We start from the raw sequence: 42,169 nt of genomic DNA, 5'->3' as shown, positions 1-42,169 counted from the left end.
ACCTCTACGATGTCATGGGCGAACTGTGCGGGGCCGGTTCAAGTCCGCTGCGCTGCCTGAGTTTGGGGCCGCTTACCGATATCGCTCGGTTGCTGATCGCCGACACGCGCCAGGGCACGTCCCTGGGGCTTAAGCGTTGGATGCACATCACGGCGATGGGCGGCGCGCTCGACTACAGGCGTCCCGGCACGGCTGGACATAGCTGGCGGATGAATCCTGTTGCGGTGCAGACGGTTCTGGCCGAGGCCGAGCCTGTCACGCTGGTGTTGTCGGAGCACACGTTTATCGAGGAGATCGCGGTCTCGGCGTGTTCGCCGATCTATCGACTCCTGGCGTCGCGGCCGGATGAGTGGGCGCGGTTGCTGCGCGAGCATTACGACCAGTTCTTCGCCTGTTTCTACGATTCGAGCAAGCTCCACGACGCGGTCGGGGCCAGCCCCATGCTGGGGCGTGGATTCGTGCGCGGAAGCGTTCGCGAGTTCGAACTGCGGCGCGACGCCCGTATGTGCGAAGGCACCGGCACCCGAGCGTGGCTGTCCGAAGAGGTCGACACCCCACCCATCATGGCGTGGGTAGAGCATGTCTTCCGAGACGTCCAAACAACCGGGGCCGCGCAGGTCATGGGACGTCTTTCACCTGAACATGTCGGCAGCTTGTAGTGATGGCGCGCCCCTGTCGATCGCCCGGTCGCGTGCGACGGATAACCAGCCACGACTAGCAGAGCTTGCTTAACGCGAGTGAGTCGGCGGAGGCGAGCGGTTCAAGGTGCATCCATCGGATCGGGGGTTCGTGAGCTTCCCAGGAGGTAGCTACTGCGTGCGGAAGGGACTCGATGATGGCAGGCCGATTTCACCGAGCCGGTCGGCCACTAAATCAACTCTGTCACGGGGGAATTCATCGCGGTCGCGCCGGTTGGCAGCCGGATGTTGATCAGCATCGTCGTCCAGTCGTGATGGACAGGGAGTAGGAACTGTCGATGTCAGCTTGGGATCATTTGGTCGTCGCGCAGCGTGAGCTGCGAAGGTCCGGGGCGTCGATATTGGTCTCGATCGGCCTGCCGTACAAGAAGGGCCCGTGCACATGGGCCGTGTCCTTTCGGATCGAGGGGATCGAAGAGGTGCCGCTCGACCAGACGGTGAGGGGTGCCGACTCCGCCGAGGCTTTGATTTCTGCACTGAGGGCGATCGCTGCGGTGATCGATTCGTGGAACGTCGACCACTCGATCACCTGGAACGGCCGGACCGATCTGGGGTTCTCGCCGTAGCAATAGTCATCGTTGCGGGTTCCGGGCGCTCGCCGTGTTTCGAGCCACGGCACTGTTCCCCCTGCCCAGGTCTCGCGCCTCTCTCACATTTACGCACCGTCTTTTGAAACTGTTCATTCACAACGCTATTGGAGGAAGTGATGCCAGTCGGTACAGCGCCCTCTCGCTCGGAGTGCGTCGCTTGGCTGGGCCACCGCGACACCAGCATCGGCGAGTGCGTGGAGACGTTCGATGGCCTCGCCAGGCGCACGGCGTCCGGTGTGGACGCCGCCATGTTTGTCCGGCATGCCCTCGTGGCCTTCCGTTAACAGCAACCGGCGACCCGTCATGGAACCCAACTCGACTTCCGAGGATCCCACCGCTGATACACAGTCCGGCGAGGTGTGGTCCGGCCAAGGATGTCGGCACACCACTGTCGATGGGATCGAAGTGTCGTGGCGAGTGGTCGATCATGCCGTGCGCGTTCAGTCCATCCGTGAAGTGGCCGGCCGGACATTGATGTCCTATCGAGGCCCGGATTACCCGGATTTGGGGCAGGTCGAAGAATGCAACAGGTGCTGTCGCAGGCACTGGGGTCGGCGTGGACCACCGTGGTGCTCGACGACATCCTCATCAGCCCCGACACCGTCGACTACAGTTCCCGAAAACCGTTGTCGCAGAGAATCATCGACGCAGCCGATCCACGTGTCGCAGCCTCGCCACCCGAGCGAGTCACCGCCGCCAGCGAGCGATGGAACGAAATCACCGCCACAGTCGCCGCCCACCCGGCCGAGGCGGTGAAACTCACGGGACAGCTGGCCGGTGCGTGGGGGCAACTGGTGGCCGATAACGCGGATCTGGCGAATCCTGCGGTGTGGGCGCGCCTGGCCGCCACGGTGCCGCTACACGACGGCTACCCCAACGGTCAGCTTGCCTCCGGGATCGCCTGGCTGGTGGCTGTAGCGCACGACCTCAGTCAAGGACAGTCATGACCCCCACCGACACGTCTGTCGCCGACCCCGATACGGCGTTCTACACCCCGCCCGAACTGGACCAGCACCACCGGCCCGGACATGTGCTTCGCCTGCGTCCGGCACCGAATCTGACTGGCACAGGGCAGTCCTGGCAGCTGCTGTATTCCTCGCGTGACTCCGAAGGGCAGTTGATTGCTGTGTCGGGGACGGTGATGGCGCCCGCGAGCGCTGGTGACCTCGGCGGCTCGGTGCTGGTGTATCAGCCGAGCTTTCACGGTCTCGGCGGCACGTGCGCGCCCTCGCAGTTGTTGGTCGCCGGCGCCGAACCCGACAGCGCCCAGATCCGGGCGGCCCTGGCCCGTGGTTTTACTGTCGCGGTGGTCGACGGGGAAGGGCTGGGCGTGATCGGATGCGGCCCGCACACTTTCCTGGCCGGCCGCGCGGCTGGGCAGGTGATGCTCGACCTGGGCCGCGCCGCACGCCGGATCCCTGCCCTGGAGGCCGCCGAGGCGCCGATCGTGTTGTGGGGCTACGGCGATGGAGGCCGCGCCGCGGTCTCGGCGGGCATTCTGCAGCCCAGCTATGCACCGGATCTGGATCTGCGCGGGATCGCTGCGGGGGCAGTGGTCACCGATCCGGGAAAGATTCTGCAGTCGCTCAACCAGGGGACGTGGGCGGGGCTCGGGTTCGCGGCACTGATCGGGCTGTCACGCGCTCACCGCCACCTTCCGCTGCACCATGTGTTCACTGAAGAAACGCGCCGGTTGTTGGCAGATGCGGAAGCGTCGAACCGTGTCGAGTTGTGTGAGCGGTATCGGCATCCGCTCGGGGTTTGGTGCGAGCGCCCCGACCCGTGGAACGACCCGATCTGGCGTGTCGTGCTCGCCCACGAACTCCTCAGCACCACTCCCGCCCCGGCCGCCCCGCTGCACATCTATCACGGGGACGCGGACGCGATCGTCCCGATCACTATGGGCCGCAGCTTGTTTCACGACTACCGCGCGCACGGCGCGCACGTCGACTGGCACGAATACCAGGCCGACCACTTCCGCACCGCCCGCGCCGCCACCACCCACGTCCTAGCCCGCCTCGCCGATGACCTAACCCACCCGGCACCCACGTAACCCTCACCCAGGACAGACGGCTTGCGCCCGCACAGGCCAGCCCGTGATGCCCTGTCCTGCCCGGTGCCCCTCCGCCGGGCAGGACAGGCGCCACCACGAACCCGAAAAATCTATGGAGGCATCATGATTGACTTCTACACCCCACCCATCCTCACGCCGAGCTGCCTGCCGGGCGATCTGGTGCGCATGCGCCCCACATTCGTGCCGCAGTTGCCTCACGCGGCGGCGGCGTGGCAGATCCTGTACGCGTCGACCAACTCCCGCGACGAGCTCATCACCGCCTCGGGCACCGTGATCCTGCCCGACCCCGATCACGCCGACAGTGACACCGCCCCGGATTCGCGTCCCGGCCGAGGTGCTCTGCTGGTGTACTGCCCGCCCTTCCACGGTCTGGGCGGGCGCGCAGCGTCGCAGATGCTGGCCGTGGGTGACGAGTCCGACAGCACCGAAATTTCCGCAGCGCTCGAACAGGGGTGGGTGGTGGCGGTGCCCGACGGCGCCGGCCTGGGCGTCACCGGTATGGGCCCACACACGTTCCTTTCCCGCGCCGGCGGGCAGATCGTGCTCGATATGGCTCGCGCCGCTCAATGCGTCCCGGAGCTGGACGCCGATGATCGTGTCGTGGCGTCGATGCCGGTGGTGGCGTGGGGGTACGCCGACGGCGGCCGCGCGGTCGCCGCAGCCGGTGAGCTGCACGAGCGCTACGCGCCCGAGGTCGATTTGCGGGGGATCTGCGGCGGCGCGGTCGCCTCCGACCTGGCCGCGATCGCCCCGGCAATCAGTCGCGGTCCCTGCGCCCCGCTTGGGTTGGCGGCGTTGATCGGGCTGTCGCGGGCCTATTCGCACCTGCGGTTGCGGCACGTTCTGAACGAGGAGGGCCAGCGCGCGGCGGCTGAGGCTGAAACCCTCGACGGCGTAGAGCTTTTCGAGCGGTATCCGCAGCCGCTGTCGCACTTCTGTGTGCGGGAGGACCCGTGGAACGATCTGATGTGGCGGTTCGTGCTGGCTTCGGAGTGCCTGGCGCACAACGCGCCGAGTGCGCCCCTGCACCTCTACCACGGGCACACCGACCGCGTGATCCCCGTTCGCGCGGGGCTGCGCACCCTGATCGCCTACCACCAGCGCCAAGTCGAGGTGACATGGCGTGAGTACGACTCCGGACACGGCGGCACCGCTCTCGAAGCCATCGGCGACGTGCTAACCGTGCTCGCCCACAACCTCACCCGTGTCACGGCCCCCGGCCCGGTAATCGGCGCCCCCGCTCCCACGGGGAACTAATGACCCCTTCGGGGGACACCTGCCCGCGCCCCACCGCCCCCACGCGGGCGCGGGCGGGCCCCCGAAGCCCTAACCGGGCGGAGGTGAAAAAGATTGCCCGGCAATACATCCAGCGACGATGAAGAGTGGGACCAGCTGGACATCTCACCGGCCACCAACCTCGGCACCGATTCGGAGACCGACCGAGTACTCGAACCGGTTCCCGACGTCGCCTGGCTCGTACCCGAGCCCTCGCCTGGGCCCGTGCCGAGGCTGCCCCGCGCGCGCCTTCGTGGACTCGCGCGCCGGCTGCCGGCACGAGGCTGGGCAGCGCTTGCCGCAGCGATTGCGGTTCTCGTCGGCGCGGTGGCGGCAGTACACGCCGGGCACCGCCCGCCACCCGGGCGCCCGAATGGTGCGGTTCCCGCGTCGGTGTCGGTCGCGGCGGGCGCGTGTGCGGGGTTGTCGGGCGCGGTGATCACCGATCGCGGCGGTGATCGGGCCACCGTGCCCGGAGTGATCGCCACGTTCGAGGACGCCTACTACCGGCTGCGTTCGGCCGAGGCCGCCGTGCAGGTCCTTGCCCCCGAGACCGGTATCACCCTGGAGTCCCTTGCTGCTGGGATCGCCACCATCCCCATAGGCACCACCTACTGCGTCGCAATGACCCCTGTCACCTCGAACACCGCCAATGTGCACATCGTCGAACTGCATCCCGATCACAAACGCGTGGACTACCTGCAAGTGATCAACACCATCCCCGCACCGGCCCCCGGCGCTGGCCTGCTGATCAGCCATGTCCAAGAACAGGGCTGAGGGCCGTGCGTATGGCCACTGTCGAGCGAAACCCACTGCCCAACATCGCATCTGGCACGAGCCACCCGCAACCGGCGCTGAGCACGGCCATGCCTTGACAGGGAAGGAACCCCGCACCGATGACCCACTCGGATCTTCACGTCTTGACCATCGGCACCGACGACGGTGTGCGCCTGGCGGCCACACGCCTGGGCCGGTCCGCGTCGGCGGCCACGCTGGTGTACGTGCACGCACTGGGCCGCGAGCGCGGGTTCTGGTCCCCGCTGGCCGGGCGTGTGCACCATCAGTTGTCCGGCGCGGTGACCCAGATCGTCTACGACCAGCGCGGACACGGTGACTCAGGAAAGCCGGCACCGCGACAGATCACCACCTTGCGGCGCCTGGTCGACGACCTGGACACTGTGCTGGCACACGCGTCGGGGCCGGTGGTGCTGGTGGCGCACTCGACCGCAGCGCAGCTTGTGTATGCCTACGCCACCATTCACCGCCAGCCCGCCGACAGGTTGGCTGGGGTGGCGTTCTTCAACGCCACCGGCGAATCCCTCGCGTCGCCACGCTATCTGCACACCTGGCCGAAACGCCTTATCTGGCTACGACGACACCGGACTTTCGGTGCTGTCACCGCCGTGGGCGAGGCCATGCTGGCGTACCGCCTCGGGCGCACCGGCCACCCGTTCGCTCCGAATGCCGGCGCCGACCCGAGGGTCATTATCGACATCCTGAGCACACACCCAGGTTTCGGCCTTCACGCGAAGGCGGCCGAGGTCCTGTCCCGCATCCCGGCAGTCGTCCTGGCCGGCGAGAAAGACACTGTCGTGCCCCTGCAACACGCGGTCGGGCTGGCCGACGCACTACGGGCCGACTACGACATCGTGGCCGGCGCCGGGCATCACCTGCCCCGCACCCATCTCGAACGCGCCACCGACACCATCACCACCATCGTCGACCACACCCTGCGCCTCCACCTCGAACGCCCAGCCCACGCAGCGGAGAACGAACGAGGGAGGGCGTGAGGTGAGGTGAACATGATCCCGGTCCCGTCCCGATGACCTCGACCTCGTCCCACACCACCCGCGGACTCGGCCGTCCGCTGCTGATCGCGGTGACCGGTCTCCAGCGGGGGACCGGAGTCACGACGACCACGGTCGCGCTCGCGCACGGCTGGCCCGGTCCCGAACCGGCCGTGGTGGTCGAGGCCGATCCCGCTGGCGGGCAACTCGCGAATCTGGTTGCCGCCGACCCATATCAAGGTCTGGCAAGCATGGCGCGGGACGTCCATTCCGGAGCACGATCGGTACACGTCGCCGACCACCTGCAGGTCCTTCCCGGCGGTCTCGGCTTCCTGGCCGCACCGCCCGGGCCCGACGCGCAGAGAGCGCGGTGGGTGACGATGCTGCTGACCGGCCGCGACCACAATCGGCGCCTCGACGATCTGGCCGCCTGGCGTGATCTGGGGGCCACGGTGTTCGCCGACTGCGGCGCACCCGGACCCAGCTCCGCGGAGGCACCGATCCTGACAGCCGCCGATGCCTGCCTGATCCTCGTACGCGGCGACCTCACCGACCCGGCCCTGGCCGGCCAACGGATCCGCGAGCTCGCCGGCGGCAGCCGCCACCCCGGAGTACTGCTGATCGGCGCACAGCCCAACAGCGACACCACAACCCGTCTGAATGTCCCAGTGCTGGCACGGATTCCCCGCGATCGGCACAGCGCCGAGGCTCTGCTACGCAAACCGCTGATCACACACCGTCGTAACAGGTTGGTGCGCGCCGCCAGCGCGATCGCCGCGACCGTCGACACCCAACTCCGCCCAGCGACACCTGTGTTCACGGATCCGCATCCCTCGCACCGACGTCCACCCGCGCGGGGGCCGGGGCAGAGAGCCCGTCTCCCAGAACGCCGTTCACCCGCGCGGCCGACGGTCTACCGGCTCGAGCTGCCAACCGGTGCACTCCCGGAACCTGCCCGCGCCCGCACTCCGCCGCTACCCGAGCCCGACCCGACACCACTAGTACGTGACAACCCAACAACTACCAACCCGCGCCACGAGCAAAGCACAGACCAGGATACTAGCGCCGGCGACACCGAGGCTGCCGCGGAGCCCGCACCTCGACCGCCCACTGTGCCACCGGATCCCATGCCCGGGCCGCCTGCCGCCGCGGACGGGCGCCTGCTGGTGGTGCAGCTGTTCGGGCCGACACAGCTGTGGCTGCACGCGGCGGACGCGCCGCGCACCGAAATCACCGGCCGACTACAGCCACAAAGCCTCGAGCTGCTCGCGGTACTGGCGCTCCACCCCGGCGGGGTGACCCGCGACGAACTGCTCGAGGCGCTGTGGGCCGGGCATCTGCCCGCCAAACCGAACAACGCGCTCACCAACGCGATCAGCCGCCTGCGCATCGCTCTCGGCGCGGCCACCGGCACCGACGGCCACGCCACCGTGCAGGCCACCCAGGGCCGCGCCCGCTACCGCCTCGACCCCGCCCACGTGCGGGTGGACTACTGGGACTTCACCGACGCCGTCACCGCGCGCCGCCGCGCCACCAACAACGAGGACCGGGCGGCGGCATGCCAGCGGATCATCGACATCGCCACCGCGCCACTGGCCCCGGATCTGAGCCAGCCCTGGATCGAGCCGATGCGCGAAGCCACACGCCGCGACGCACTCAACGCGGTGGGATGGCTGGCGTCGCACACCGTGACCAACGACCCCCGTACCACCTTGGACATGCTCGAAACAGCCGCAGAAACCGACCCCTACAACGAAGCCCTCTGGCAAGACATCCTGCGCCTGCACGCCAAACTCGGCGAATACGACGCCCTCACCCGCACCTACATGCTCCTCAGCAGAAAACTCACCGAAATCGACGCCACCCCCAGCCGAGAAACACAACAACTCCTCCACCACCTGCAACACACAACGAGATAAGCACCTGTCCCGACCTCACCGCCCGACTAGGACCCGGCCACGGCGGCCGACCGCGTCGTGACCGACCTGGTCGCTCACTGCCTCGCCGCCGACGACGGCAACGATCCGACACCGGGCTCCGCTGGACACCGAATGAGCCCGACGCTCCTATTGATGTCAAGCTGTCATGGCTCGGTAGTCGGTGCGTAAGGCGCGGAACACTTCTCGCGCGAGGTAACTTTTGAGGCAGCGCAGGATTTCCGGGGTTGTCTTGCCGTCGTGCTTGCGCCGGGCGGGGTATGCCTTGGTGTCCTCGTGGTAGCGCATGCGGACGATAACCGCAGTGTGGAGGGCCTGGTTGGCTTGGCGGTCACCGCCGCGGTGCAGCCGGTGGCGGGTGGTCTTCCCGGATGAGGCGGGGATCGGTGCGACACCGCAGAGGCGGGCGAACGCGGCTTCGGAGATGAGGCGGTCGGGGTTGTCGCCGATCGAAATAACGAGGGCTGCAACGGTATCCGGGCCGAGGGCGAACACATCCATGGTGTTCGGCGCGACCTGTTCGAGGATCTTGCCCAGCTGTTGTTTGAGCTGGTCGGCGTGGGCTTGCGAGTTGCTGATGCGTTGGGCGAGTGAGCGCAGCGCGAGTTTGGTGGCCTCGATCGGATCGGTCAACTGGCAAAGATCGGGCTCGAATGCGGCGCAGGTGGCGATCAGCCGTGCACGTGGCATTTTGCGCAGCTGGCCGCGCAGTTCTTCGGGGCTGGTGCCGATCAGAGCGCGTAGCGTGTTGAGGGCTGTCGAGATGGCCTTGACCGCGTTGTTGCGGGCAACGCGTAGCGCTCGGACGGCTTCGATGGCGCCGTCACGGTTCTTTGGTGCGGTGATTTCCGATCCGTCGAGCAGTCGGCGCGCGGCGGCGTAGGCATCGATCGCGTCGGATTTGCCCTGCGCGCGGCGCAGGCGCCGGTTCGGCCGGGGAACTTCGGCGACGTCATAACCGCGTCGGCGGAGCTGTCGCGCCAGTTCCACTCCGTAAGAGCCGGTGCCTTCGATCCCGACTCGCGCGACTCGGCCGCTGTCGTTGATCCATTGCTCGGTGGCCTCGTAACCAGCTGAGGTCGTCGGGAATTCGCGATCGGTGAGCTTCTTGCCGTGTTCATTGACGATAGCGACGTGATGGGTGTCGGCGTGTGTGTCGACTCCGACGAAGATCGTGCGGGAGGCCGGGTTCGTCAACTGTATGAGTCCTTCCTGAGGCGGTTCGGCGCTGGTTGCCGATGCCGGCAGCGAAGGTCGGACAGGCCAGTCAGGGGACGCGATCTCGGCGCGGCATGCTCCTATCAGGTCACTCCCTCCGCGGCAGGACCTCGGGTTCTGCGCGGTCGGCGGGCCACCATCGGCGCCAGCGGATCGACGGGTCCTTCGAAAGACACGACCGGAATCGGTCAGGAAACTTCCGGGTCAGGTCCGCTGGGCCGGTGGCGGCCCGTCGTGATGATCATGACTGGAAACTTCTAGACCCGGAACGCCGGCGGGCGGCCGTGGCGCATCTGATGCGCGTGCTCGCGGTCAGCGAGCGGTTCGCCTGCCGGGTCACCGGGCAACACCGAAGTACCCAACGCCGCCCTCCGACCGCGCAAGATCCCTCCGATCCCGATGCGGCACTGCGTGCTTGGCTGCGAACGTGGGCGCGAAGCCATCCGCGGCAGGGCTTCCGCCGCGCCTACCACGACGCACGCGCCGAGGGCTGGACGGTCAACCACAAGAAGATCCAGCGACTCTGGCGCGCCGAGGGGCTACGGGTCCCGCAAAGACGCCGGCGCAAGCGCCTGGGCGCCTCCACCGCCACCACAACGACCGCGGACGCACCGAATCGGATATGGGCAGTCGATTTCCAGTTCGACGCCACCGACGACGGCCGCCCGGTCAAGATCGTGTCGATCGTCGACGAGCACACACGCGAATGTCTCGGCGGTCTGGTCGAGCGCTCGATCACCGCCGACCGGCTCATCGACGAGCTCGACCACATCGCCGTCGGGCGTGGATATCCTGCGGTGCTGCGCTGCGACAACGGCCCTGAACTCGCCGCCGCGGTCATGGCCGACTGGGCCGGGGAACGGGTCGGTCTAGCGTTCATCCCGCCGGGCCAACCCTGGCGCAACGGCTACATCGAATCGTTCAACGGTCGCCTACGCGACGAATGCCTCAACATCAACAGCTTCTGGTCACTGACCCACGCAAGGGTCGTGATCACCGACTGGAAAGACGAATACAACCACCGCAGAAGACATTCCGCACTGGGCTACCAAACCCCAGCCGGATACGCTGCAGCCTGCATCCACCGATAACCGGCTCTCACACCCGCTTGATCTGGCCCCCGCTGAGGAGGCCGTGGTTTCGAGAGTTGAGGCAGACTGACCCGCAGGAGGTCACGATGCCGAAATCCTTTCCGCCGACCATGCGTCGACAGGTGTGCGCTCGACTGCGGGCGGGCGAGCCCGTCGCCGAGATAGCAGCCGAGACAGGGATCTCGCCTGCCACCTTGTTTCGCTGGAAGGCGCAGGTCCTCATCGATGCGGGTGTCCGAGAGGGTATCCCGAGCGTGGAAGCCGATGAACTGGCCGCGGCGAACAAACGGATCGCTGCGTTGGAAGCCGAATTGAAACTCACCCGCGACGCCTGCGAATTGTTCGATGCGCAGGCGGTGGTGTCCCCAAAAGGCGGATCGCGGTCGTCGAAGGGCTGATCGCGCTGGGACATTCAGGGCGGGCAGCCTGCCGTGTTGCCGGTGTACACAGATCCACATTTCTGCGACAACGGCGGCAGCCGTTGTCCACCAGAACAATTCGCAGAATCGTGGTCGCCGACGAGATATCCCGGATTCATGCCCAGTCTCGCGGCACATACGGCAAACGCCGGATCAAGGCCGCGTTGCTGGCCGAGTGCGAGATGATCGTCAACCACAAGCTGGTCGCCTCGATCATGGCTGAGCGTGGACTGTTCGGCCTGCCCAGACGCAAACGTCGTGGTCACCCGATGCTCGGGGTGAGCACTCCCGCGGACCTGGTGAACCGGGCCTTCAGCGCTGCTCGCCCGAACCAGCTGTGGTGCACCGACATCACCGAACATCCCGCGAGAGACGGAAAAGTCTATTGCTGCGCCATTTTGGACTGCTTCAGCAAGAAGATCGTCGGACGAGCATTCTCCACCAGCGCCGACACCGTCCTAGTCAACAACGCGGTCAACATGGCGATGTTAGAACGCACCGCCAGCACGGGCTTGATACTGCATGCCGATCACGGAACGCAATTCACGTCCTGGTCGTTCGGTGAGAACCTGCGACGACACCGACTCCTGCCATCGTTCGGGACTGTCGGGGATTGCTTCGACAATGCAGCGATGGAATCGTTTTGGGGGCGGATGCAAACTGAACTCCTCAATACCAGGAAATGGCCGACAACCCTTGAATTGACGATCGCGATGGCCGACTGGATCGACAACTTCTACAACACCGAACGCCGGCACTCCTACCTCGGCCACCTCAGCCCCAGCGAGTATGAGACGCTGTGGCTCGACATCCAACCAAGCCCTCAACTCTCGTAAGCCCGGACCGACAAGCGGGGGCCAGATCAGCTGGACCGAACCACGGGGACCCGTCACCGCACTGCCGCACGCCTGCGCGGGCGGCCGATTGGATTCGGCGTGTTGGCCGACGAAGTGCGGGTTGCGCTAGATGCGCTCGCCACCGATTCGCCGTGCGTGGTGGTCGGGCACTCGATCGGCGCGTTGATCGTCATGGTCTGCGTCGCCCGGCATCCCGAGCACGCGGCCGGGCTCGTCCTTGTCGACGGAACCACCCTGCACCGTCTTGAGGCAACGTCGTGGTCTGTGTTGACGGCGGCGACGACCAGCCTGGCTCGTCGCTGATGGACATCGCGGGATCGACACCGAACTGTGCACTGCGGTCTGGCCGGCAGTCCGGCGGTTGTGCTGTCGGGTGCTGGACCCGCCTGTCGCCGGAGCGGCTGGCGAGTATGCGTCGCTGACGGAGGCGCAATTGGATCGGCAGTGGCGGGACGGGCAACACATCCTTGCCGGGAAGGTAGGGACTGTGCTGGTCGTTGCCGACTTGACCGGCCAGGACGTGCCAGCCGATCAGCCCGAATTGGTCGCCGCATGCGTCCGCGCGGTGATCGTCGCGCCAGAACGCGGCCGGACGGTGTCGGTCAATGCCGCCGAATTGTGCAATGCCGGTGGATTGTTTCTCGCGGCCGCCGCTGGTGGTGTCTGTCTCGGCGGGCTGAGCCGGTCGCTGATATGCCGGTTGCGGCACGGGAAGTTCACTGCGAGGTTCTGCGGGCTCGGTGGGCACGCCTGCGCGGTGACCGGCCGCGGAAACGCCAGGCGGTGGTGTATGCGTTCGGGGGACGGTTGTTGGCGTATCGAAGTGCGTGCGTACGCCCTCTGCCTGCGGACGGACGTCGTGCATGTCCGGTCTGCGAGAGGCGCCGACCCCGGCAAGCTTCCAACCGGCCCCGGCTGGGCGTGCGTCCACTGCTGGAGTGCCGGTCGGATCGGCGAGACTCGGGAGAGCGCAACGCGAGTTGTGACTGCAGCGCCTTGATGGCGGCCCGGAAACTGTGCCGGACACGCTGCGTGGATGGCGATCGTCGAGATCTGTTCTCCGCGTTCGCTGTCGGTATGCCGGGCGGTAGGTCCTCCAGTATCTCTGTGAGAGCAAGGTGGTCGTCGCCATCGAAACACTCAGTACTGCTGCAGTTTTCGGACACCGGTTCGTAAATGGTCGCGGTTCGACACTCGGGTCCTTCGTCGATCGTAATGCTCAGAGCGCTCCCACTCGCGAGTCGATCAAATTGCCTGCGTCATAACCGCATTCATCATCGCGCTCGCTCCTTGTCGCAGAAGCCGTCGCATCCTAGAGCCCCGCTGGCGCTGGAGTGGTCCATCGACAGCTCCTGACTCTGCGGCACGTCGATCGCGGCGCGAAGAATCGGGGAGGTCAGTATTATTGAAGTAATAGAGTAGTGAGAGTCTTCGCAATGCGATGTATCCGGTTCGTGACTATGGCAAGTTCCAGTGCGGACATAAGGCTTTAAGGGGATAAGGGCATAAGGGGCGATTGCTGGCAGTTTTGGTCAGCAAGTCAGTAATTCAGCATTTACAGCAAATAGCGCGAGTGTCGCCGGTCGAGAAATCATGCCATCATGTTGGCATGACAGCATGATGGCATGATTTGCCTGGTAGGCGGTGTGGATGTAGGGCGGCAGGCCATATTGGGGGAAGATCTCGCGCCGCGGAAAAAGAGGACAACCCTTCCGTTATCTAGCGGTAATCGGCCATGCTCTCGTGTAGTGCTTTCGGAATTATCCGAGGCGTAGTACTAATCATGGTCATGCCGAAGAAATCTGTCTCTAGAAAGGTGAGCCGTCGCCGTCGGAGAAAGGCTCGGACGCAGGGACGAAGCGCGACAAGTCCTGCCGTGTCAGGGAATGAAGACGAACCAACTGGGGCGGTGCCCGATGTCGAGGCTGCGGCCGGTGGTGATTTCGGGAATGATGTGCCGAGCGTGCGAGAGCTGATGGCGCAGCGTGGATCTGGGGACCGCGACGCGCTTTTCGCGGCTTTGACCGGGGGATGGGAGCCGCCACCGCAGTACGACCTCGCGGGCGCGGCAGACAAGCTCGGCCTTGCGCTGTGGCAATTCGAAGTCGCGGTCCGGTTGGAGCTGATCCCCGACCACGGCGGCAACGGGTGCTGGTCCGAGCGTGTCCTGAACTCGGTTACGCGACGCATCGACGAGATCCGCGACCGCGTGGGAACTGAACCTCCGGCTGGAGCGAACCGAGCGGCCGAGCGGATCATGCATACCCTGGGGATCCCATTCACGGCGAACGACTTCCGAGCTCTGGCCCGCCGGGGTGTCTTCATGCCGGTCAGTGAATACCACGGCTGGCCGACTTACTCCATGGTCGATATCGACGACTACTGCGCCCGCAGCGCCGAGCAGATACGCCGCGATAGCGCCGAGCGGGATCGCCGGCTTGCGAACCAGCCTCCGCGGACTGCGCCGTCCCCGCGGATCGCGCCGCCCTTGCGAGTCGAAGTCGCGGACCGGGTGCGTGGGAGCACGACAGCCCGTATCCGGGCGCAGCAATGCGTGTCATCCAAGCCGATCACACCGACACCCTGGGAGGTGTTGCAGGCCAAGCTGATCGAGAGGCTGGCGGCGTCGCGGGCGCCGTCGCTGAACCGCGCGGATGCGGCAGCGCTCGCCGCGGAGGTGCGCTTGCACGGCGTCGAGCCCGCGGACCTAGGGAATCCCGAGGGACTCAAGGGCCTGCGCCCGTGGGACCGCGAAGAGATCGCGCCCGGCAGCCCCGAGCACATCGCGGTGCTGTGCGCATGGCTGGAAGCCAGTGTGGCCTACCGGTTCGCGGCCAATTTGCGACGCAGCGATGTTCAGGTTCTGCTCCAATTCATAGCCAGTGCCGGCGGCGAGGCAGGGAATGTAGGCGGTGCATGAGCGCCGGGCGGTTTCGAACGTGAGCACTGGTGTGGGGTTCTGCTCGAGGTCGCGCTGGCGGCGGTAGGCGATCACCAGCGCGCCCACGCCGCCCACGCCACCGACCACGGTGAAGGCCAGCTTGGCGACGTCAATCGGGCTACCCCAGCCCGGGCTGGATGGAACACCGCGATTAGGACCGCCTCCGCGACCACCGCGAGCGCAGCGCCGACGGCGACCGCGAGAGCCACCGCCACTGACAACCTCATCCGGCCGGACCGCCGCGACACCGCGATGAATCTGCGTCCCATCCGCACCGCGCTGGCGCGCACCCACTTGGCCACCGCCCAATTCTCGCCGAAACCTCAGTTACACAGCCGCTTTCGGGGAGTGACCTCCGATTCCGCCAATGCGGGCGATATCGAGCTCAGAATCTGAGATCTCCGGACCTGCTGGTTCAGTGCACCTCGGCCACACCGGATCGACCCTCTCGAAACCAAGGATTTGAGACGGCCCAGCGCGATCGCGCCGAGCCTCGGCGGGATGGGGCGTGGATACGTGTCGATCAACCCGGGTGGGTCGGCGGGATGGCAGATTTCTGGTCCCCGTTCAGGGCGCAGTACTATCTGTCTCGGCGTCACTTTGTTGCGGAACCGAATCCGTTAAGGAGGGAAAGGCCCGGTCAGGGAACTGCGCAGTCCGTGTGCCTCCCGGCATCCACGAGCTGCGGTGCAGGCAGTGCCCTGTCGTGCGCATGCAACTTAGTTAACGCCCGTTGCGTGAATAACGGGAACCGTCAGAGCGGCTACACCCTTTGGAGGGTGGCCGACTTCGCCGCCAGATCCGGTGGCTCTCGGGCGCCACATGCACCCGATCGACCGAAGTTCTCAAGTGTCCGGACGGTCCGTGTCGTGCTGCGCTATCGCGCTGATTCGCTCCGTCCGTCCGAGTTTCATGGAGTGAAACTTGTTCGGCAACGTCGAAGTTCTTTCCGCGGGCTTGGCCCTTCTCGCGATCGGCCTTCTCACATACACCGTTTACAACCCCACACGCCCAGAACGCAGCGCCCCTCGGCGTGGGCAGTTGGTGCGTCGATCCCGGCGGCACGGAGGAAAGGCCCCGGTTCGACGTGCACGCGTTCGTTGATGAGACCAAGCAGAACGGCCTGCTGATCGTGTCGACCGTGGTCGAGGTTCGTCACCTCAAAGAAGCACGCAAGCAGTTGCGGGAACGCCGGGCCAGGGGGCAGAACCGGATCCACTTCAAGAAGGAGAGCGATCCCCGGCGGCGCTCGATCTGCTCCACATTGTGCGACCTGCAAGTACAGGCCGCAGTGTATGACGCCACCCGGAACAGGAACCCGCTCGAAGCGCGGGCAGCCTGCCTCACCGCGGCCGTCGAAGACCTCGCCGAGCAGGGAGCGCAGCGACTGACGATCGAGCAAGACGACTCACTCGTGACCAGCGACCGCAAGGTCCTCTACCAGGCGGTCCGCAAATTCGAAGTCGCCGAAACCCTGACCTACGAGCACACGCAGCCGAACGACGAACCGATGCTGTGGGTTTCCGACGCGATCGCATGGTGGGTGGCCAAGGGCGGGGACTGGCGCGACCGGGTCAACCCGATCATCACCAGCGTTCGCAAGCTCGCCTAGATACGCGAAACCCGGCTCACCAACCGTCCGAATGGCTGCCGGGTCCACTTCAAAGGCGCTACTGCACCTCGCGCATCGATCGTAACTCGGCTGTGCCATTTGGCACACAACGAGTCATCTGGCACAGCTCAAGGGCCGATGTATGTGAACTGCGGAAAATGAGTGTGGGAAGCAGCTCGTAGCTGCTTCCCACACTCTGGGTAGTCGGCTGCTCTACCGCTGAGCTACAGCCCCATGTGATGGAGCTGACAGGATTCGAACCCGTGACCGGCCGATCTGCAGATTGCCGTGATTCGACTCATGAACGCTGTTGCTGCCCAGTCCCGCCGGCGACCTCGGCGCCCGCCGGCGTCGGCTGATCCATGGCCACTGTCGTGGGACAGGACGGTCATACATGCCGACTGGACTCTCCTTGTTCTCGACGCCGACGCCGGTACATGCGCTGACGGCAGGCGTTCGAGCAGTACTGGCGCGGCCGACCGGTTGAACTGGATCCGAAAAACTCGACTTCCGAGCTGATCCTCGGCGGCGGAAGGACGCAAGGACATGCAGGGCATCGAGCCATGCCTGTGTCTTCTGTGTAGCCGTGTCGCTCGCAGTAGACCGTCGTGACCTGGCCTTCGGACTCGCGTTCGAGCAATCGACGCAGTTGACCAATCACACCAGGCTGCTTGAAATCCTGTGGTAGTGGGTGACGCGAGACAGCATCCCGTAGCAGAATCAATGCCACCTCGAACTTGCTTATGATCTCTGCCAGCGGCTGATCAGCTGTATCTGCGATGGACTTGAGCGACTTGCTTTGCAGGACAAGGCGAACAACACCAGCAGGTGTCGGCTCTGTCAAGCATCCACGGGCCAGCCAATGGCTTTCGTGTTTGGCCCGGTCGGACTCGAGTGTGGCGCTGATGAAATCCTCGAACCGTGTCAGGTTCTGTCTGGCAGTGGTGGACTCAATGGCCTGGTCTTGCACGGTGTCCCGGTGCCTTCGCTGAGTGCTCACGATGCATCCTCCGGGGTTTTCGGACGAGCCCCAGGAGGCGGCGGATCGATGGTGCCGTCGCTCGGGGGATAGCTGGCTGGTGTACGAGCGAAACCGAATGCTCTGGACCATGATTCGAAGATCTTCGGTACATCGTCTCTCCGGGCCCGGAAGAGCGCAATGATCGTCACGACGGTCATACATCCGATGAAAGCCACAATTGGGTAGACGTTAGTGGTTGCAAGCGCCCCGGCGACGATGGTGCCTCCGACGACTAGAGCCTTGGGCAAGGAAACCTCCAGATACGAAGAAGGCCCTCCGCGTGGCGCGGAGGGCTTCGAGGTGGGAGAAACAAAAAAGCCCCAGCCGAATCGGCTGAGGCTAAAAAGGATACACGTATCCCCTTCGAACAGAAGGTATCACAAATTTCTGACGGGTGCGACCCTCAGTGAAATGCCTGGCAGGAAGGCTTGCCAGTGGCGTGACACCCCCTTTCGTAACGTGCTGCTCGGGCGGGATCGGTACAGCCGCCACTCCCACAGTGGTGTGTCCGATTTATTGTTCCTCCACGAAGCTCGCCCCCAGATTCAGCGGAAACGCCTTTCCCGCTCCCGCCTTCGGGGGCACAGGGAGCGATGGGCTGGTGATGCTGTGCTGGAGGTGCTGTCGACGAGGGACTGTGCCAGGCGACAGGCGTTCTCTGCCGTCTGCGGATCTTCCGAGCGTAGTGCTCGGCCGATCGCACGGGTGAGCATCACCCATGAAATCGCCTCGGCCAGGCGGAACAGAGCATTCCCGAAAGGCTCCGGCCCGAACCGCAACAGCCCAAGACGGGAAACGCTCGTGGACCCGACGGATCCCGCGATCGCCATGAGTTCGGCGTTCACCGCAGCGCCCCGTTTCGGCGGCTGACCGATAGCGCGAAGAACTTGGCCCCAAGCGCATCCAACTCCACGGCCTGCGGGCGCAGCCTGCCGTCCGGGGTGTGGCGCAGTGAGGCGGTGGCGCCGGGTAACAGTCGGATAATCGCGGACACACCATAAATCGTGAGGGTGCATCCATCAGCCGCTCGGGAACCTGGACGTGTTCGACTTGGGGGTGAACTTGTCCGCGCTGAACCGGACTCTGGGCGGAAACTTCCCGAACCACCGTAAACCGACAGGTCTTTGAGCGACCACCGAGAGGGCGGGGACTTGGAGAGCGCGTTAGCGGGCATGCGGACTCCTGGGGTAGAGCCCGGCCCGCGGCCAGCAGCTGATTGTTCCTGGTTTTCCCGTTCACTGTAGTGGGGAAGTGCCACCACAGAGCTCAACGCCCCGGTGACGCGCACCAGTGCGCTGGGCGCTCCGCACTGCCGCAGCCGATATAGATCAAAATCTGAGATCTCCGGACCTGCCGGTTCAGTCGACCTCGACGCCCGACCTCGGCGCGATGCTCGATCCCGCCGCGCTCGAGCCGGCTCACATGTCGCCCGCCCTGGACAAACCTCTCACCGATACCGATGAGGACGAGACCATTTACGGGTGCGAAAACGTCCTGAGTGAGGTCATGCTCGAAATCCACGCACACCCCAATGCCATCGGTGCCCGCCTCGCCGCCGATCTCGCCACCCATATCCCAGATCCCGGCTACAGCAACCCCTTCCCGAACGCGGTCCGGCTGCCATACGGCGACCCGATGGGCGGCGCGAAAATCATCGCCACCGAAACCGGTGGCTCACGATTCAGCTGGTCGCATGACGCCTACTGGGTCCTGCTCGAAATCAATTCCACCCAGTCGTTCCTGGCGTCCAGCGGCGCCACCCGTTAGACACTCTCAACCAGCTCGCCGACCAGATAGCCGCCAGTGTCGAACAACACCTGGCGACCGGAAACTGGTAGCCCCAGCAGGTTGCACGTGCGGTGCATCGTGTCCCATTTTGTTCCCGCTCAGTGGTGTTCCGTCGGAGAACGGATGTCCAAGGGCATTGTGGCGCAACATCTTCCGGCTGTCGGTGGGCAGTATAAGAACACTGAAATGGCCTCTACTGCGGGACCATCGCGGGCGGGCCAGGGCGGAGCTGGTTGACCCATCAACCACTTCGAAACACTCCCTAGTGTTCTGCGCCTGAAATCCGTTTTAGATATCGGGCGAGGGAGTTGAGGATTTCGTCGGCTGTCTTGCGCCAGACGAACGGGCGTGGGTTGGTGTTCCATTGGTCGACCCAATTACGGAGGTCTTTTTCCAGGGCCGCAACGCTTTTGTGGACGCTGCGCCGCAGGAGTTGCTGGGTGAGGAAGGCGAACCAGCGCTCGACCTGGTTGAGCCACGACGATCCGGTCGGGGTGAAGTGCACGTGGAATCGTGGATGCGCGGCGAGCCATTGCTGGACCAGCGGGGTCTTGTGGGTGGCGTAGTTGTCGCAAACCACGTGCACATCCAGTTCGCGGGCACGGCCTTGTCGATGCTGGTCAAAAACTTGCGGAACTCGGTTGCGCGATGTCGTCGGTGCAGTTCACCGATCACGGTGCCGTCGGCGATGTTGAACGCGGCGAACAGGCTGGTCGTGCCGTGCCGGGCGTAATCGTGGGTGCGGCGCTCGGGCATACCCGGCATCATCGGCAGCACCGGCTGCGACCGATCCAGAGCCTGGATCTGCGACTTCTCGTCCACACACAGCACCACCGCCCGCTCGGGCGGATTGTGGTATAGACCAACAACATCCACGACTTTCTCCACGAACAACGGGTCGGTGGAAATCTTGAAACCGTCACTCAGATGCGGCTTCAGCTCGAACCGCCGCCAGATCCGGCCGACCGTCGATTTCGACAGACCCGTCCGCTCGGCCATCGACGACCGCGACCAGTGCGTGGCATCGGTCGGCACCTGTTCGAGAGTCAGCTCGACCACCTGCTGAACCTGATCCAACAAAATCGACGGCGGCCGGCCCGGCCGCGGCTCATCAGCCAGACCGGCCAGCCCGTACTCGATGAAACGTCCCCGCCACTTACGCACCGTCATCGCCGACACACCCACCTGCGCCGCAACATGGGTGTTGAACGCACCCGGCTCGGCGCAGGCCAGCACGATCCGGCACCGCAACGCATACGCCTGCGTCGACGTCGCCGCCCGCGCACCCCGCACCAACTCCCGACGCTGCGCCTCGGTCACCACCAAATCCGGCCCAGACCTCGGCCGCCCCGTCCTCGCCACCGACGAATCCTACAATTACACAACGGATTTCAGGCGCAGAACACTAGTTGTATGAGGCCATGACGTTGGTGACTCCGGCCTGAAGCTTGTCCGCGGGCGGCCGGTCGCTGACGGCGGTGTGGGGCCGGTGGTAGTTGTAGTGGATATTCCATACCTGCAGTGACTCGGAGCGTTGGGTTTCGCTGGTCCAGATGCGTGCGTAGAGGAACTCCTCGGCGAGGATCCTGTTGTAGCGTTCGACTTTGCCGTTGTGGCGCGGGACATACGGGGCGATCCGATGATGCCGGGCCCCGTGTAGCACCTTCGCGAAGTCCCTCGCGCGGTAGCAGGCGCCATTGTCTGTGACGACGCGGTGAATGTGTTCGATGCCGTGGGCGGCGAAGAACGCTCGGGCACGGTGCATGAAAGCGATTGCGGTGCAAGCTTTCTCGTCAGTGAGAGCTTCGGTGTAGGCCAGCCGGGAGAATCCGTCGATCGCCGAGTGCAGATATACGTATCCGGCGCGGGCGCCGCCGGTCTTTGCCCGGCCGACCTTCTTGGCAAGTTCGCTGCCGCGGCCGTGGGCACGCCAACCGCCGCCGTCGGGGATGCGGCCGACCTTCTTGATGTCGACGTGGACCATGTGGCCGGGCCAGCGGGCGATGATCCGTCGTGGTGCGCGGTTGCTCTCCCCGGACGGGTCGAGGAACCTGCGCCGATTCAACCCGAGGTGGGCCAGATGCCGGCTGACGGTCCGCACCGAGATGGCGATGCCGTCGTTGGCGAGTTCGAGGGCGATGCGCCGGGCCGACCACTTCTTCTCGCGCCGCAGCGTCTCGATCTGGGCGACTACTTCGACCGGCGTGGCGGTTGGTTGGCGGTGCGGCACGCTGGGCCGGTCGAGCAGGCCGGGCTCTCCGAACTCCCGGTAGCGGGCCACCCATTTACTGGCACACGCTCGTGAAATACCCATTTCAGCGGCGATGTGCGAGATAGGGCGAGTCTGACAACGCTGCACGAGTCGGCGACGGCCTTCGACGGACAACGGCGCGTTTCGGTGAGTCATCGGCGCAGTCTCGGCGTGAGTAAGAAATCTCGTATCCGTGTGGCAGGCATCAGTACGCGGTTCCCATCGCAGCGTGCACTTCCTCAAGGGTGCGGGTTGCCTCCACGTTGGCGCGGCGGTTCCCGTGCCGCAGAACACTGCGCACGAATTCAGGGTCGCGCGCGAAGTCGGTGCGGCGTTGACGGTGTGGGGCGAGGAACTCGTTGACCGAGTCGGTGGTGAGCTTCTTCAGCGCCCCGGCCCCGGCGTCGCCGATGTCATCGGCCAGGTCTCTTTCATCGCGGCCGGAACACAATGCGGCCGTGGTCAGCAGCGCGGACACGCCGGGACGATTGACAGAATCGAATGTGATGAGTCGCTGGGAGTCGGTCGGGGCCCGGCGGATCAGGGCCGCCGTTTCGTCGGCGGTCATCGACAATGCGATCGCGTTGCCGTAGCTCTTGGACATCTTTCGCCCGTCGAGACCGGGAACTTCCGGTGCCGAGGTGAGCAGTGCCTGCGGTTCGGGGAACACCGCGCTATAGCGTTCGTTGAAGCGCCGCGCGATCACCCGCGTCAGCTCGACGTGCGGCAGGTTGTCCTTTCCCACGGGGACCAGGTTCCCCTTGCAGAACAGGATGTCGGCGGCCTGGTGGACCGGGTAGGTCAGCAGCAGTCCGCTCAAGGCACGACCGGATGCGGCATGTTCCGCTTTGACGGTGGGATTGCGGTGGAGTTCGGCCTCGGTCACCAGGCTCAGGAACGGCAGCATGAGCTGGTTCAGCGCCGGGACCGACGAGTGAGTGAAGATGGTCGCCCGGTCGGGGTCGATGCCGGCAGCCAGATAATCCAGCACGGCGCTGTAGACGTTCTCCCGGACCTGCCCCATCGCGTCACGGTCGGTGATGACCTGATAGTCGGCGAGGATCACGAACGTGTCCACGCCCAGACGGTGCAGCCGCACCCGTTCGGAGATGGTCCCGAAGTAGTGACCCAAATGCAGAGGGCCGGTGGGGCGTTCGCCGGTGAGGATGCGGTACCGGCCGGGGTGCTCGGTGACTGCGGCACGCAACGTGCTGCTGCGCTCGACAGCGGCAGAGAAGGTATTCAATGTACAGCTCCTGGATGGTCAAGGGGCTGTACGAACCTCGTTCAGGTCAGATGACATGCGGGCTGCGTACAGCCCGCGGACATGGTTAGACGGGCTGCTGGAGCAGCCACCACCATGCCTGTCGAATATCGATCACCCGGCAACGATAACACCACGGCGCGACCCCTACATGCCACCAACGTCATGACCCGCAACACCTAGTAGCCGTTCGGCGTGGAACGCCGCCGGTTGCGCGACGGTGTGGTGGCCGACCGGCGTCCCGGAGGTCGTGAGGCTTCGATCGGGTCTAATCCCCAGCGCTGCAGCCTGTTTGGCGTACGATACCATCGGCCGCTCGGTGTAAACCTGAGCGTGCCGCTGTATGGAGTCGAGTAGGTGGGGTTTCGAGGAGGGGACGATGGCCCGGTATACCGAGCATCAGCGCGATCTGATCGATTCTACGGTCGAGCGTTGGGTTTCGTGCAGTCTGGTTGAAGACGAACCCTTGATCTTCGAGGCCGGCAATTTATGGTCAATCGAAAACCTCGACGAGCTCGTGCGCCGCTTCAACGGCAACCCGTTGGAAGGGGAGGCTGGTGGCGGCCGGTTTTTCACCAAGCTCGATGAGCAGTTGGCGGGAGCGGCGGTCGATCTTCGTCTTTTGATGACCGAGGTCGTGTTCGTGCACTTACTGTTTTCGAGCGCCATGACTGTCGCGGGAAAGCGCAAGGTGCTCGAGAACGCGCTGGGTGATGTCCAGGTCGATCTTCCGGCTGGTATCGACAAGGTCCTGTCCCAGGGGATCGGTGATCCGGGTATCCGCTTCAATCTGCGTCGTGATCTTCAAGTTGGCTACATCATCGATTTCGTTTACCGGCTCAAACAGGAGTCGGTGGATTCGCGGTTGGAGCTGCTGCTCACCGATCCGTGGCTGCTACGAGATTTCGCCGACGATACCGACTGGCCGACAAGCGAAATGCGTCATATCCTGCTGCATCTGCTGCGACCGGACGAGTTCGAACGTATCTCCAGTGGCACTCATAAGCGTGAGATCGCCAAAGCGTTCAAGGGATTTCTCGCTGGTACCGACGCCGAAGATGTCGACGAGAATCTGCTCAGCATTCGGAGGGTGCTGGAAGGGTATCTGCCGCAAGGCAACACGGCGCCCCAAAAGGCTGTCGATTTCTATCATCCACCGCTGGTCGGTATCTGGGGGAGAGGCGCTAGCGACTCAACCGACGGCGTCGGTGATATGGAGGCGCTGCTCTGGAAGAAGCAGTTGGTGCTGTACGGGCCGCCGGGAACCAGCAAGACCTGGCAGGCCAGTGAAATTGCCGAAGCAGTGATTCGTCAAGCGGCGTTGAAGGACTGGGGACCTGATCGTTACTTCACCCATGGTGCAGCGGTGGACGCGGCGGTCAAGCGCAACGTCTTTCGCCTTCAACTGCATCCCGGTGTCGGATACGAGCAGTTCATCCGCGGACTGCGGCTGGAGGACAACGTGACCCGCTATCGGCCAGGATATTTGCCGTGGTTGGTCGCTCAACACCGCACGCAGACCCATCCCGAGGGGCTCCCCTCGCTACCGAGCGTACTGATATTGGACGAGATCAATCGCACCAATCTCTCGGAGATGCTTGGTGAGGCCTTCAGTCTGCTCGAACGCGATCAACGCGGTCGAGAGATGCCGCTGCCGGGATTCGACTCCAGCCAGGACCCGGACGTGCTCGTCATCCCGGAAGACCTGTATGTGATCGGCACGATGAATGAAATCGACCAGTCCGTGGAAAGTCTCGACTTCGCACTGCGACGTCGGTTCCTGTGGCGTGAGTGCCCGTTCGACCGCAGCTTGCTTCTCGAAATCGTCACTGCCCGTTGGAGTGATGACATCGCGTCCAGGTTTGCGCTGGACGAGGCAGTTACTGAGCAGTTGCAGCTCTTCGCAGACCGGGCGGCGGCTTTGAACGCTTCGATCGAGGAATCGGTTGAGCTGGGCCGCCAATACCAAATCGGGCACACCTACTTCGCCGACATCACCTTTTTCATCGGAACGTGGGTTCAGTCGCGCAAGAACCGTCCCGCCAAAGGCACCTACCTGTGGAACAGCCGCCGGAGTCCGCAGCCGCCGATCGTGGACCTCTGGAGGCGATCGCTGAAGCCCTTGCTTGAGCAGTATCTGGCCGGCTCGGACGTTCGTGAGGACGAACTAGCACGGCTCAAGCGAACTTTCATGTCAACATGACCGAGCGCTTGGTATTTCGCGACCTCGCAGGTGCCGATCGCGCATTGACCGAAAATGATCGTAACTGGCTGCAGGCCCTCGCACGTGATACTGATCCAGCCAACTTCGTAGTAGGTGTCGGGACATCGCGGATCGCCAGTGCTCCGGAACCGGTGTTGCACTGCGATCCGGACGGGAACTGGCGGGCCGGGCGCTACATCGGCGAACTGCACCGCGATGGACGCGTGCTCGAAATCCGGCCTCGTCTGGGATTCACCACGATCGCCGCCTGGGCGGGAGCAGCACTCAACGTGCGCATCGTTCCTCGCACCGGTGATCACAGCCGCTCCTCGATTCTCATCGCGGAACTGCTGGCAGCGACATGGCGCTCGACCCTCGTCGATGCGACGCGACACGGCCTTCCCGGATTCCGAGCACCGCAGCAACACATCTCACCGTATGTGCGCGGTCGGCTCGATCTACCTTCGACCATGACTCTCCGCACCGCACGCAGCCCACACGTCGCCTCCACAAGCAGACCCAAGCAATTCGACAACCCCGTGAGCGCGGTGATCGTGCTAGCCGACCGTGTGCTCGATCGTGCGCTCCGGCGCAAAGATTGGCGCGGCCACAGGATCGATGAAGTGATGCCGCGCTTGCGTGCGGTAACGGGACCACGACCTAAGTTGCCGACACTACGCGAGTTGCGTGATGTGCGATATACGCCGATCACACTGCCATACCGACGAGTCGCCGAGCTCTCGTGGCAGATCGCACGGCGAAACGGTCTTCGCGCCGCAGCCACCTCAGAGCGCACCACCGGCCTGCTGATCGACGTCGCCGAACTATGGGAACTATTCCTCCTGCATTGCGCGAAGCGTGCGTTCGGTACCGCCAACGTCACTCACGGCACGCGCCTAACGAGCACACAGTATCTGCTTCGCACAGTGGCCGACCCGATGCGCACACTCGGCAATATGTATCCCGACCTTATCCTCGGCCCACCGAGCCGACCGTGGGCCATTGTCGATGCCAAATACAAGCCCCTCACCGATCCTCGCGGAGTCGACCGCGAAGACCTCTACCAGCTCCACGCATACCTCAGCGCCCACCTCGAGCGCCCATTGCCGGCGGGAGCTCTCGCATACGTCGACTTTCCTGAACCACACATCCCAGCCCGCGCCGAAACCATGGGGCCGTGGAAAACCAGCAACGGCCACCAGGTGAGGTTTCAACGCCTCCCCATCACCGAAAACGAGTGCGTCCGCGCTTTCCAACAGCTCATACAACTCTCTCTACGGGACGATCACGACTGAATTGGGTTCAAAAGTCGCGGTCCAGCAGCCCCGATCGGAGCCCAACCCAACCGAGTACTCCTGGCCCTGTCATCCGGCAGGGTTAAGAGTCCTTGTGACAGGTGGCCCGGGCGTCGAGCAGCTGTTCTGCCGGCCGTTCGCCTGCCTGCCACCTTGAGATGATCAGGTCCGCGAGGTAGTCGGGGTTGCGTTCGAGGAAATCCAGCTTCTGCAGCTTGCCAACCACGCCGGACAGAATCCGACGGCCTGTTCGGCGTTGCCGCCGGAATGGCCGAAGAGGTCGAAGGCCCGCCGGCGCAACACGCTGTCGCGGGTTTCGCCGAAGTCGGCGAGGATGCCGTCGCTGTCGAGGACGAGGGTAACGCCGGCCGGCGACCTCGACGATCGAGGCCCCAGCCCAAGAGCACACCACCGCGCCGTAGAACGGTGGCGTCGGGAGCGGCGGTGGTTGTCGGTGGGGTGCGGCACGATCGGCGGAAAACCGAAGGGGGCCACAGACTATGGCACGCGATATCCACGGCATTCCCCACCACCACACTCAGCAATCCGACCTGGTCCGGTTCGAGTTCTTCGGTCCGGCAATCACGCAGGGCAGGGCCACCGATATACGCTCGATCCATTTCTTCGGAGGTGGCTACGGGAACAGTCCACTGGGGCAGCTTCGGTACCTGATCTGCCACGAATGCCGCCGCGGTTTCATAGGCAACATCGACGTCGACCGGGTCGTACAGAGTCGCGGCATCGCGATTCGCGCGCTGGCGTGTGTGCGCGAACCGCTGCCCGGCTACCTCTGGCGGACCAGCGTGCAGGTCCCCGACTCGCAAAGGTTCTGGCAGCTGATCGCCGAACGCACCGGCGAGGATTACGCCGACGTCGACTCCACGTGTGAGCGCGTGGAACCGCATTTGCGGGGCGGCGTGACCTACGCGCCGACCAATCATGATCGAGCTCCCGGGTGGTTTCAGATGACCGGTCCGGGCCAGGATCGGCGATGACCCGCCGCGTCCGGCGGCGGTGTGGAAGAACAGGTTCGACCGTGCCGGACCACCGCCGCGATCCGGTGGGAGCGAATCCGTCGAGGTCGATGCCTCGTAGGCTGCGCGCCATGATCGATGCCGACCGCATAACCGCAGAGGGCGATCCTGCCATCATGTCGAACTGCCGCGTCTCTACGCGACGATGAGCGACGACAGCGGCCGTGGGCGCGAGGGCGTGTATCCGGTCACCGATGGCTATATCCGCGATGTCCGGGTGGCGCCGGGCGCCCATCCCGACGACTATCCATTCACTCTGCCCGTCGTGACCTACCTGCAGGAGCAGGCGCGAGGACTGCCGCTGGCGGGTGGCGTGACGTTCCTTGTCGGCGAGAACGGCAGCGGAAAGTCCACCCTCCCGGAGGCGATCGCCGTAGCAGCTGGCATGAATCCCGAAGGGGGAAGCCAAAATTACCGCTTCGCTACCCGTGCCAGCGAATCATCTCTCGGTGAGCACCTCACGATCCGATGGGGTGTCGACAAGCCGCGCAGCCGGTTCTTTCTGCGTGCCGAGACCTACTACAACGTCGCCACCGAAACCGAGCGGCTCGGCCCCGACCAGGTGGACACGCTCGGTGGCACTTCCCCGCATCACCGCTCACACGGGGAATCGTTCATCGACCTGATGATGCACCGCTTTCACCCGCGGGGCCTGTACCTGCTCGACGAACCCGAGGCTGCTCTGTCTCCCCAAGCGTGCATGGCGGCCCTGCGGCGACTGGCCGAGCTGGTCGAACAGCGATGCCAGCTCGTGGTGGCCACCCACTCACCGATCCTTCTCGCGCTCCCGGGCGCCAGCATCTACGAAATCACCGACGCCGGCACGATCGACATCGTCTCCTACGACGACGCCCTCCCTGTGCGCCTGACCAGAGACTTCCTCTCGGATCCGGACCGGTATCTGCACCACCTACTGTGATCGCGGTGCGGATACCTCTCGGACAGGCGAGCCCCGTGATCAGGTGGGAGCGGATCCGCCGAGGTCGATCGCCAGCAGACGGCGGAGCCGAGGGTCCGATAGAGCTCGGGGCGGCTGTCGGTACACGGCGATATCGTTGACCCAGCACCGTTCTCGGTGCTTCAACGCCGCATAGGGGGTCGCGATGCTGGTCGTCAATGGGGATCGTCGCGGGATACCGCCCACCGAACGAATCGTTCTCGACTGGCTGCGAACGTGGAACGGTGCCTACAAGGTTTGTGGTGTCGCGATCTCGGGGTGCTACCTGCCCGAGCGGCGACGCTACCGCCGTGCCAGCGAGGCCGACCTGGTGGTGATCACCCCGCACGCGTGTGTGGTGATCGAGGTCAAGGGCATCACCAGCCCGGTCAGCGGTGTATTGTCGTGCCCGGCCAACGGGCCCTGGTCGATGCCGGGGGTGGCCGGTAGTCCGGTCCATGCGCGCGAGAACGACACCAATCCGCTCAATCAGGTGCGCCAAGCCGCGTTCAATCTGAAGAACCACAACACGCGGCTGGGAATCGATGCATTCGTGTCCGGTCTCGTGCTGGTCATTCCTCACCCCGGCTGTTCGGTGACTGTGGCGAAAATGGACCTGCCCACCGGCATAGACATCCTTGTCGGCACCCAGGAGGGCCTGCGTATCTGGTTCCAGGGCCAGCGCCGCCGCACCACGTCCTGGACTGCGGAGCAAGCCCATCGGGTATTGGCTGGGCTGAATCTCGGCCAGGCCGTCGCCATCGACCAGCTCGCCGCGGAAGGCTTTGCCTCCCAGCAGGTTCCCGATCCGTCGCGATCCAGCTCGGTAGCCACGTCGAGGGCATCGAGTTCGGATCTGTCGGCCTGTCTGGAGGGTGTGACGGTCTCCCCGCGCAGCGCCGTCGTCGATCCGCCGCCCCGTTCCCCTTTTCGACCGACATCGCATCGGACGACGCTCCCGCCGGCGTGGGCCCCGATCGCGGCGAGGCACCGGCAACCGCTGGAAGCGCATACACCGCCGTCCCGCGATGAGCAGAGCGGGCACACCGATGGCCGGACCCCGACCTACGGGAAGCCGGCGGCCCCGCCGCGGTTCCCGGATCCTGTGGTCCGGCCTCCCCGCCGCACCACCCGGTCACTGCTTGCTCTCGGGCTGGCTCTGGCAATCATCGGCGGGTTCGCCGCACTGGTGTACACCCATCCTCACCGCAGCGCCGAGGGCACACCGGCGGTCACCGAGTCGACGCCCGCCGAAACGCTGCCGCCCCGCGAGATCCCTGCCGGGCCGGCCCCCGAAAAGCCGAGGACTTGCTATCCGCTGGACCCGGACTGCTGAGCGGCCGGTATCGCTGTGTCGTCTCGTTCGCTGTGGCCAGGATCGCGGCGGGTACCCCGGGGCGGCGGGTGCGATGAACACAGCTGAGCCAGGACAAGGGGTCCCGGTAGTAGTGGCCGAGAATCCAACGAAGTTCTCCGTTGTGGCTGGCCAGAGCGGAACAACTCGGACCGGCATGTCGTGCGGCCGTTAGTCCATCGGTGTTTATCGATCTCAGCCGGGGGCAGCCGCACACCCTGTACCTCACACACAATATGCTAAGTCTCAGATCCAGCAGTTCAAGGGGGAGTTAGTGGTTCATCCCAGCGTTGGTGCAACATTTGCCGAGTACTTCCTCGACCGCGAGCTCGGTCAAGGGGGCATGGGCACGGTGTATCTGGCTCGCCACCCGCGGCTGCCGAGATCGGTGGCGTTGAAGCTGCTCCGACGCGAGGTGTCCAGCGACGCGGAATTACGTCGCCGATTCGAGCAGGAGGCCAGCGTTGTTGCGAAGCTGGAGCATCCGAACATCGTCGGCATCTATGATCGCGGCGTCCACGACGGGCACCTGTGGATCGCGATGCAATATGTCCGCGGTACCGACGCCAGTCACCTCGATTTCCGAACGGTAACCGGCGAGCACGCGGCACGGATAATCGCGGATATCGCAGCAGCTCTCGACTATGCCCATGCCCATGGCGTTCTGCATCGAGACATCAAGCCGGCCAATATTCTGCTGGCCGCGGCGGACGCGGGCCGAGCAGAGCACGCGGTGCTCACCGACTTCGGTATCGCCCGACTGCTGGATTCGACAACCAAGGTCACCGCCACCGGAACCTTCACCGCGACACTGGCATTCGCCGCGCCGGAGCAACTCAGCGGCCAGCCACTCGACCACCGTGCAGACCAGTACTCGCTCGCGTGCACATTGTTCGCGCTGCTGACAGGTCGGTCTCCGTTCGCGGCAGATAACCCGGGGCAGGTTGTCGCCGGCCATCTCGGTGCCCCGGTACCGTCGATACATCAGCTTCGCCCGGACCTACCTCCGCAACTCGACGCGGTCCTTGCACGAGCCATGGCCAAGGATCGCGATCGCAGATTCCGTAGCTGTGGGGAGCTGGCGTCCGCCGTCCATACCGTAATCGCGCAGCGATCCGCTGGGGTACGCTCCCCGGCGCCGGAAACCGTTATATTGCCCGATCATTCGCTTCCGCCGGCGCAATGGCATCAGCCGGCACCACCGTATGCCCCCGGACCTCCGCGACCGGCGTGGCCGCCGCACAACGTCGCCCCCGAACAGTCGTCGCCGTGGCGCCGCTGGAGAGGGCGAACGATCGCAGTGTCGGCTGCTGCAATCGCCGCCGTGCTGGCGATCGGATTGGTTGTTTGGCACGGCAGCGGGCAGCAAGACAGCGCCAGCGGGAGTGACGGTAGTTCAACCAGAGATAAACCCTGGAATCCTCCTGAACAGAAGATTGCCGATGCATTTCCCAAATTGGTATCGAGCCGTCCGTACGGCACGAGTTGGGGAGGGGGATACTGCGAGGGCCCATATACCGGCACCGATCCGTACGTCGACTGTTCGCAGAATGCCAACGTTCCATGGTTCACAATCTATGACTATGGCAGCATTCAGAAGGTAAATGCGAATCTGGTGTTCGCCACTGGCGTCCAGATGCGAGTACCTCATGCTGGATGCGCGGGAATTCCACTGCTCCACGAGGCAAGCTCGCCCGTCGACGGCGGCCCGGCCGCGGTATTGATCGCGACTTTCCCCGATGATCCATCCAGGTCGGGGTACAAGATAGAAATGTTGTGGCACAACCACACCAAGGATGACATCATAAATCAGTTCTGGAATATTGCCCCGATCTGTAACTAGAAATCCATCGCTGGTTGATTCCCGTGCCGATTGACCGGCCAGGTTCCGGTTATCCGGCTCGGGTCTGAAGTTCACAGCCCCGAGCACGCCGACACCCGAACGCGCGATCACGTGTGATCGGCTGCGATGTGCATGACAACGGTTTTGGGTACGGTGAAGAATTCGCGGCTGAAGGTGCCGCCTTCGCGGCCGATTCCGGAGTCGCCGACGCCGCCGAAGGGTGCGCGCAGGTCTCGGATGAAGAAGCAGTTGGCCCAGATGGTTCCGGCTTTCAGTCGGGCGGCCATGCGGTGGGCTCGTGACAGGTTCTCGGTGAACAGGACGGCGTTGAGGCCGTAAAGGCTTTGCCTCCCAACAGGTTCCCGAACCGTCGCGATCCAGCTCGGTAACCACGTCGAGGGCGTCGAGTTCGGACCTGTCGGCCTGGCTGGAGGGGATAGAGTCCGGCTAGTGCGCGTCGTCGTCGCGAGAACGTCTACCGACCCACGCATGGTGATGGTCGGCGACAAGGAGTCCGTCGCGGAGACGGCCGCGCAGTATTCCGAGCCGAGTGCGGCCTTCGATGACTTGGAGGCCATCGGCGGGCGGTGTAAGGAGATCTCGTTCGATAAGGATGGGGCCCGTAACCACGTGCCGGTCTCATCCCATGCCTGCCTGATTTCGGCAGGGCGGACGCGGACCCGGTGCGCATGGTCTGCGGCGTTGAGATCGAGCAGGTCACCCTCGCTGAGGCCGGTGGGGGCTGCCAATAGGTCACCGACAGGCAGCGCTTCCAGCGACCATGTGATGTTGTCGAGTTGGACGGTGCGGTAGTCCAGGAGGAAGTGTGCGTTGTGCCCGTGTTCCCACAGCCACTGCTCGGCGACGTCGCGCGGCCATCGAAGTGCCGCGACCAGCGGGTGGACCATGAATTCGTCGAGCGTGCCAGCTTCTTCGTGCCCAGGGCGGGGTATCAGGAGCAGGTCGTCCAGTTTCAATTTTAGAGTTCTTTCCGAGGCCTGACGGGGAGGCGTTGCTCTGATCGAGCGTAGGCGCGGCGTCGTGCCTTCGGTGAGGATGCCGAGCTCTTAACCTCCAGCTCGAAGACGCTCCTCGGCTGTTGAAACGGCATGGCAATCGCCGCTATCGGCTGTCTCAGCCGCAGCCCGATTCCACCTACGCCTGCCGTTGTCCGACCGGAGGCGGGGCTGTACCCCGACGATGTCGGCCTTCCGCCGTGAGATACGAGAACGGTTCTGGCAGAGCAACGTTCACCTGCCACTCAGGAGATCGCGTTGGGTTCGCGCTGACAAGGTGTCGACGGCGTCCGCCACCGCGCGCCCACAGAGCGCACGGGACGGCACTCAGTAGGACAGGGAACGGGCGATCTGCGCGATAGCCGCCTCAAAGCGTTCGCGGCCTCCGTGGGAGTTCAGTCCGCGGGGTGAGCAGTGTGGAATCTTGCCGGGCAGGACGAAGAGGTCGCGTGTGACGGCGGCGCGCGCCCAGCCGTCGCGGGCAGCCTCCCCCAGCAGCAGCACCTGTTCGAGGTTCGGGCACAAGTCGACAAATTGCCTGGTCCAGCGAGCGGCGCGGGCGCGTTCGGCGCCGGTCGAGCCACCGTTCTTGATTCCGGCCACGGGAAATGGCACCACGTTCCAGTGCACCACCTGCGACCACGGCACGCCGTGGCGGGCGTAGGCCTCGCGGCAGTTGCGGGCGGTCCGATCGTCGTTGTCCAGACTCAACAAGCCGGATCCCGTTCCTGCTTCGGCCTTGGTCGACGGGTTGTCGAGCAACACCAGCACCCGCGCTTTGATACCGCCCTGGTCGGGGTCGACGTAGGGGACGTAGCCGTGCGGTAAACCGACCGAATCGGCGATCCGATCAGCTAGATCGTTCAACGGTCTCACGTGAGATTCGCGAATGCGCGCCATCTTGGCAGGTACCACAGTGGGATCAGCGTTGCGTCCGTTCGGCATGCGCCAGACGATGACACACCCCACCGACATCCTCCGGTCGCCGATATCGGCGCCATCGAGGTCCCGGTCTCGACGCGGCGACCGGGTTGAGGATGATGGGGAGTTCATGCCGGCCTTCCACAGCACTGCGATGCGTGAATCGGGGCGTTCGCGGGCTTCCCTGCTGAGGGCGCTGGACAGTGTCGCGGCGAAGTGCTCGCGGGGCCGTTTCCGCTTCAGTGATGACTACTCAAGGATGCGCGGGCGATTCGGGGTGAGTGGCGAAGTGTTCGTACTGGTGGCTCCGTCGCTGCGCGCGTGCTCCATGTTTCGTAGGTGCTTTTCGGCGAGTTTGGCGGGATCCGGGCCGATGGTGAAACAGCCGGCGTTCGCGCATTTGGTGTGGGCGGCTGGCTCGTTCAGGGTTCGGCAGCTCAAGCAAGTCCACCCTGGTGCCGGGCGTCTTGAGATGTCGTGGAGTATCGGGGCCAGGTCCGTTGGTCCGGCGGCGACGACGTTCTTGATCGCGGCTTCCTGCACGTGCCCGTCGGGGTCGTTCAGCAACGGTCGAAACCTGTCGGCGATTGTGTTCGCAATTGTCGGCTCGATTCCGAGCGCTGCGACCCTGCGCAGTACTGGTTCATCACTGTCGATCCAGCAATCCGGCTCCGGCCCCGCGGGCAGTGATGCCAAGGCCGCAGCCGCGAGGTAGTGGCGCCGGGGACTGCGCGCGAGAATCGGGAGCAACCGCCGCAATTCCGGTCCCGCGTATTCGGCGATCGGTGCTGCCGACAACGAAAGCGCCGCGAAGCGGGCATGCTCGAGTCCGAGTCTGAACAGTCGCCCCACAATCTGCATCGCTCGGGCAGGGTCGGCCACGGCCGGCCAGTCGGGGACCGACCGTGGGCTCGCAGTGTCGAATAAAGCGAAGTACGGATCCGTGCTGTTCGAGCGTTCCATGCGCGCGTCGATGATCGCTGCCTCGGCGGCGAGAATCGCTGGGTCGAATCCGTAGAGCACGCTGGTCAACTCGACGACCTGCTGGACGAACCCGGGCGGCTGCTTATAAAGGTGGCCGGCTCCAGGAGAGTTCATTGCAAGAGTGTCGAGGAAATCGGCCAGTTCATCGGTCCGCGTTGCCTGCTCGGTCGACAGCTCCGCCTTTCGGTGACCGGCGATCACCCGCAGAAACTGCGAATACTTAGACGGATCGTAATCGGACAGCCACGACGGAAATTCCAGTTCCGCGAGTTCTTTCTCGATCGCCGTGTTGACCGCCGTGGCTTCGGCGTTTAGCCCACGGTCGGTTAGGAGTCGGGTGAAGGCCTCACGTAAACCGCTGGGTGTGTCGGTGGCACTCGCAATATCGACCACGAGACCGGTGGCGTCTTCAACATGATCAAGAAGGTACGCCGCTGCTTGTTCCCGCGTCCAACTCAGTGTTTGGTCGCTAATCGCGAGTCTGAGATCGAACTTCAGTCCTTCGTGCGACGACGGGTGAACAGGCAGTTCTTCCAGGGCGAGTACGCCTTCGAGCACCTGCGGGTCGGCCGGCTCGCCGCCACGGTGGTAAAAATGCAGTTGCAGTGAAGCCTGGGCAACGAGCGCGTGCTCGGGACTGTGGAGGTCAGCAGCGGCTTGCGCGTCGGCGCGCAGCGCCGCCGGGATCGGCAGGTGCAGAAGGTCTTCCCAGCTGAACCATCCGTGTGGGGTTCCTGTCGCCACATTCGCGATCAGGCATTCACAGACCGGCCCGATGGCGTCGTCGTCGAGTTCGGCCCCGTCTCGGAATGCTCGGACGAGCACGTTCGCCAGGCGGATATCGGTAGGATGGGTGTGAAGAGCTTCGAGGACGGTGTGAGTGACGGCCGTGTCGAGGATGCAGGCCAGCACGAGTGGCTCGAACTGCTCAGCCGAGATCCGATCGCGTACCCATTCTCGGATCTCGGCGGCGCGGGTGGTGATCCGTACCGCGTCCCCGATCTCCGCGAACAGCGCAATCCGTGGCGCGATGGTCTCCTCGGCACCGGAGTTCACGAAAATGCCCGTCTCATCGAAAAGGGCGACGGCCTCCCGCGCCGCGGTCGACGCGTGGCCCGATGGCAGGTCCCAGGGTTCGCGTAGTGCGCCGGCGACGGCGTCGACGACTGCTTTCGTATCGGCGCGCCCTTGACTGTTCAAAATCTCGGCGGCCTCGGCAACGAATGCGTGCATCGTCGCGTCGCCCAGTGCGGAACCGTCCAAAGGACCCAGAGTGCGGCCATCAGTGCGATGGAGTTCGCGGTCGGCGACGATGTCGCGGATGACCGTTTCGAGGATTTTCGCACGTTGCCCCGGCAGCCTCGCGGGGGAGCGCCGGATGGCCAGTATCGCCAACAGCACCGGGATCAGCGGCGTCTCCCGAAGCATTTCGTCCTTACTCAACGCCGACTGGACCCATGTCTCACGCTCAGCGATCCAGTCCCCCCGGGCGCTCTGATCGGAGATCAAGTGATCGGCGGACGCTCGGAGCACGGCCGTGACAGTACGATCGACTGCAGCCGGAGGCCCGAGACGCAGACTCGGCCATCGGAGCGTGGCTGCCTGTCCGTAAGCGATGTCGCGAGTGGCCAGCAGGACACAGATGCCCGACGGTAGACCGTCGAGCATCGAGGCGATATCGCTGACGATGCGCGCACGACAGTCATAGGTCTCATCGAGGGAGTCGAGGATCAGAGCGATCTTCCCGTCGCTGTCGAGGCGGCGGTTGATGTCGTCGGCAACCATCGCCCGGTCGGCCGGACTGTCGTCGCGGACCGCTACCGAAACAAGGCGATCCCGGAAGCTGGAACCTGTATCGGCGTTGCTGATTGCGCGAAGCGGAACGAACACGGGGAACGGAAGACTGTCGTCGGAGGCCAGTTGCGCTGTCAGTCGCTTCAACGCGGTGGTCTTCCCGCCTCCGGGGAGACCGGTCAAAATCATCCGGCCGCGGCGCAGGAAGGCCCAGACCAGTTCCCGGCCCTCGTCGGCTGTGACCGAGGCGTCGGCCTCGTCCAGGACCATGGCAGGCACCTCCGCACCCAACCCGCGCAGATCGAGATGTGTGCCCGTTCTGTGCAAGCGCGCTCGATATCGGCCGATCGCCGCGTGCCGGACCTCAAGCTGGGCAGCGGGAGCTGATCCGTCACAACGGAATTCGAACCCCTCGCCGCGTAATGCGTTGTGCCAGCCGTCGATGGTGTATCCGCCCCGCAGCCGTGCAGCACGACCGGACAGGCTCATCAGCGTTGCCCACGCGCGTCGCGCGGTGTCGTATTCATTGTCGGCCAGGACTGATCGCAAGCCCTCAACAGCTCGTTGGGAGTGGGTCTGGTGTTCTTCCTCAACCTGCAACTCCCAGATCACCGCGCACCGAAGAACCAGGTCGCACTCCTCGTCGGAAAGGCCGGTCAGAAGTGCTCGTACCTGCGAGAGCGCCTTCTTCTCGGCGGTTGTCGGGGACCCCGGGCAATCGGAGCGCTTTCGGTTGAGTACCCGTTGCAGGTCTCTCATGGAACCGCTAAGGGTCCCCGCGACGATCACCAGACGGTCTCGTGTGGGGTTGAGCCCGGCTCGGACAGCCGGCAACCACTGCGCGACAGCGGTTTTGAGCGGCTTCCCGGCGTTCAGGCTTCGTTTGGCCTGAACGAACGCTCGCCATCCCGTCTCCAGCTCGATCCTGATGTCGTCGACCGAATCGTCGGTCTCCAGCGATACTGCCGCAACACAGGTGTCGCGGGGCGCGATCTCGATTCCCAGCAGCGGAACTCCGGCAAGCCCGCAGGTCACCGCGTACGCAGCGACCCCACGCCGATACTCGACGCCCGCGTCCCCGGACGCACCAGCAACACTTCCCGCCCCGGCTCCCGACCCGCTACCCATACACACAGCCTAGGTGTACTGACCATGGACGTTGGTGACGGCGTGGCGAGCTGACAAGGCGAAGACTCCCGTTTGCGGCCTGTCTGGGAAGCATTCACTCTCGGAGCTCGTCCTGTCACACCGTAATGCCCGTTGTCGGAACTGGGCCGGTTACGACATGCTCGGTGCGTCGTCGATGACGGCTGGCCGCTGCGCCGGGCGCGGAACGGCGAACATCCGCGCCTCCAAGGTGTTGCGCGGCAACGGATTGGTCGCCTTGTACCGCCCGAGTTCCCGAGCGTGCTGCGGCCCCTTGGCTGTATGACGGGCACGCGCGGGCGGCGCTGTCGAACTGGACATAGTGAGCGCGCCGGCGCACCAACAGGGTGACCGGTGTACCGTTGCGGTACAACAATTTCAGCCACCGATACACATGCGCCGGGTGGGCGAACACAGCCTGGGTGACATGCACATGCAGCCGCACCGACGCATCGACCTCACACCCGAGCCGGTGCAGCTGTTCGGCAGCGGCCAGGGAAGCTCGTCGATCGCGTACCGGTAGGACATGAGATTGCTGACGAGCTCGAATCCACACGGCCTGATGATGGCTGGGATGGGTCAGTGGTGAGTGGTGTCGAGGGCGGCGGCGAGTCCGTCGCGGGTGTTGATACCGGTCTTCTGGGATGCGCGGAACAGATGGCCTTCGACGGTGCGCACTGACATGACAAGCCGCTCGGCGATCTGCCGGTTCGTCAGCCCGGCCGCCACCAGGGCGATCACCTCGCGTTGCCGCGCGGTCAGTGGATCCTTTGTGGTGTTCGCGCGCAGGGCGGGGGTGTCCGCGCCGGTCGCTGCCGCGAGCCGGTGGGCGGTAGCGGTAGCTGTGAGCGCGGCGCCACGGCATCCGTTGCTGCGAAACAGGATCGCAGCTTGGGATGCCGCGTCGGCGGCCGCGACCCGGTCACCGAATTCCTCGTACAGCCGTGCTGCCTCCGCCAATCCGTCAGGGTCCCTATCTCTGAGCGCCGTCGCGTGCTTGGCCGCTGCGATCACCCGTGGTCCCTGTACACAGCTGGTGAGTTCGCTCAGGCGTTCGGCGTGAGTGGGGTCACCGAACTGGGTGGCGGTTTGTCGGGCAAAAATCTCATGGGCTAGATGGTTTGTTCGGGCGATCGTGGCGGCTTCGGTGGCCAGGGCGATGGCGTGGCTGGTGAGTCCGGCGGCTGCGTTGGCCCAGGTGCGAGCGAGCAGGTAGGTGTAGGTCATGCGGGCACCACCGGGGTATCTCTCCAGCGGTTGGTATCGGGCTAGCAGGGTATTGGCCGTTTCGGCGTCGCCTGTCATGGCGGTGGCGATGGTCAAATTCAGTGTCGCCACTCGAGAGATCCACAGTGACTCGGCGGACAGGGTGATGGCGAGGGATTCGCGGCATCGTGCCCGTGCCGTGGCCAAGTCGCCACGGCCGAGTGCGGCGGCTCCCGTGTAGAGGGCTCGGTAGGTGAAGGCATTGGGGAAATCGCCCGGTGCTCGGTTGAGCCGCTCGGCCAGTTCGGTGGCGGCCTGGAGGTAGCCGCTCGTATAGCAGCCGTCGATGTGGTAGAGCCCGATGAGGAAGGAGAATGTGGAGCTAGCTGTTGTGTTGTACGCGAGGTCGTAGGCGCGTTCTGCAGGTGGGGTCATCTGCTCGTAGCGGCCCAGACCCGAGTTGGCGGACACGAGGGCGGCGAGCGCGAACAGTTCGAAGAATTCGTTGAACCAGCCTTCCGCGGTCAACGCGGCGGTGGCGGCTTCGGCTCCTCTGATGAATTCGTCTCGTGCGGTGGCAGCCCATGCAACGACCGCGTCGTATGGGCGGCGCAATCCGCATGCGTTGGCAGCGGATTCGATCGCGGCCAGCTCACGCGCGGCGGCGGAATCATCTTTACTGGTCAGGATTGCCGCACGGTTGAGCGTCAGCAGCACCCGTTCGTACTCCGAGCTGGCATCGCGGCGTTGTGCGGCGTTCACGGCGAGCGCCTCGTCGTAGCGGGCGCAGTGCGCCAATGCGCTGGCGTGCAGCAGCAGTGCGTTGCGGCCGCCGCCGGCTGCGACCGCGTGGCGGGCCAGTTGTTGCGCGGTCAGCGGGTCGGACAGCTTCAACGCAGCCAATGCCGCTTGCCCACACATCTCGGCCGTCGGTGGCTGATCGGATTCACACCTGAGTACCGCGCGACGGACCGTTTGAATGAGACTCGTTGTGGCACCTGAGGTTTCCAGCGCGTTCGCGACGCGACCGCGCAGTATCCGCAGCCGTGCTGGTGTGGTGTGGGCGCGTCGCACCTCCCCGAGCAGCGGGTGGGTCAGCCGTGCGAGGGCAGGGGCGGCGTCGAGGTCGAAGGTGACCAGTCCGGCCCGTTGCGTCTGCTCGACAGCGGCCGGATCGGTGAGCGTGCACAACACATCGATCTCCAACGGGTCAGCCACTGCCAGCACATCGACCACCGTTAATACGGACTCGGGTTGGCGGGCGATGCTGGCCTGCACCAGATCGCTCAACGGCACCGACATCCCCGGGCGGCCATCCCACATCCACACCCCTGCTCGCCGAGTCAGCCGCTCGGCCGCACGCTCGCCGTCGATCAGATGCCGCAGATACAGTACGTTCCCGCGGGTGTAACGCCACAACGCGGTCGCGGTCGAGGACTCGACCGGCCCATCCAGCACTGCTGCGGCCAGTTGTGCGGTCACTTCAGGGGAGAAAGGTTGCAGATCTAGTCGGGCCAGCAACTGGTCCTTCCACAGTCCCGACACCGCATCCGGTGGCATCTCGCCGCTACGCACCGCCAGCAGCACACTTGCCTGCCGCAGGCGCACCACCTGGTTGATCACCAGCGCGGATTGCTCATCCAGCAGATGTGCGTCATCGACCACAACCAGCACCCGACCGCCCGCTGAGGGCGCCGATACAGCCGCGACCACATCGCGGATCCGGCGCAGCGGATCGACCTCGCTGGTCTCGGCTATATCGGCGAACACTCCCAACGGCACCGATCCCGCTGACCGAGTCGCCACGAACAATCGACACTCACGCCCCCGAGCCCGCCACCGCGCCACCACCTCGGCCACCAGCCGTGTCTTCCCGACCCCGGCAGACCCGGCCATCAGGGCGCCGCAGGAACCCGCTGTCGTCGATTCCAACAGCCAGTCCAGTTCTTCTGCACGGCCGACCAGCGGCCACCCGGCCACCACATCTCCAGCGTATCCAGCCACGCGAGGCCTCGGCAGGGTCGAGTTCAGCGTCGATGCGTTCATCACTGATCGCGGCCCCTAACCGCGGCCAACTTCGCCTCGGCCATTCGCAGCAGCGGACCCACCGCATCGGACTCGATGCCGAGGACCTCCGCAATCACCTCGTCAGCGACACCGGCGGCCCGCAACCGCAACGCCTCCGCATACGGAAACGGCAACCGGTCCAATGCCTCGTTCTCGTCATCACCCACAACACCCACCGTTCCCCACGAGCACCCGACGAGGTGAAGTAACGCGCTACCCCAATCCGTCGCCGCCCCCAAAACCGGTCTGAACTGAAGGAAGCAATCATTGCCCGCGCGGCCGTGAGCACGCGATACGGCACACAGAGGCACGACGGCACTCAACGGTGTCCGGGCGGTGCGGCTGTGGTGACCCCGCCCGGACATCTGGCCTGTAGTGGAATGGCAGGGTCACCTCAGTGCCGCGTCGGTGGCCAGCTCGCTGCTACCCGCGCTGATGAACACCGAGTCGACAGCGTCCAACACCGGGTTCGCCAACTCGACTGGCTCCGGCCTATCCCACAGCGTGGCCGCACCACACGTCACTTTCACGGTGGGCGTCCCAGGGGGGACCTGCGCGATCACGGTGCTGTATTTTCCGCCAGGCACGATCTGGAATGACGCCCGGGACTGTTGGTTGATCTGGACGTTGCAGGCCTGCGGCCCTGGGATGGAGTTGGAGATGACGCTAACCTTCACCCGCTCCCTGCCCCCGACCACGTTCGCCGTCGGGTCTGTCGCCGATGATGCGGTGCCCGCCAACGCCGCGACGGCCTCGGCCGCTGCCAACGAAGCCAACCCTGCACGAACCATGTTGCGTCGCATAATTTTTCTCCTTTCGATCTTCCGGGGAATTCGCACCCCGGTTGCGGTGTGGCCGACGAGTGCCGGTCGAGTTCGAGTGTTGGCCCGGACAGCGACGGTCGAAGACGTAGTCGGCTACCCCAATCGGCCTTCGGGTCGCTAGGGCGACACCGCACCGAACGATCCATGGGGGAACCATCCGGTCCGCGATGGCAGAGGCCACCGCGAGCAACCGGCTGATGCGATGGAACGGATTAGTGGCGAATCTGCGCCCCGCAACCCACGCGTCGACCCCGAGCCCAGAGCGGGACAGCGCTTTCCGCGTCATGTCATCAGCGGCGGCTCGCTTCAGGTGTGCTTCAAATGGGGTACCGCGCTACTCGCCGCGCTCGCCGGGCGCGGAGAGAGAGTGGTGGGACCGACACAAGAAGGGAGACAATCATGAACTTCGCCTGCGCAGACTGACCGAACACCGCGAATCGGACCCTGATCCTCAACACTGCAGAATGATCAATTCCTTCTGTTGGATCTGAGCGACAAAGGAGTCGCTGCGGGATGCCGGCGCAACGATGCGGCGGCACCCGCGCGGGTACGAATCGAGCGCTTCGAATTCGCTGAGTCCGCGCTGCGAGGGGTGGGCCGAGTCGCTGCACAGGGCGCTCAGCCCGCGACCTCCGCGTACACGCGTCATGAAGTCGAAGCATGACAGAACCGAAGTGGCGGTGCCAACGGACACTGAGACTTGGGTCTGGCCGGAATTTGAT

At 64.8% G+C, this 42,169-nt stretch carries 32 protein-coding genes and 3 pseudogenes; 21 read left to right on the top strand and 14 right to left on the bottom strand.

Annotated elements, in window-relative coordinates; all coding sequences use genetic code 11:
* From NE2_RS30795 to NE2_RS30760, 8 genes are all read left to right on the top strand, one after another.
* The coding region (locus NE2_RS30795) for a nucleoside hydrolase (RefSeq protein ID WP_507756839.1) at positions 1-659 on the top strand (659 nt) is incomplete at its 5' end.
* Between the two features lie 317 nt (positions 660-976).
* Positions 977-1,264: a DUF6968 family protein gene (locus tag NE2_RS30790; protein ID WP_146165382.1), complete on the top strand. Its 288-nt coding sequence runs from the start codon at positions 977-979 to the stop codon at positions 1,262-1,264.
* 554 nt (positions 1,265-1,818) lie between these two features.
* Entirely contained in the window at positions 1,819-2,235 is a 417-nt protein-coding gene (locus tag NE2_RS30785; RefSeq protein ID WP_146165381.1) for a hypothetical protein, read from the top strand.
* Positions 2,232-3,341: a lipase family protein gene (locus NE2_RS30780; RefSeq protein WP_063031782.1), complete on the top strand. Its 1,110-nt coding sequence runs from the start codon at positions 2,232-2,234 to the stop codon at positions 3,339-3,341. The genes NE2_RS30785 and NE2_RS30780 overlap by 4 nt, the downstream gene beginning before the upstream one ends.
* A gap of 123 nt (positions 3,342-3,464) precedes the next feature.
* Complete coding sequence (locus NE2_RS30775; RefSeq protein ID WP_063031781.1) at positions 3,465-4,619, top strand: lipase family protein; 1,155 nt, start codon at positions 3,465-3,467, stop codon at positions 4,617-4,619.
* 93 nt (positions 4,620-4,712) lie between these two features.
* Positions 4,713-5,414 carry a DUF8176 domain-containing protein gene (locus NE2_RS30770; RefSeq protein WP_063031779.1) on the top strand — a complete coding sequence of 234 codons (702 nt, stop codon included), beginning with the start codon at positions 4,713-4,715 and terminating at the stop codon, positions 5,412-5,414.
* A 119-nt stretch (positions 5,415-5,533) separates the two neighbouring features.
* On the top strand, positions 5,534-6,427 hold the full coding sequence (locus tag NE2_RS30765) for an alpha/beta fold hydrolase (RefSeq protein WP_084494446.1): 894 nt from the start codon (positions 5,534-5,536) through the stop codon (positions 6,425-6,427).
* Positions 6,428-6,459: 32 nt separating this feature from the next.
* Positions 6,460-8,343, top strand: coding sequence for a BTAD domain-containing putative transcriptional regulator (locus NE2_RS30760; protein ID WP_063031775.1), 1,884 nt, complete (start codon positions 6,460-6,462; stop codon positions 8,341-8,343).
* A 156-nt stretch (positions 8,344-8,499) separates the two neighbouring features.
* Here NE2_RS30760 and NE2_RS30755 read toward each other — a convergent pair whose 3' ends face one another.
* A complete protein-coding gene (locus NE2_RS30755; RefSeq protein ID WP_063031773.1) occupies positions 8,500-9,558 on the bottom strand; it encodes an IS110 family RNA-guided transposase in 1,059 nt (352 codons plus the stop codon).
* A gap of 269 nt (positions 9,559-9,827) precedes the next feature.
* On the opposite strand from NE2_RS30755, the pseudogene NE2_RS30750 reads away from it, so the two are divergent.
* From NE2_RS30750 to NE2_RS30720, 6 genes and pseudogenes are all read left to right on the top strand, one after another.
* Positions 9,828-10,670 (top strand): annotated as a pseudogene (locus NE2_RS30750) (IS3 family transposase); the annotation flags it as partial.
* Positions 10,671-10,756: 86 nt separating this feature from the next.
* The gene (locus NE2_RS30745) at positions 10,757-11,068 is read left to right on the top strand and encodes a transposase (RefSeq protein WP_063031771.1); all 312 of its coding nucleotides are present in this window, start codon (positions 10,757-10,759) and stop codon (positions 11,066-11,068) included.
* Positions 10,981-11,925, top strand: coding sequence for an IS3 family transposase (locus NE2_RS30740; protein WP_106958721.1), 945 nt, complete (start codon positions 10,981-10,983; stop codon positions 11,923-11,925). Before NE2_RS30745 ends, NE2_RS30740 begins: the two co-directional genes overlap by 88 nt.
* Positions 11,926-12,024: 99 nt before the next feature.
* The gene (locus NE2_RS30735) at positions 12,025-12,249 is read left to right on the top strand and encodes an alpha/beta fold hydrolase (RefSeq protein ID WP_063031767.1); all 225 of its coding nucleotides are present in this window, start codon (positions 12,025-12,027) and stop codon (positions 12,247-12,249) included.
* A gap of 1,606 nt (positions 12,250-13,855) precedes the next feature.
* A complete protein-coding gene (locus tag NE2_RS30725) occupies positions 13,856-14,866 on the top strand; it encodes a hypothetical protein (RefSeq protein ID WP_146165380.1) in 1,011 nt (336 codons plus the stop codon).
* Positions 14,867-15,920: 1,054 nt separating this feature from the next.
* A complete protein-coding gene (locus NE2_RS30720) occupies positions 15,921-16,499 on the top strand; it encodes a hypothetical protein (protein ID WP_233429930.1) in 579 nt (192 codons plus the stop codon).
* Between the two features lie 388 nt (positions 16,500-16,887).
* Here the strand turns inward: NE2_RS30720 and NE2_RS36065 are convergent, their stop codons facing one another.
* The gene (locus tag NE2_RS36065) at positions 16,888-17,499 is read right to left on the bottom strand and encodes a hypothetical protein (protein ID WP_146165379.1); all 612 of its coding nucleotides are present in this window, start codon (positions 17,497-17,499) and stop codon (positions 16,888-16,890) included.
* Positions 17,500-18,361: 862 nt separating this feature from the next.
* The gene (locus tag NE2_RS36060; protein ID WP_157110981.1) at positions 18,362-18,514 is read right to left on the bottom strand and encodes a hypothetical protein; all 153 of its coding nucleotides are present in this window, start codon (positions 18,512-18,514) and stop codon (positions 18,362-18,364) included.
* Between the two features lie 395 nt (positions 18,515-18,909).
* On the opposite strand from NE2_RS36060, the gene NE2_RS30715 reads away from it, so the two are divergent.
* Positions 18,910-19,287 (top strand): hypothetical protein, encoded by a 378-nt coding sequence (locus NE2_RS30715; protein ID WP_063031758.1) that lies wholly within the window; start codon positions 18,910-18,912, stop codon positions 19,285-19,287.
* Between the two features lie 283 nt (positions 19,288-19,570).
* Here the strand turns inward: NE2_RS30715 and NE2_RS30710 are convergent.
* From NE2_RS30710 to trpS, 3 genes and pseudogenes are all read right to left on the bottom strand, one after another.
* A pseudogene (locus NE2_RS30710) lies at positions 19,571-20,670 on the bottom strand (IS630 family transposase).
* A 43-nt stretch (positions 20,671-20,713) separates the two neighbouring features.
* Positions 20,714-21,715 carry an IS481 family transposase gene (locus tag NE2_RS30705; protein ID WP_063031757.1) on the bottom strand — a complete coding sequence of 334 codons (1,002 nt, stop codon included), beginning with the start codon at positions 21,713-21,715 and terminating at the stop codon, positions 20,714-20,716.
* A 49-nt stretch (positions 21,716-21,764) separates the two neighbouring features.
* Positions 21,765-22,805, bottom strand: coding sequence for a tryptophan--tRNA ligase (gene trpS, locus NE2_RS30700; RefSeq protein WP_063031755.1), 1,041 nt, complete (start codon positions 22,803-22,805; stop codon positions 21,765-21,767).
* 397 nt (positions 22,806-23,202) lie between these two features.
* Between trpS and NE2_RS30695 the strand changes: the two genes are divergently transcribed.
* Both NE2_RS30695 and NE2_RS30690 read left to right on the top strand, forming a co-directional pair.
* On the top strand, positions 23,203-25,026 hold the full coding sequence (locus NE2_RS30695; RefSeq protein ID WP_106958718.1) for an AAA family ATPase: 1,824 nt from the start codon (positions 23,203-23,205) through the stop codon (positions 25,024-25,026).
* Positions 25,023-26,321: a 5-methylcytosine restriction system specificity protein McrC gene (locus NE2_RS30690; protein ID WP_063909528.1), complete on the top strand. Its 1,299-nt coding sequence runs from the start codon at positions 25,023-25,025 to the stop codon at positions 26,319-26,321. The genes NE2_RS30695 and NE2_RS30690 overlap by 4 nt, the downstream gene beginning before the upstream one ends.
* A gap of 82 nt (positions 26,322-26,403) precedes the next feature.
* Here the strand turns inward: NE2_RS30690 and NE2_RS36055 are convergent, their stop codons facing one another.
* Complete coding sequence (locus NE2_RS36055; protein WP_157110979.1) at positions 26,404-26,547, bottom strand: hypothetical protein; 144 nt, start codon at positions 26,545-26,547, stop codon at positions 26,404-26,406.
* Between the two features lie 274 nt (positions 26,548-26,821).
* Here NE2_RS36055 and NE2_RS30685 point away from each other — a divergent pair, with 274 nt between their 5' ends.
* From NE2_RS30685 to NE2_RS35305, 4 genes are all read left to right on the top strand, one after another.
* Positions 26,822-27,316: a hypothetical protein gene (locus NE2_RS30685; RefSeq protein WP_063031753.1), complete on the top strand. Its 495-nt coding sequence runs from the start codon at positions 26,822-26,824 to the stop codon at positions 27,314-27,316.
* 184 nt (positions 27,317-27,500) lie between these two features.
* Positions 27,501-28,274, top strand: coding sequence for an AAA family ATPase (locus NE2_RS30680; RefSeq protein WP_063031751.1), 774 nt, complete (start codon positions 27,501-27,503; stop codon positions 28,272-28,274).
* A gap of 184 nt (positions 28,275-28,458) precedes the next feature.
* A complete protein-coding gene (locus NE2_RS30675; RefSeq protein WP_063031749.1) occupies positions 28,459-29,628 on the top strand; it encodes a nuclease-related domain-containing protein in 1,170 nt (389 codons plus the stop codon).
* A gap of 292 nt (positions 29,629-29,920) precedes the next feature.
* Positions 29,921-31,489, top strand: a complete 1,569-nt coding sequence (locus NE2_RS35305) for a serine/threonine-protein kinase (RefSeq protein WP_233429929.1) — start codon at positions 29,921-29,923, stop codon at positions 31,487-31,489.
* A 107-nt stretch (positions 31,490-31,596) separates the two neighbouring features.
* Here the strand turns inward: NE2_RS35305 and NE2_RS30665 are convergent.
* The 7 genes and pseudogenes from NE2_RS30665 to NE2_RS36790 form a co-directional block, all read right to left on the bottom strand.
* Positions 31,597-31,833, bottom strand: a pseudogene (locus tag NE2_RS30665) (aldehyde dehydrogenase family protein); the annotation flags it as partial.
* A gap of 999 nt (positions 31,834-32,832) precedes the next feature.
* Positions 32,833-33,450, bottom strand: coding sequence for a uracil-DNA glycosylase (locus tag NE2_RS30655; RefSeq protein ID WP_063031793.1), 618 nt, complete (start codon positions 33,448-33,450; stop codon positions 32,833-32,835).
* A 225-nt stretch (positions 33,451-33,675) separates the two neighbouring features.
* On the bottom strand, positions 33,676-37,332 hold the full coding sequence (locus NE2_RS30650; protein WP_084494444.1) for an NACHT domain-containing protein: 3,657 nt from the start codon (positions 37,330-37,332) through the stop codon (positions 33,676-33,678).
* A gap of 597 nt (positions 37,333-37,929) precedes the next feature.
* Positions 37,930-40,539 (bottom strand): LuxR C-terminal-related transcriptional regulator, encoded by a 2,610-nt coding sequence (locus tag NE2_RS30640; protein WP_063909527.1) that lies wholly within the window; start codon positions 40,537-40,539, stop codon positions 37,930-37,932.
* A gap of 62 nt (positions 40,540-40,601) precedes the next feature.
* Positions 40,602-40,790, bottom strand: a complete 189-nt coding sequence (locus NE2_RS30635; protein WP_233429928.1) for a hypothetical protein — start codon at positions 40,788-40,790, stop codon at positions 40,602-40,604.
* A gap of 222 nt (positions 40,791-41,012) precedes the next feature.
* Complete coding sequence (locus NE2_RS30630) at positions 41,013-41,426, bottom strand: hypothetical protein (protein WP_146165378.1); 414 nt, start codon at positions 41,424-41,426, stop codon at positions 41,013-41,015.
* Positions 41,427-41,898: 472 nt separating this feature from the next.
* On the bottom strand, positions 41,899-42,169 hold a 271-nt coding region (locus NE2_RS36790; protein WP_218018691.1), incomplete at its 5' end, for a hypothetical protein.

Origin of the sequence: Nocardia elegans NBRC 108235 (assembly GCF_001612845.1) — a bacterium.
In the GTDB taxonomy this organism is placed as follows: domain Bacteria; phylum Actinomycetota; class Actinomycetes; order Mycobacteriales; family Mycobacteriaceae; genus Nocardia; species Nocardia nova.
This window is presented reverse-complemented; position numbering and strand designations above follow the sequence as displayed.

Bases quoted from the DNA above. Each gene is read 5' to 3' on its own strand.
- NE2_RS30790 (WP_146165382.1), top strand. From the start codon at position 977: ATGTCAGCTTGGGATCATTTGGTCGTCGCGCAGCGTGAGCTGCGAAGG.
- NE2_RS30780 (WP_063031782.1), top strand. From the start codon at position 2,232: ATGACCCCCACCGACACGTCTGTCGCCGACCCCGATACGGCGTTCTAC.
- NE2_RS30775 (WP_063031781.1), top strand. From the start codon at position 3,465: ATGATTGACTTCTACACCCCACCCATCCTCACGCCGAGCTGCCTGCCG.
- NE2_RS30765 (WP_084494446.1), top strand. From the start codon at position 5,534: ATGACCCACTCGGATCTTCACGTCTTGACCATCGGCACCGACGACGGT.
- NE2_RS30760 (WP_063031775.1), top strand. From the start codon at position 6,460: ATGACCTCGACCTCGTCCCACACCACCCGCGGACTCGGCCGTCCGCTG.
- NE2_RS30745 (WP_063031771.1), top strand. From the start codon at position 10,757: ATGCCGAAATCCTTTCCGCCGACCATGCGTCGACAGGTGTGCGCTCGA.
- NE2_RS30715 (WP_063031758.1), top strand. From the start codon at position 18,910: ATGCTCGATCCCGCCGCGCTCGAGCCGGCTCACATGTCGCCCGCCCTG.
- NE2_RS30705 (WP_063031757.1), bottom strand. From the start codon at position 21,715: ATGACTCACCGAAACGCGCCGTTGTCCGTCGAAGGCCGTCGCCGACTC.
- NE2_RS30695 (WP_106958718.1), top strand. From the start codon at position 23,203: ATGGCCCGGTATACCGAGCATCAGCGCGATCTGATCGATTCTACGGTC.
- NE2_RS30690 (WP_063909528.1), top strand. From the start codon at position 25,023: ATGACCGAGCGCTTGGTATTTCGCGACCTCGCAGGTGCCGATCGCGCA.
- NE2_RS30685 (WP_063031753.1), top strand. From the start codon at position 26,822: ATGGCACGCGATATCCACGGCATTCCCCACCACCACACTCAGCAATCC.
- NE2_RS30680 (WP_063031751.1), top strand. From the start codon at position 27,501: ATGAGCGACGACAGCGGCCGTGGGCGCGAGGGCGTGTATCCGGTCACC.
- NE2_RS30675 (WP_063031749.1), top strand. From the start codon at position 28,459: ATGCTGGTCGTCAATGGGGATCGTCGCGGGATACCGCCCACCGAACGA.
- NE2_RS30655 (WP_063031793.1), bottom strand. From the start codon at position 33,450: ATGCCGAACGGACGCAACGCTGATCCCACTGTGGTACCTGCCAAGATG.
- NE2_RS30650 (WP_084494444.1), bottom strand. From the start codon at position 37,332: ATGGGTAGCGGGTCGGGAGCCGGGGCGGGAAGTGTTGCTGGTGCGTCC.
- NE2_RS30630 (WP_146165378.1), bottom strand. From the start codon at position 41,426: ATGCGACGCAACATGGTTCGTGCAGGGTTGGCTTCGTTGGCAGCGGCC.